At 66.7% G+C, this 54,020-nt stretch carries 37 protein-coding genes; 7 read left to right on the top strand and 30 right to left on the bottom strand.

Features of this window, described 5'->3' with window-relative positions:
- Positions 1–42: 42 nt before the first annotated feature.
- From ABZ370_RS08780 to ABZ370_RS08750, 7 genes are all read right to left on the bottom strand, one after another.
- Positions 43–483, bottom strand: a complete 441-nt coding sequence (locus tag ABZ370_RS08780; protein ID WP_358618334.1) for a hypothetical protein — start codon at positions 481–483, stop codon at positions 43–45.
- 1,041 nt (positions 484–1,524) lie between these two features.
- On the bottom strand, positions 1,525–2,340 hold the full coding sequence (locus ABZ370_RS08775; RefSeq protein WP_039941980.1) for an immunity 49 family protein: 816 nt from the start codon (positions 2,338–2,340) through the stop codon (positions 1,525–1,527).
- A 66-nt stretch (positions 2,341–2,406) separates the two neighbouring features.
- Positions 2,407–5,160 carry a hypothetical protein gene (locus ABZ370_RS08770; protein ID WP_358618332.1) on the bottom strand — a complete coding sequence of 918 codons (2,754 nt, stop codon included), beginning with the start codon at positions 5,158–5,160 and terminating at the stop codon, positions 2,407–2,409.
- Entirely contained in the window at positions 5,157–5,543 is a 387-nt protein-coding gene (locus ABZ370_RS08765) for a DUF6507 family protein (RefSeq protein ID WP_358618331.1), read from the bottom strand. Before ABZ370_RS08765 ends, ABZ370_RS08770 begins: the two co-directional genes overlap by 4 nt.
- Positions 5,544–5,628: 85 nt before the next feature.
- Positions 5,629–7,050, bottom strand: a complete 1,422-nt coding sequence (locus ABZ370_RS08760) for a DUF6177 family protein (protein ID WP_358618330.1) — start codon at positions 7,048–7,050, stop codon at positions 5,629–5,631.
- 1,503 nt (positions 7,051–8,553) lie between these two features.
- Positions 8,554–8,691: a hypothetical protein gene (locus ABZ370_RS08755; protein WP_358618328.1), complete on the bottom strand. Its 138-nt coding sequence runs from the start codon at positions 8,689–8,691 to the stop codon at positions 8,554–8,556.
- Complete coding sequence (locus ABZ370_RS08750) at positions 8,688–9,659, bottom strand: hypothetical protein (RefSeq protein ID WP_358618326.1); 972 nt, start codon at positions 9,657–9,659, stop codon at positions 8,688–8,690. The genes ABZ370_RS08755 and ABZ370_RS08750 overlap by 4 nt, the downstream gene beginning before the upstream one ends.
- Positions 9,660–10,936: 1,277 nt before the next feature.
- Here ABZ370_RS08750 and ABZ370_RS08745 point away from each other — a divergent pair.
- A complete protein-coding gene (locus ABZ370_RS08745; protein ID WP_358618324.1) occupies positions 10,937–11,254 on the top strand; it encodes a transposase in 318 nt (105 codons plus the stop codon).
- On the opposite strand, the gene ABZ370_RS08740 is transcribed toward ABZ370_RS08745, so the two are convergent.
- From ABZ370_RS08740 to ABZ370_RS08705, 8 genes are all read right to left on the bottom strand, one after another.
- A complete protein-coding gene (locus ABZ370_RS08740) occupies positions 11,196–11,660 on the bottom strand; it encodes a hypothetical protein (RefSeq protein ID WP_358618322.1) in 465 nt (154 codons plus the stop codon). The genes ABZ370_RS08745 and ABZ370_RS08740 overlap by 59 nt on opposite strands.
- Complete coding sequence (locus ABZ370_RS08735) at positions 11,660–15,892, bottom strand: DUF6531 domain-containing protein (RefSeq protein ID WP_358618321.1); 4,233 nt, start codon at positions 15,890–15,892, stop codon at positions 11,660–11,662. The genes ABZ370_RS08740 and ABZ370_RS08735 overlap by 1 nt, the downstream gene beginning before the upstream one ends.
- A 19-nt stretch (positions 15,893–15,911) precedes the next feature.
- Positions 15,912–16,208, bottom strand: coding sequence for a WXG100 family type VII secretion target (locus ABZ370_RS08730; RefSeq protein WP_358618320.1), 297 nt, complete (start codon positions 16,206–16,208; stop codon positions 15,912–15,914).
- Between the two features lie 9 nt (positions 16,209–16,217).
- Positions 16,218–16,508, bottom strand: a complete 291-nt coding sequence (locus ABZ370_RS08725; RefSeq protein ID WP_358618319.1) for a hypothetical protein — start codon at positions 16,506–16,508, stop codon at positions 16,218–16,220.
- 674 nt (positions 16,509–17,182) lie between these two features.
- Entirely contained in the window at positions 17,183–21,481 is a 4,299-nt protein-coding gene (locus ABZ370_RS08720) for an FtsK/SpoIIIE domain-containing protein (RefSeq protein WP_358618317.1), read from the bottom strand.
- Positions 21,482–21,635: 154 nt separating this feature from the next.
- The gene (locus tag ABZ370_RS08715; protein ID WP_358618316.1) at positions 21,636–23,180 is read right to left on the bottom strand and encodes a serine/threonine-protein kinase; all 1,545 of its coding nucleotides are present in this window, start codon (positions 23,178–23,180) and stop codon (positions 21,636–21,638) included.
- Between the two features lie 329 nt (positions 23,181–23,509).
- Positions 23,510–25,006 (bottom strand): serine/threonine-protein kinase, encoded by a 1,497-nt coding sequence (locus ABZ370_RS08710; RefSeq protein ID WP_358618367.1) that lies wholly within the window; start codon positions 25,004–25,006, stop codon positions 23,510–23,512.
- A gap of 1,356 nt (positions 25,007–26,362) precedes the next feature.
- A complete protein-coding gene (locus tag ABZ370_RS08705) occupies positions 26,363–27,172 on the bottom strand; it encodes a helix-turn-helix transcriptional regulator (RefSeq protein ID WP_358618314.1) in 810 nt (269 codons plus the stop codon).
- Between the two features lie 166 nt (positions 27,173–27,338).
- Between ABZ370_RS08705 and ABZ370_RS08700 the strand changes: the two genes are divergently transcribed.
- From ABZ370_RS08700 to ABZ370_RS08690, 3 genes are read left to right on the top strand one after another with little or no spacing between them, the layout of a single operon-like run.
- Positions 27,339–27,962 (top strand): hypothetical protein, encoded by a 624-nt coding sequence (locus ABZ370_RS08700; protein WP_358618313.1) that lies wholly within the window; start codon positions 27,339–27,341, stop codon positions 27,960–27,962.
- Positions 27,962–29,098 (top strand): MAB_1171c family putative transporter, encoded by a 1,137-nt coding sequence (locus ABZ370_RS08695; protein WP_358618311.1) that lies wholly within the window; start codon positions 27,962–27,964, stop codon positions 29,096–29,098. The genes ABZ370_RS08700 and ABZ370_RS08695 overlap by 1 nt, the downstream gene beginning before the upstream one ends.
- 15 nt (positions 29,099–29,113) lie before the next feature.
- The gene (locus ABZ370_RS08690; protein ID WP_358618309.1) at positions 29,114–30,310 is read left to right on the top strand and encodes an amidohydrolase family protein; all 1,197 of its coding nucleotides are present in this window, start codon (positions 29,114–29,116) and stop codon (positions 30,308–30,310) included.
- Between the two features lie 327 nt (positions 30,311–30,637).
- On the opposite strand, the gene cas2e is transcribed toward ABZ370_RS08690, so the two are convergent.
- The 10 genes from cas2e to ABZ370_RS08640 all read right to left on the bottom strand — a co-directional run bounded on the left by cas2e (position 30,638) and on the right by ABZ370_RS08640 (position 45,178).
- A complete protein-coding gene (cas2e, locus tag ABZ370_RS08685; RefSeq protein ID WP_358618308.1) occupies positions 30,638–30,994 on the bottom strand; it encodes a type I-E CRISPR-associated endoribonuclease Cas2e in 357 nt (118 codons plus the stop codon).
- On the bottom strand, positions 30,991–31,968 hold the full coding sequence (gene cas1e, locus ABZ370_RS08680) for a type I-E CRISPR-associated endonuclease Cas1e (protein WP_358618307.1): 978 nt from the start codon (positions 31,966–31,968) through the stop codon (positions 30,991–30,993). The genes cas2e and cas1e overlap by 4 nt, the downstream gene beginning before the upstream one ends.
- A gap of 4 nt (positions 31,969–31,972) precedes the next feature.
- On the bottom strand, positions 31,973–32,752 hold the full coding sequence (gene cas6e / locus ABZ370_RS08675; RefSeq protein ID WP_358618306.1) for a type I-E CRISPR-associated protein Cas6/Cse3/CasE: 780 nt from the start codon (positions 32,750–32,752) through the stop codon (positions 31,973–31,975).
- Positions 32,752–33,489 carry a type I-E CRISPR-associated protein Cas5/CasD gene (cas5e, locus tag ABZ370_RS08670; protein ID WP_358618305.1) on the bottom strand — a complete coding sequence of 246 codons (738 nt, stop codon included), beginning with the start codon at positions 33,487–33,489 and terminating at the stop codon, positions 32,752–32,754. Before cas5e ends, cas6e begins: the two co-directional genes overlap by 1 nt.
- Positions 33,486–34,703, bottom strand: coding sequence for a type I-E CRISPR-associated protein Cas7/Cse4/CasC (gene cas7e / locus ABZ370_RS08665; RefSeq protein ID WP_358618304.1), 1,218 nt, complete (start codon positions 34,701–34,703; stop codon positions 33,486–33,488). The genes cas5e and cas7e overlap by 4 nt, the downstream gene beginning before the upstream one ends.
- Positions 34,700–35,395, bottom strand: coding sequence for a type I-E CRISPR-associated protein Cse2/CasB (gene casB / locus ABZ370_RS08660; RefSeq protein ID WP_358618303.1), 696 nt, complete (start codon positions 35,393–35,395; stop codon positions 34,700–34,702). The genes cas7e and casB overlap by 4 nt, the downstream gene beginning before the upstream one ends.
- Before the next feature lie 18 nt (positions 35,396–35,413).
- Positions 35,414–37,123 carry a type I-E CRISPR-associated protein Cse1/CasA gene (gene casA, locus ABZ370_RS08655; protein ID WP_358618301.1) on the bottom strand — a complete coding sequence of 570 codons (1,710 nt, stop codon included), beginning with the start codon at positions 37,121–37,123 and terminating at the stop codon, positions 35,414–35,416.
- Positions 37,116–40,025, bottom strand: a complete 2,910-nt coding sequence (cas3, locus tag ABZ370_RS08650; RefSeq protein ID WP_358618366.1) for a CRISPR-associated helicase Cas3' — start codon at positions 40,023–40,025, stop codon at positions 37,116–37,118. Before cas3 ends, casA begins: the two co-directional genes overlap by 8 nt.
- A 718-nt stretch (positions 40,026–40,743) precedes the next feature.
- Entirely contained in the window at positions 40,744–43,848 is a 3,105-nt protein-coding gene (locus tag ABZ370_RS08645) for an AAA family ATPase (protein ID WP_358618300.1), read from the bottom strand.
- A complete protein-coding gene (locus ABZ370_RS08640) occupies positions 43,775–45,178 on the bottom strand; it encodes a relaxase domain-containing protein (RefSeq protein WP_358618299.1) in 1,404 nt (467 codons plus the stop codon). The genes ABZ370_RS08645 and ABZ370_RS08640 overlap by 74 nt, the downstream gene beginning before the upstream one ends.
- A gap of 276 nt (positions 45,179–45,454) precedes the next feature.
- Here ABZ370_RS08640 and ABZ370_RS08635 point away from each other — a divergent pair, with 276 nt between their 5' ends.
- Entirely contained in the window at positions 45,455–46,423 is a 969-nt protein-coding gene (locus tag ABZ370_RS08635; protein WP_358618298.1) for an endonuclease VII domain-containing protein, read from the top strand.
- 274 nt (positions 46,424–46,697) lie between these two features.
- On the opposite strand, the gene ABZ370_RS08630 is transcribed toward ABZ370_RS08635, so the two are convergent.
- Together ABZ370_RS08630 and ABZ370_RS08625 are read right to left on the bottom strand one after the other, a co-directional pair.
- Positions 46,698–47,546, bottom strand: a complete 849-nt coding sequence (locus ABZ370_RS08630; protein WP_358618297.1) for a hypothetical protein — start codon at positions 47,544–47,546, stop codon at positions 46,698–46,700.
- Positions 47,547–47,903: 357 nt separating this feature from the next.
- Complete coding sequence (locus ABZ370_RS08625; protein WP_358618296.1) at positions 47,904–48,929, bottom strand: YaaC family protein; 1,026 nt, start codon at positions 48,927–48,929, stop codon at positions 47,904–47,906.
- 145 nt (positions 48,930–49,074) lie between these two features.
- On the opposite strand from ABZ370_RS08625, the gene ABZ370_RS08620 reads away from it, so the two are divergent.
- On the top strand, positions 49,075–49,305 hold the full coding sequence (locus ABZ370_RS08620; protein ID WP_358618294.1) for a hypothetical protein: 231 nt from the start codon (positions 49,075–49,077) through the stop codon (positions 49,303–49,305).
- A 173-nt stretch (positions 49,306–49,478) separates the two neighbouring features.
- On the top strand, positions 49,479–49,928 hold the full coding sequence (locus tag ABZ370_RS08615; protein WP_358618292.1) for a hypothetical protein: 450 nt from the start codon (positions 49,479–49,481) through the stop codon (positions 49,926–49,928).
- A gap of 1,054 nt (positions 49,929–50,982) precedes the next feature.
- On the opposite strand, the gene ABZ370_RS08610 is transcribed toward ABZ370_RS08615, so the two are convergent.
- The 3 genes from ABZ370_RS08610 to ABZ370_RS08600 form a co-directional block, all read right to left on the bottom strand.
- Positions 50,983–51,363 (bottom strand): hypothetical protein, encoded by a 381-nt coding sequence (locus tag ABZ370_RS08610; RefSeq protein ID WP_358618291.1) that lies wholly within the window; start codon positions 51,361–51,363, stop codon positions 50,983–50,985.
- A gap of 423 nt (positions 51,364–51,786) precedes the next feature.
- Positions 51,787–53,034, bottom strand: a complete 1,248-nt coding sequence (locus ABZ370_RS08605; RefSeq protein ID WP_358618290.1) for a tyrosine-type recombinase/integrase — start codon at positions 53,032–53,034, stop codon at positions 51,787–51,789.
- A 532-nt stretch (positions 53,035–53,566) separates the two neighbouring features.
- Positions 53,567–53,977 (bottom strand): HNH endonuclease, encoded by a 411-nt coding sequence (locus ABZ370_RS08600; RefSeq protein ID WP_358618289.1) that lies wholly within the window; start codon positions 53,975–53,977, stop codon positions 53,567–53,569.
- Positions 53,978–54,020: the final 43 nt, after the last annotated feature.

Here is a 54,020-nt window from a genome sequence, read left to right as displayed (position 1 = left end):
AACTGCGGCGGATAGTTCTTCATGACCACGAGATGTCCGTTCTCAGATCCTCAGGATCCAGTGTCTCGTGTGTCCAGGATCAAGGGTCAAGGCCCCTTCCACCGGTGGGCGAAGAAGAAGCCCGAGTGCCACGACCCTCGCCGGGAGCAGTGCAAGGGTCCGTCGGGGCTTCTTCGTCTTGGGGGCACTGAGGTACGTGCCGCCCTCGGCTCGACGCTTCCATGCGCGATGTAGGCGGAGCGTGGACCGCTTGCCCGTGAAGGTGAAGTCGCGCGGCTGGAACGCCGTTACTTCGCCCCACCGCAGGCCGGTGCCGATCAGGGCATCGACCAGGTCGACGCCGTCGGGCTTCAGGTGCGCGCGGAGGAGTGCGTACTCCTCCGGTTCGAGGAAGACCTCTTCGTCTTCGGCCTCGTGCCCCTTCGGCAGACGCGTCTGCGCGCAGGGGTTGGAGTCACGCAGCGGCGGGTCGGCGGTTACCACGGGCTGGAGGACGCTGAAGAGCAGTCCGTGGAGGTTGGCGATGGTCTTCTTTCGCCGCAGTCAGGTCGTCAAAGCTCTCGCGCTGCCGCTTGCCCTCGCGAGCGCCGCCGGCGCGCCAGACGATCCCGTAGGACACCGCCCCGGACTGCTTCCTGTACGTCCTGATGCTTGCCACACCGGGCATCGCAAAAAGGAGGCGCGGGACAGTGCGTGTGGCAAATGTGAGGTGAAAACCCGGGCGAGACAGCGCCCGGGTTTCGTTTGCGCAGGCCAGAAGGATTCTGCCCGCGTAGCGCGTGGTGGGGCGGGTGGGACTCGAACCTAAACCGGTGACCCATCTCACCTGCGGTTTTGCTGGAGAACCGGACATCTCCATCCGATTCGATCCGGCTGAGTCCTCCTCGATCCCGCTCGATCCGGCGCGGTGAGGCATTTACCTCACCAACTGTCGGGCCCAGCGAGTCGCAGTGAGCGGACTGGATGGACGGACACTCCACTGTGGGTCACGCACCCCGCTCCCGGGCCGCCCGCGGCCGTCCGGGCCCCTTTCTGCGATGGCTGTTCGACACAGCCGACCACTAGGCGCCCGTCGACCCGACTCTGCTCCTGTCGACACCCACATCACCCTTCGCCGGAGCCGAGCTCACGGGGTCCGATCTGCGTCAAGTGCTCGACTACCTGGCAGGGCACGAACTCAGCAAATCCCTCGACGCCGGCCCCGCCACGCTGGCCATCTCCCCACAAGACGTCACCTGCGCCCTGTCCGGAGGAAGTGTGCAAGCCCACAACAACCAGCGGCGCACCGGCACCATCTACAACAACTTTCGCCGTGGCCGCCGGAGGGGCCGCCACTGTGCCCGCCGGACGACGGGCCGACCAGCGCACTCACGAGGCGGGAACTCAACGCTCACATCGGTGGTAGTGGCGGCCGCCTTGGGGCCAGTGTTGTCATCCATCCACGAATGGATCTCCTCGGCCGTCATCCCGTGGTAGGCATGTGGTATTTGAGTGGCACGAGTTCTGTGATCGGCCTTCCGTAGCTCAGGCATCGACCTCGCCGACCCAGCCGAACTGCAGAAGTTCTTTGGGCAGGTACTCGGAATCGACCTCGATCGAGAAGTCGTTGTCATAGGCCATGCATGCAATGGCGAGAGGGGCGAGGGCTACCAGCCCGTCACTGTTCAGGGATCGAGCCTCGTCGCCGGTCCAGTACTGCTTGTGCCAGGTGAGGAATTCGGCCAGCGAGGCATTGAATTCCTCGGCCTCCCCGCGGTTATAGAGTTGGAAAAGCTCGAGCGGCGGATAAAGAATCTTCAGCAACGTCTCTTCGTCAGCGATCCGGGCGGCCTGGGGGCTGGCGCCGTCAATCGCCTCGACCAGCGTGTTCCACATGTCGTCTGCCCGGCGGAACCAATAGCTCTGCAGGGCCTCCACCCAGCTGTAGACGTACTCGTCGAACATGGCGCCGGACTCACGGAGGAACGACACCGGCACCTGCATGAGCCGGGCGAGGCGCTCGTTGTCACGGCAGATCGTCGCCAGGTAGACCGCGGTGAGCCAAGCTCCGGCATGCGTGTAGGAGGTCGGCCCGGTCGCCGGGAGATGTTTTACTTCCCCGGCGATCCCGATGCGGCACGGCACAGGGCCTTCCGCCGCCACAGCCGAATCAAACAGCGCGGAGCCGACCTGCATGGCTGTGACCCACGCCTCCCACGTCTCCAACTTCGTTGCCTGGGGATCGGCCGCACAGCACGACATCGCCACGGTCAAGGTGGAGTCGAGAGCCCGGGAGCGGGACATCTCCGATTGCTCAAGACGTCCGATGACCCGCCTGGTGCTCTCCATGAGCGCTGCCATGTCCTCCTGGGTTGCCTGGGCTGGGAAGCCATGGCGGGGAACGCTCGTGACCACTGTTTCTCTCCTCTAGTAGATCTGAAGATGCTCCAGCACGGCACCATCGTAAGAGCCCCCGCTCTCCTTCCCCTTGACCAGGACGTACTGCAGCTTCCCGTCCTCGAGTGCGTCGAAGAGGGCATCCGCGAGTTCCCTGTCCTTTCCGCCTCGCTTCCACATCTCATGGAAGATCGTCTCGAGGTACGGCTTGGTGCCTTGCTTGACCATCATGTTCGCAGCAGGCCCGGCACCAAGTCGGGGAGGATTGAGATTCGCCTTCGGCCCCTTCTGCTCGACGACGAGATAATGGCCGTCATCGCCGAGCTTATAAAGGTCGTCGAGCATGTTGGCGCCATTAGGCGTCTTCGGAAGTCGAATCCATTCGGGGTTCCTGTCCCTGAACAACTCCGGGATGGCGTGGCGCCTGGACGCCTGCTCTCCAAGCTTCTCGGAGTGCTTGCTATTGTTAGGTACGTCACCGAGCTGATCATGATATGCATCCCGCGCAGTATCGAGAGCAACCTGATTCTCGACCGACGGATGCTCCTTGAATGCCGTTTCCGCGTTGGTGAGATCCACGCTCACCCTGCTGTTCTTCGCTGCCTCATTAAGCTTCGGAAGGTGCGCGGCGTCGGCGGAATCCGGCTTGAGCGGAGTCCGGCCGTGCCTGACTTCAGACGGTCCGTGCGGCAGATCGTACTTGGCTACCCAGCCGCCGCCGGAACGTTCCTTCAGGATGGGTAGCTCAACTCCGTCCACCTTTTTGGTCTTGCTCCAACGATGGCCGTCGCTGCCCCGGTAGTGCTCGTTGAACCACGCATCGTTGTTGTTTGCCAACCACACGTGCTTGTCTTGGAGCTTCTTCCGCTCGGCCGCTGTCAGCTCTCGCTCTCCGACGCTGCCGTGATCGCTTGTTCCGGTTCCCTCGTCCGTCTGGTGTGCGGGCACGTCCGCGTCATCGCCCGCGCGCCCCGCGTCCCCCGCCGCGTCGTCCGCGCCGTGAGCTGCGTCGTCGCCCTCGCGGGCCACGTCGTCCAGGCCCTCGGTGCCCGGGGTATCCGGGTGGCCGGAGCCAGGGAGACCGTTGTCGGCCGTCGAGCCGCCAGGGAGATCGCGGCCGCCACTTGTGGACGGCGTGTCCGTGTGACCGCCCCCACTTGCCCCGTCGTGCGCAGGCGTGTCAGGGCCGCTGCCAGGGTTATCGGTTGACGAGCCGTGGTGTCCGCCTGTGCTGCGCCCGGCGCCGCTGGAGGGGCCGTCGCCGTGCCCGCTGGTCGACGGGCCGTGGTGGCCGCCCGTGCTGTGCCCGTCGCCGTGGCCGCCTGAGGGGCCGCCGCCGTGCCGGCCGGCTGAAGGCTCATGGCGGGCGGAGGGGCCGTCGCCGGTGTGGGCGTGGGCGCGTGGTGGCTGGTGGTCCGCGCCGCCTCCGACCGTGGCCTTCTCGCGTTCCGGTGCTCTTTCGTGTGCGGGGTGGTCCTCGGGCAGGGACTGCTGGGGGTGGTCGCCTTCCTTCCTGGCGTCCTTGATGTCGTGGATGACCTCGCCGTTTTCCGCATGGCGGACGTTTCCGTCGTTGTCCAGGACCGTCGGAGGCCGGCCGTCCCCGTCCGGCAGGCGTACGCCCGTGTCGCGCGGGTGGGCCAGGTCGTCCGCGGCGTCCACGGTGCGGTCCAGGTGAGGTGCATCGCCCCAGTGCGGGAGGCCTTTGACCGCCGCCAGCACCTCAGAGGCTTTCGGGAGTGCGGCGCGAGCGGCCCTGGTGCCAGCGGTGACGGAATCGACGACCTTGGTGACCTTCGTGACCTCGGCCAGATGGGTGCCCTTGGCGGCCTTTCCGAGCTTGCCCGCCAGACCGAAGGGCGTGACGTTATAGAGGACCTGGCCTCCCGCGCGGACCGGGTCCTTGTCCCACTCGTCCCACGCCACGAAGCCCTTGAGGGACTCACGGAACGCCTTCTTCTGCGCGTTGTCGCCGTTGCCCCCGCCGATGGTCTTGGACATCGCCCACTCATACGGCCAGGCCGTGTACTGACCGAGGCCGCTGAAGGTATCCCCCAGCGCTCCCCAGGCCTCGGAGGCCTTGTCGCCTCCGTGCCAGCCGACCAGGGTGGCGAGCCCGTCGATGTCGCCGCCGAGGCCGTCGATCCCGAATCCCTTGGCCGCGCTGGCGCCCCAGTGGTCGAGCTCCCAGACCCGGTGGGTCTCCTTCTCCGGCGTACCCCAGGGCAGATCCTTCGCCTTGTCCAAATCACCGGCCCGGTACCCGTACGCGCCCCGTTTACCGGAACCATCGTCGACCGTGTAGTGGGTGGAGCCGAAGAAGCGGTCACCGATCTTGTTGGCCGCCCGGCGTTCGGCCGCCTGGAATGCCGCCACCGCGACGTTCACCTGGTGCAGCAGGCCGGAGTGCTCGGCGATCTTCTCCTCGTCATCCTTCCAGTGCTCATCGTCCTCGACCTTCTCGACGAAGGCCGCGGCCTGATGCTTGAGCCGCCGCAACTTGTTCTTGACGGGGCGGACTTCGTCGGCGTAGGCCGACAACGCTGCCGCGATCTTCTCCAGGTCGTCGGCGATGACATCGGACATGTCGCGCACCGGTGTCGTGGTGTCGAAGAGCTGCTGCGCCTCCGGGGCGTGGTAGACACCGGACAGACTCTGGAACTTGGAGTGGACATCCGACCCGGTCGTACGGAACTTCCCCGCCTGCCTCTTCAGCGCGGAGGCATCCTTCTCCAACTGCTCCAAATCGCCCTTGAACTGGGGAATGGCATGGGGGTCGATCATTTAGCGCCCTTCTTCCCCGGGCCGTCGGGATCGATGTAGGGCGCCTTGAGAGCCTCACCCTGCGCATTGGCCGCCATGTCCAACGCCCCCTTGTTGTACTCCTCCGTCGCATCCACCGCACCCTGCAACGACTTGTCCGCGCGGGCAACGATAAAGGCGAGGTCCGACTGCTGGGCCGAGGCGTACTGCCCCAGGGTCATGCCCACCAGACCGACCTCAGGCGTCTGGCTCTCGCCCCCGAAGTCCAGCGTCCCGGCCGCCTTCATCGCGCTCTCCAGATGAGAACTGATGGACTTCAGCTCGCCCTCGAAATGCCCGGCGGTGCGTCCGGCCTCCCCGACGATGCGGCCCACACCCGCCACATCGATGTTCCATTTCGCCATGATCCCCCCGGTTCCCCTCCGGAGCACGCCGGGTCGAACGTGCTCCCCTTGTTCCACTTATGTCCGCGGTGAACGGTCCTTTGGGCTATGCGTCCTGGCGGCGCAGATGCTCCAGGAGCGAACGCAACCTCGCCCAGTTGGACGGGGAGTCGGCCTCTCCCAGGCTGAAGTACCTGCCCGGTCGGCGTCGCGCTCCGATGGCCTGCGGCGGCTGCGGAGTCAGCGCCATGTCACTTCGGGCACCGACCCTTTGGGCTTCCTCCGCGCCGAGGGCCAAGGCTAGCGGGATGGGCGGCGTCTCGAAACTCGCCGGAGCGTTCACATCCCGCCGCCCGGTCCGCACATGAAACAGAGCCGAGCGAAGACCGTGATGGGAGGCCAGGTCATCGGCGAGACCGGCGAGTGCGTCAAACGGCGGCTCCTCGCCCTTGCCGAAGCCGATCCCGAGGTTGATGTCCTCTTCCACGCCGTCCGCGGTGCGCAGGATGTTCAGGGCGGCGATGGCCGGGCGTTCGGGCGCGCCGACGACCACCAGTCTGGTCGGCCGCGGAGCGCGCTCCCTCGCGAAGTCGGTGAGATTACGCCGGGACCACGGCAGACCGACCGGCTCGGCCGTGCCCCACGCGACCGGAGCAGCCCCCGCCAGATGCTGCCAGGCGGCCTCCAGCGCCCCGCCCAACAGCAAACCTTCCTGGGCCCGGTGGCAGGTGCGGATGGACAGCAGCAGCTGACGTTCATCCGGGTTGGGCACCGGGGCGAAAGCCGCCGCCGTGCCCGTTCCACCGGTCTCGCGGGAACTGTCCGGGACGGGGGCGAAGGAGTCGCCCTGCCAGCGCAGAACCGCCCCGGTCAGACCGTCGTAGTAACCCCCGGCCTCCTCCCGCACCACCCAACGCCCCTCAACTTCCGCCAGTGCGAGGCGGGCGGGGAGCGTCAGCAGCGTATGAGGCGGGGTGACGACCTGCGCCTGGCGCTCCTCAGCCACCGCGGAGAGCAGCGCATTGCCCAGCCACGAGGACAGCCCGAGAACCGGACGGTCCTGAAAAAGGACGGCCGCGGCGTCGGTCAGGACATCCACCGCGGGCTGTTCAGGATGGGGCGAAGGAGGAACCTGGGCGCCGCGGGTGTCGACGACGCCGATCCCCTCTCCCGCGGCCTCCCGCGGCCACAGCGCACCGCCGAGCAGGGCGACCAGGCGCCCGGCGGCCACCGAGGCAAGGCGCCGCGCCTGGTCCGTGGCGGCCGTCGCACGGACCTCCGTCCACCACACCGACTCGCCCAGCTGCTCCGCCCGCACACCGAGGAGACGCTGCGCTTCGTACGGCACAGCCAGCAACATCGGGGACTCGATGGAGACCAGCGGACGCCCCTCGTCATCAGCAAGCTGCACCACAGCCCCCTCGCCGAGGGCCTGCAACCGCAGATCAGGTCCACCCGACAGCAGAGCGGCCGCGACGGTCCGCGGATCCGGCAGCTGCTTGGTGAGGGCAATGACGTCCTTGGTCATGTTGCGGCCCCATGGCTGCCGGACTGTCCGGGCCAGGGGCTGCGGCAGGCGATGCCGCTCGCGTCGAATTTCATAGGACCGCCCCCCGTCACGAAACCGCACCGCATGCACTCAAGCCCTTCTCCGGAGCGGTGCCTCCCCCGGAGCCCCACCTCACCATAGATCACAGCGCGTCAAGAAGAGGAACCCTTAAGGCGTATCTGCAGGTGAGACCAAGGGGCGGACCTCCGCACCACCCCGCGCGGGGCCCGTGTCCGCGCGGTGAGCCAGTCGCGGTCGACCAAGGCATCGACAAGCTCGACGGCGTCAGCCTTGAGGTGCGCACGGAGGAGCGCGTGCCCCTCCGGCGCAACGAAGACCTCTTCCTCTTCGGCCTCGCCCCCCTTGGCAGGCGCGTGCGCGCAAGGGTTGGCGTCGCGCAGCTGTCCGTAGAGGTTGGCGACGGTCTTCGACGCGCAGGCACGTCGCACGGTACCGGGCTCGTCATGCGCTCCCGGACGCCTCTACTCGTCCATGACCGTTCCCGGCATCGACGGGTGAGGACGGCCCTGCATCGGAGGACACGGTGGCGGGACCGCGGACAAGCTGTCGTCAGGCTTCGGCCACGTTCAGCAGCAGCATGTGTTGATGGGATTCGGCAGCAGCTGGCGACCCCAAGGCCGCATCCGCCACGTCACTGGCCGCGCTGCAGGGTCCAGCGATGGGAGATCGAGAACACCCTCGACAAGATCAAGACCCACCAGGGTGAGCCCCGGTCGCTGCCACTGAGGAGCTGGCGTACGACCTCCAGCAGCTCAGCCGCGCCGCAGTCGTCGGCGAGCACACCCGCGGCGGCGCACATCCGTGCAAAGGCTGGACCGTACACCCACACCTGGAAGCCACCGTCCCAGTCGGCCGCGCCATCAACCCCGTCTCCAGCACAAACTGGGAGGGCACCGGTGTACAGCCGGACATCCCTTGCACCCCTGCCGACTCCCTCGACCGCACGCACACTCACCGACAGCGCAAAGCCGAAAGGGCTGGGTTCGCTTGCCGCGGCCGTGGGAGCATCAACCACGGATCTCACCCAGGTATCGACCCAAAACCCAGGTCACAAGAGGGTCGGAGGATCGGCCGGGCCACACAGGCGTGCGTTTGCCTCACCGACCTGAGGCAATTGCCTCACGCAACCCGCCTCTCTGATCGCGTTTGCGCAGGTCAGATCGATTTTCTAGGTGGGGCGGGTGGGACTCGAACCTAAACCGGTGACCCATCTCACCTGCGGTTTTGCCGGAGAATCGGACATCTCCATCCCATTCGATCCCGCTGAGTCCTCCTCGATCCCGCTCGATCCGGCACGGTGAGGCATTCACCTCACAGACTCTCGGGGCCGCAGCGCGTCGCTGTGAGCGGACTGGGTCGACGCGAGGGTAGCCCCAAGTGGTCCGAGACATTCCATGACCGAGAAGTCCTTGAGCAGGTCCTGAATCGTCACAGTTCAGCCCCCCCTCGCACAAAGCGGATCTACACGGCACGCGGGTGCCAGATCAGCTGGGACACGTCGATACCGCCCGGCACCTTCGACGCCTTCGCCGCGCCGTGCCACAGCAGGACGGCCGGAACAGGGGTCTGGCACGGCGCGAACGGGGTCTCAGCGATCACGAAGTCGCGCAGGATCTGGCAGCCGCAGTTCGCCTCCAGGCCGTACAGGTCGGACTCGCGACCCTGCCGACCAGTACACCGGAGCACCCGGCCGTACGGTCGCACCCGCCGCCGCACACGTAGTGCTTACCCTCGCAGAACAGGTTGAGGTCGAGGGTGATCGTGTCGACGGAGTCGGTGCCGTGCAGGGACGCCAGCCACTCGCGGTTGGCGGTCGTGTACTCGGACTTCGAGACGGGCTGAATGGTCATGTGCGTCTCTCCATGGACGCTGCGGTCCGAATCCGCACACCGCCCACGCAGGCGATGCCGTCCACGAAGTTCAGCGGCGTGGTCCTCCAAATATGGGTCTGGAACTACCGGGCGGCGGAGTCGCTGAACTCCGGGATCAGGACCGCGGCGCTTGGCCATATCCAGCCCGGCCGGACCGGGCTGCCGTACGGGTCGGGCCGCGCCCGGCCGGTGCGCCGGCGGGGGCCGTGGCACCGGAGTGGGGACCTCACCGAACAGCTCCGGTCGACGCGCCCGCAGAGCCTCGGCTGCCGACTGGATCTGCAACTCGTCCGGGTCCTCGTCGTCCACTGCCAGCAGACGCTCCGCGTCCACCAGGTCAACACCCTCCGCGCCGAGCGCCACCGCAGCCGCCCGCCGAAGCGCCGCCCGCTCCCGCTCAGCAGCAAGCTCCTCACGGCAAGCAGCTTGCAACTCCCGCTCCGCCGCTGCTTGCTCTCGGCGGTCCACCTCCGACAGCGCGGCCTGTTCCGCCTCACGCTGGGCCATGATGAATTCGGTGAGCGACTTCGGCGAGTCGAAGCCAAGCTGGGACAACAGCCGTTTGATTGCAGCACGTTCACCCTGCGCCTTCTCACGGGTGAGCACCTTGCCCAGCCGGTCCGGGGTGAACGTGACCTGCTGCTTGTGACCACTGTCCGCGACGTCGTCAAGCTGGTCATTCGTCTCGTCCTCCACAGAGGCACCGAGAATCGGGTAGATCGGCCGCGCGTCACGGCGAAAGCCCACGGGACGGCGGGGCGACAAGGGCAGGACCGTACAACTCCTCAAGGCGCACCCCCGCGCTGACGATCAGTGTAGACAGCTTGTCGGCACCAGTTGGAGGCCGAATTGCCGTGCTCAATTCCCGAACGGGCCACCCGCCGGGCTCTCTACGCGTAATCTGACCTCGTGCCACGGCATGTGTGCCCTCCACCACCCACGTTCCCGGACACCGGGTCCGGGGCGATTCAGAGGAGGCAACCATGCAACGGTACTTAAGGAAGCTGGTCGAAAAGCTCGGACGACGCGAACTGGCCCTCATCGGGGTTAATGCGGTTGCTTCAGCAACGGCGACCCTGCTGGCGGACGCGCTCTTCTAGCTGACGACCGCGGCGGTGATAGCACCGCGGTCGCCAGCCGCTGGAAGGCCACTCCCCAGGGAGCCCTGCTCTGCACTCGGAGCAGGGCTCCACTGTGTGCACCGAGCACGGCTTGATCATGTCCTGGACAAGGTGGTCAGACCGTTGGCGGTCGGCCCCATCTCGACCAGTCGCGTGGCGGGCGCAACTGACTCTTATGACTTGCAGGGTAGACGATCCGAGGAGCCGCTCGTTGGGTTTTATGTGTCATCACCGTAAGAACGGCCCTGATCAGCAAGCATGCCCCCACGCGGGCGGGGTTGGTCCCGACCATCAGTACGCGCAGCAGGTCATCGCTGAGTGGTACCCACCTACGATAGATAGTAGGTGCCTAGTACTCCAGTCTGGTTTCGCGATCCTGCGCGGGACCGGCTGGGAACGGGTACGGCCACCGCGTGATCATCAGAGCCTGTGTCGACTGCTGAAGATCGTGCTGTGGCCGTAGGTCATAGCGTAAACCCTGCCCGCTAACGGGCGATGTCCGGCCAGGTCATGGCCCAGATCGCGGGCCGGTTCAGGCGGGTGGAGCCCCGGGCCGCGGGCCCGCCTACGAGGGGGTGGGGTGGAGGAAGTAGCTCTGACTGTCCGACGGGTTGAACCAGCCCTCCCACTGCAAGGGGTGCTGGATGGCCCAGGCGCCCGCGTCGGCGTCCCCTTGAGAAACGTCGACGTACAGGTCGGTGGCGTTGTTGCGGAGTACGGTCAGGTTCGGGTATCACGGGTTCGGATGCTGCAGGATGAAGTTCCGGGAGTCCCGCCGGTGGGGCTTGACCCCTGATCTTGGACACACGAGACACTGGATCCTGAGGATCTGAGAACGGACATCTCGTGGTCATGAAGAACTATCCGCCGGAGTTCAAAGCGGACGCGGTCGCGCTGTACCAGTCGCGGCCCGAGGCGACGATCAGGCTCGCTGCCGATCTGGGGATCAATCCCGAGACCGCTCGGGGAGGCTGGGCGTGGGGCTGCTCATGGCGGCGACGAACGTGTATGGCGCATTTGCTGGTGCTGTCGTCGCCGATCCGTTCGGTGCGGGTTTCGACGGTGCTGCCGGCCGCCGCTATCGGCGACTACGAGCGTCGCGCGGCCTCGCTTACTCCGGAATCCATTCGAGAAGCGCGGGGATATGGTGATGGTCGTTTGACTCCATAGTCATGATCACCCTCTTCCCGCAAGCCTCGCCGACCTCGCTCATGAAATCTGCTACGGAGTGAAAGGAATCTGCATCCTCGACATCGGCCGGATCAAAGGTGAACTCGATCTCATCGGCTTGGAAGAAGTAGCATGAGAACCAGACGTTCCCAAATCTGGTGGAAAATCTGGCGCTCTCTTCCGGGTTCGACGCGAGCGCAGAAAGCAACTCTCCCGCATTGCTTTGGAGGTCAACTGGAACCTGTGGGAGCGTCGTCGAGAAATGCGTATCAGCCGCAGACCGGTGAAGACGTGCGATGACCTTGCTCCAGTCATCCTCTGACGTATCCAGGACGCATACATCCCGGAGTGCGCCGTCCGGTTCAAACATGTCGCTGTCGTAGATCATTGTCGCCCTTGCGTCCATTACAGGAATCCTTCAAAATTCAGGGACCCTCCCCGCAGGCTCCATCTCGCACCCCATCCATCGGTTATTCGAACGTCGCGCACAATGCCGCCATAATGGGTGGCGGCGGGGCGGATCGTCGTTCTCGCGGAGGGATTGGTGAGGATCTCTTCAATCATCTCCTCGGCAACCTGCGAGCGCTCGCTGTTCGTGAGTTGGCCGAAATCGTAGAGATCGACGTGCGCCTGTCCTCGCTTGGCGATGTTACCCGGACTGGGATCGCCGTGCTTCTGGAGCGCGCGCCCGGCGGCCGTCAGTTGCCCCTTGGTGCTTGCCGTGGCTGTCGAGAAGAGGTCATCCACTGGTGCGTTGATACACGGCGAAAGTCCGAGGGGGTCGATCTCGCGGTGCGGATTCGCTACGTATCCGCGTGGGTTCGGCGCGGGTTCCAGACCCAGGGGATCCGTAGTGATGTACCGGCCCGATGCCGGGTCGTAGTAGCGGTGGAAATTGTAGTGGAGGCCGGTTTCGGGGTCGAAGTACTGGCCCGGGAAGCGGAGTGGGGTGTAGGCGGCGCTGTCGGCTGTCCAGGTGGTGGTGCCCCAGAGGGTGGAGCGGGTGTGCCAAGCGATGGTGCCTGATTCGTCGACGAGTTCGGTGGGGGTGCCGACCAAGTCGGTGACAACGGCGAAGAAGCGGGCGTCGATTTCGCGCTGGGTGGTGTCCTCGGTGATGCGTTCCGTCTGAGCCACCGGGTACAGGCCGTCGTGGTCCCAGGTGAGGGTGACGGGGCGGGGGAGGTCCGGTGTGGTGGTGGTCTGTTCGATGAGGATGGAGCCGTCCCAGGTGAAATCGGTCTCGTCCTGGACGGTATCGCTGTCGGCCGCGAGGCGTTGTTTGGCGGTGCGGCGGCCGAAGGGGTCGTAGAGGTAGCGCCACACCGTGCCGTCGGGGGTGGTGACGCTGGTGAGGCGGTCTTCGGCGTCCCACGTGTAGTGCCAGGTGTCGGGTTTCTTCGAGAGGCGCGTCTTCTGGCGGAGGGTGAGGCGGCCTGCGTCGTCGTATTGATAGCGAAAGGCGCCGGCGCGGGTGATGCGGGCGCCGGTGTAGGTGCGGGGACCGGTGGCTTCCTGTGGCGCACCGTTGGTGGGCCAGGTGGCTTGGGTTTGGTTGCCTGCCTCGTCGTAGGCGTACGTCTCGGTCCAGCCGTTCGCCCGGACTGTTGTCACGCGGCCTGCCGCGTCCAGGTCGAAGGTCCTCGGACCGCTCAGACGATCGTTCACCGCGGTGACGTTGCCGTCGGCGCGGTAGGTGTAGACGCGGTGTTGGATGGGAGACGCGTCGGACGCGCCCGTCAGGGAATGTTCGGTCAGACGGCCCAGCGGGTCCCAGACGTTGGTGACGGTGAGCGTGTCGCCGATCCGGCGCGTTGTCTCGCGGCCCGTGGCGTCGTGTTCGGAGGCCAGAGTGTGGCCGCCCGCAGTCAGCGACGTGCGGTTGCCCGCCGCGTCGTACGCGTACGTCGTCGTCGCGCCCGTCGGGGTGACGCGGCGGGTTCGGCGCCCCAAAGGGTCATACGAATGGGCGAGTACGCGGCCGTTCACCATCTCGGACTGGATCCGGCCCAGGCGGTCGTGCTGATAGACCACTTCCGTTTCGGGGCCGGTGACTGTGGTCAGGCGGCCTGCCGGGTCGTAGGTGAAGGAAGTCACCTGGTCTTCGGCGCTCTTGCGGGTGATCTGGCCTAGCGTGTTGTGTTCGTACGTGACGCTCTGGCCCAGGGGATTGGTGCGACGGATCAATTGGGCGGCCGCGTCATGTTCGTACGTGACCGTGCGGTCGTCGAAGTCCGTCTCGGAGGTTAGGCGGCCAGCGGGGTCGTACTCGTACGACCAGGTCAGGCCCTGCGGGTTGGTGACCTGGGTGAGGCGCAGGGAGGCGTCGTGTTGGAACTCGTAGCGGACGCCGTCCGGGCCGGTGCGGGCCGCGAGCAGGTCGAAGTGCGTGTACTCGAAGACGGTGGTGTCGCCCATGGCGTCGGTGTGGGTGGTGCAGTTGCCTTCGCCGTCGTACGTCCACCACTCCTGTGAGCCGTCCGCCGCCGTGCGGCTGGTCAGCTTGCCTTCCACCGACCAGGTCAGGTGGGTCGTGGCGCCGAGCGGGTCGATGATGGTCACTGGGCGGCCGAAGGCATCTCGGTGGTACGTCGTCGTCGCGCCGAGCGGGTCGGTGATCTCGATGGGCAGGCCCGCCTCGTCGCAGCCGACGCGGGTGGTGTGGCCGAGGGCATCAGTGACGGCTGACAGGTGGCCGAGGGTGTCGTAAGTGTAGTAGGTGGTGTGGCCTTCCGGGTCGGTGGCTGAAGTGCGGCGGCCTGCCTCGTCGTAGGTCTGGTGCCAGGTGACGCCGTCCGGGCCGGTCAGGGTGATGGGTAGGCCGAGGTCGTTGTAGGCGGCGGTGGAACGGGGGCCGTCGGGTCTCGCTATCGCCGTGAGGTGGCCGGACTCGTCGTACTCGTACGTTGTGGTGTGGCCCACCGGATCGGAGCGGGACAGAACCCGGTCGAAGCGGTCGTATTCGGTGCGGACGGTGTGGCCGAGCGGGTCGGTTTCCGCCACGACCTGGCGGCGTTCGTTGACCAGGTACCGGCTGACCGAACCCTCCGTCGTGGTGACCGTGGTAACGCGGTGGCCGGGCTGCTCCGCCGCCCCGTCATAGGCAATCCGCAGGGATACGTGACCTGCCTCACCGCTTTGAGCGACGCAGCGGTCCAGCTCGTCGTAGACGTAGTCGAAGCGGTGATCGCTGGTGTCCGTCCAGGAGACGATCCGCCGCCGGTCGTCGTAGGCGAAGCGCAGCGGAAGGCCGCTGGAGTTGATGACCTCCGTGAGGTTTCCGTCGGTGTAGCCGTAGCGGACCAGTTCCTGGTCGATGCCTTCCGCGCCCGCGCGCGCCAGATGGAGAGCGGTGATCCGGCTGTCCGCCGTGGTCAGCTTCAGCTCGTAGCCCCCGCTGTGCGCGATCCGGACCGGTGTGCCGTCGGAGTCGTACTCGAATGTGATCCGCTGGCCGCGGCGATCCGATATCTGCTCCAGTCGTGCGATGCCGTCGCCGTCGACTTCCGGACCGGTGAATTGGCGGGTACGGCCGGTCTCCGGATCGGTGAGGGTGTACTCGCCGTTCGCGTCCCGCTCCAGCGGCCAGCGGGGACCCGACTCGGGGAGCGTGGGGACGCCGGGGGCCGGGTGCGGGTAGGCCAGCAGCAGGCCGTCCTCGCTGACGAAGACGGCGCCCTCTGCGTCGATCTCGAGCCTCTGGTCGGCCGTGCTGATCCAGGACGGGCCGAACCAACGCCCGGTCGTATGGCTGGAGTCGTAGCCCCGGGTGAAGACCAGCGGCAGCAAGCTCGGGAGCGTCACGTCGGTCGCGGTGAGGGTGACGTAGCCCGTCGCGACGTCGACCGGGTCACCACAGTGTGTACGGGTCTCTCTCGGTCGGCTGTTGATCCGGGGTTCGGTGACCAGCGTGCGGGCCGAGTTCGTTCCGCCGCCATTGAGTCGTGTCCCGGCGGCTGTCGCCAGGTTTCTGCCTCCCGCGCCAGGGCCGGGGAGAACCCCTCGCAGGCCGGGCGCACCGCTGCCCCTCGGTGCCGCCACGCGTATGGCCTGCGCGCAGCTGGCCTCGGCTTCGCTTGCGACCCGTGCGGCTGCACGGACCATCTGTACCGCGGCTTGCCGTTCCTGTTCCGCTTGCCCGGCGTAGCTGCCGATCTGGACGGCCATCTGGCGGATTTCAGGTCGCTGGTATTGGCTGAGCTGCCCTGCGGTCGCCCGGTTCAGGCCGCGCCAGAGGCCGCTTCCGGAGGGGGTCACCGGCACCAGTGAGTAGAACTGCTGTACCGCCGCTTTGTACTGGCTGTCCGCCTGCAGTCCCCGGCTCAGTGCGATCCGGGACTGGATCTTGGCCTGTTCCAGATTTTCCGCGTACGCGGCAAGGGCGTTGCCGCAGTTTTGGTGGGCCGGGCCTAAGCGCGCTGCCTGGTCGGGAAGTTCGGCGAGCCTCCGCAGGAATCGTGGGGCGTAGTCGCCCTGCATGCGGAGGTCGCCACTGTTGGCCACAACCTGGTGGAGCCGGTTGGTGTGCTGCTCGGCGTGCTCTGCTTCACGCTTCAGCCGTGCCGCGAGGGCCCGGATCTGTGTGGGGTCGCCCGGGACGGGGTCTCCCGCCAGGTCCAGAACTCTCCAGTCCTCCATGTCTGCGGTCCAGGCCAGGTCAGCTGCCGGCGCCCCCGGCGAGACGGGCATCCAACTCCTGGTGGGACCGTACGACGTCGCTCAGATAGGCGGCCATGCCTTCCAGGCCCTGGAGCATGTTCTGGGCGCCGCTGGTCCACTGCTGGTAAGAGTCCTGGAACTTGCCGGACGCCAGTTGAGTGCGGAACTCGCTGGTCACCAACTGGTCGATCATTGACTTGAGAGACTGGAGCTGTCCGCTCATCTCGCTCTGCCCGGTCTTCAACTGCCCGGCTGCACGGGTCACACCGTCGTAGCCGACATTCACATCCGTCATCATGGCCCCTTACGTCTCCGTAGCACGGTCAGCGAATGCCTTGTCCAGGTCGAGCGTGCCCTCCGCCAGCCCGGTGAACAACCCTGCTGTCGAGCCGACCGCGGCGATCAACTCGGCTCGGGTCATGGTGACGGCCTGAACGAATTCGATCAGCGCCACCTCGATCACCCTGGAATCCGTCATTCCTGCAGCACCCTCCAGAGGGTGCGACAGCGAGAGCCTCATATCGGAGCGCATGCGCGTCAACTCCCTGGCCACAACCTCGGCTTCCTGCGGATCACAGGCGAACTCCCCAGCCATCGACTCGTGACCTCCCCCGTGAGACCTTTACTTGATGACACCGCTGGATAACCTGCCGTCAGACTAGCGCGCGTGGCGCCGACAGGCGAGCGATTCCGATAGGAGCGCGGTTTGGGGGACGAATTCCCAGGGGGCCACAACGGCTGGTGGGGGGGGGTAAGCCACCAAATTCAAGATCCTTTCTGTCCAGCGCATTCTCACGCGATAGCACTGCCGGGAAGCCTGACGTCAGATAGCTTACAAATTAAGGCTGTTGACGCAATCCCTTGGGGCGTATGGCCAGTGGAGGGGCAAGCTCCCGAACGCCGCAACGGCTTGCGGCGGGACGGTACCGGCTGGTCAGCGTGCTGAGTCGGGTGCGGCCAGTACAAGGGCAGCAGGGTCGGAGTCGAAGACGTCGGCTGGGGTCTCGCCGGTGGAGCGGATCAGGGGCGACCACATGGAGGCAGTGCTAGAAGGGCAGGAACGCGCTGCTGCCCTTGAAGTCCACCAGTACGAGATTGACTCGTCGGGCCGGTTGGCCGACAGCAGGGAGGTCACCAAGGTTTGCAGCAGGATGCACGCCAGTTCGTGACCGGGTCCCGAACCTGCCCGCAGCGGATTCCCATACAGGCGCATTGAAGCCCCACCCGGATTACCGGTGCGGAGGCCTTGCCAAGCCCAGGCACTCCTGATCACGCCAGGCGCTCGGGCATTACCAGTTGCAAGAGGACCACTGTTTGACCGGTTGCGAGGTAACCCCGCCCAGGTGGCCCGCTGAAGTACTGGTCGGGCTCCAGCGCGAAGGTGTGGGCCACTGCCGTAGGGCGCCCGGAGGGGGTGAGCAGGATCCGGTTCCCCGTGGCCACGATGGTGTTGAGCAGGCGGGCGAGAGTGCTCGGGAAGCCGGTGAGGATGGGGCCGGCGTCGGCGGTGATGACGAGAGCCTGTCGGCCTCGTGCCGAAGGGCGGGCGATATCGTCGAACAGAGTGGGGGCCTCGGTGAACCCTTGCTGGGTTGGCAGCACCGTGGTGTGGTCGGCGTCGTCGATGACCACAGCGTAGGGACCGTCGCCGAAAGCCGCGGCGGCGTCGCGGAGGTCGGTGTCCTTGTGCGAGATGCCTGTGACGACTCGTACGCCTGCGTCGTCCGGGAGCAGGTTGGGCAGGGCGGATCGGGGTGGGGCCACGGCGAGCACGCCGATTCCGGCTCGCCGCAGTACGTGGGCGAGTACGGCGGCGGAGGTGGTACGGCCGGATCCGGGTGGTCCGGAGATCAGCAGCAGATGGCTCCCGGAGATCAGGTCGATGCCGATCACGGCGTGGTCGGGTCCGCCGATGCCAAGGGGGATCCACGTGGGTGATGGCGGCGGGTGGGGCAGAGCCAGTTCATTGACGGTCACTTGCGCGGGCAGGGAGGGGAACTGCTGTGGCAGGCGGGCGGGTTCGGTATCGCCGGTCTGGGCCGTGATGAGGGCGTCGGGAGACTGGGTCACTCGACAGATCTGCACGTGGCGACCGGTGGCGGCGTCGATCGCGCGGCCGGGCAGGACCGGCGGGCTGGTCATCCGGGACGCCAGGTGGGCGCGGCGGGTCTCTTCCTTGGGGAAGGGCAGCAGCAGGCGCCGGGTGTAGAGGGTGGGGAGTTTGTGGTTGAGCATGTCCTGCCCGCCGAGCGGCACGATGTGCACGCCCAGGGGGGTTCCCGCCGCGATGATGCCGCGGAGCGTGGTCAGCAGTGAGGTCTCGGTGAACGCGGGGTCGCTGTGGTCTTCGAAGTGCTCCCAGCCGTCGACGACGACCACGATGTGCGCGCGAGACACGGTGCCGTCCGTCGGGCTGGTCGCGCGGCGGTGGACTTCCCGGTCGAGCCAGGTGATCAGACCACGGATGCGGTCGGGTTCGGCCGGTGAGAAGACGCCGCCGCAGTGGGGCAGCCCGGCATAGGCGGACAGCCCGGCGGGGTGGTGCTCGATGACGTACAGGTGGGCCTCATCGGGCCGGAACCTGGTGGCGAGGCTGGTGATCAGGGTCCGGGCGAAGGTGGTGCGGCCGGATTGGGGCCCGCCGGCGACCAGCAGCCGGTCAGCGCCCGCGAGATCCAGGAAGTCGGCGGGCTGCGCCTGGTCCTTGGGTTCGTCCGCCAGGCCGAACGGCACGGCGGACGCGGGAGGTGCGGCGGTCTGGACTCGCGCGAGGTCCTCCATCGTCACGGTGACCGGCAGGGGCGGCAGCAGGGGCCGGAAGGGGGCGGTCCGCCCGCTCCGGCGGGCGGCTTCCTCGATCGCGGCGATGACCAGGTCCTGGTCGGTGGGCGCGTTGTTGCGGGTGGTCTGACCGGCGGTGCGGGGCGCGCCGAAATCGGCCCATCGCAGGGTGCGGACGGCAGCGGGCTGAGCGGTGCCGGAGGGCGGCGCGGCGCCAAGGTATCCGGACTGGAACGTCTGGGGGACGCGGGTCTCGTCGGTGGTGCAGAGGATCATGCCGCGGCCGCGCAGGGACCCGGGGATGGCGGATGCGTCGGGCACGCCCAGGACCTCGGTGCTGTCGGCGGGTTCGTTCTGCCGCAGGCTGATGCGCAGCGAGATGTTGTTCTTCATCTCGGGTGACAGCTTGCCCTGCAGGGACTGGGTGGCCAGTACCAGGTGCATGCCGAGCGAACGCCCCTTGGCAGCGACGTTGACCAGTTCCTTGAGGAAGTCCGGAGAGGTCTCCAGTACGCGGGCGAACTCGTCGAAGACCATGACCAGGCGCGGCAGCGGCGGCATGGACGGGTCGGAGCGGCGCTTCTGCCAGTATCTGTCGATCTCCCCGTCGTGCCGGGCCAGCAGAAACTCGCGGCGGCTCACCTCGGCGCGTACGGAGGCCAGCACCCGGTCGGCAGCGGCGGAGTCGAAGACGTCGGCGGGGGTCTCGCCGGTGGAGCGTATGAGGGCGACCACATGGGGGCAGTGCTGGAAGGGCAGGAACGCGCTGCCGCCCTTGAAGTCCACCAGTACGAGGCTGAGTTCATCGGGCCGGTTGGCGAGCAGCAGGGACGTGACCAGTGTCTGCAGCAGGATGCTCTTGCCCGCTCCGGTGGCCCCGCCGAGCATGGTGTGCGGGCCTTGACGGGCCAGGTCGACGGTTACCGGGCCGCCGGCGTCAGTGCCGAGCGCGACACGGGTGAGCGGTCCTTGCCCGTGGTTCCAGAGGGCGAGGACATCTGCGGCGGTCGGCCTGCCAATGTCCAGCAGGTCGAGGAAGCGCACATAGCGGGGGATGGCGTTGAGCGCCGAGCCGAGGGTGAGCCGGTCACGCATCGGGGCCAGGGCACGGGCCAGTCGCTCGGCGGCTGACTTCTCGAGCGCGTCAGGTGTGGCCGTGACGGGGTCGTCGTCAGGTGTGCGGGTGAGGCTCAGGGTGTCGGTGCCCATCTCGCACAGGCCGCGGCACTCGTTCATGCCGCGCCGGTCGGCGCACACCAGGTAGACCCCGACCGATGGGCCGTCGCGCAGCACCTCGCCCATGCCGGGTAGTTCCCGCAGCGCCAACGCGCCGTCCAGAACGACGACGACTTCCTCGTCGAACTGGGCAGTGGAGGAGGCACGGCGCTGTGTCTGCCGCGCGGCAATGAGCTTTCTCAGCTCCTGTACACGGGCAGCGCGCGTCGCATCTGTGTTGCCGATCCAGCAGGAATTGGCGGCCGTTGGCCCGGCATCAAGGTGCGGAAGCCACCGGGCCCACATCAAGCCATCGTGCCCGTTGGCAGTGATGAGCACGATGCGCAGGTCGTTGGGGCCACGCAGAGTGGCCAGTTGCGCCAGCAGCCACCGCAGGAGCGTCTGCGTCTGCCTGCTGTCTCCGACGACCCCCAGCACGCCAGTGGTTCGCAGATCTACCGTGACGGGCGCATCGCGCAGCGTGGGATCCTTGAAGCCCGCCCAGGGCTCGCCACGTACGGTGACCGATGCCGGCAGGTCAGCGATGCCGACCCGCAACACCAGTCCGTTCGGGGAATCGCTCCTGCGTGGCCAAAGATCCGGTCGCGCCCCGGTGGCCATCTCAGCGATTTCAGAAGGGTCGGGGGCCAGCAGCAGGCGTACGCGCTGCTCCTCGGCGAGGTGCGTGTCGATCTTCTGCCGTGCGGCTTGCCTCGTCCTGGCGAGAACCGCCTTACGCTCTTTGCGTTGTTTCGTCCGGATGCTGTCCATCAGCCCATATCCAATTAAACTGATCCCGCCAAAGACGACCATGAGCATTCGGTCTGTCAGAATACCCACCCCGATGGCCCCCAAGATGGCCACCAGGGCGACGATCTCCATCGCATCTGAATTCGCGGACTCTTCCTGCTGCACCGGTAAGGTCACTTCGGTACTCGGAACGGCTGGGGCCGGGGCGAACGCCCGGTCGAAGTCCAGCCGCCCATCCGCTGACCGCGTGCTCCGCAGCACCCCTGCTGGCAGGGGAGTCCACTCCAGCTCGTCGGAACCCGTCTGCAGCACGCTTCCAGCCGACAGAGCCGCGCGATCGGTAACCCTGACCCCGTCGACGTAGGTGCCATTGGTCGACCCCCGGTCAACGACAACGGCCTGACCGTCCGGGGAAACTTCCAACCTGGCGTGGCCCCTGCGCGAGACATCGGGGTCCCGCAGGCACACCTCCGCGCTGGAGCTCCTGGCTACCGCATGCGTCCCTGGGGTCAGGGCAAAACTGAGGCCGACGTCCGGACCGGCTATCACCTGCAGGACGCCCGCCGTCTGCCTGGATACAGGGCGAAACACCGGCCCGGGCGCGCCCACACTGATCACCGACCCAGGCGACAAAGGGCTGTCGCCCACGGTTTTCTGAGGATCCAGGGCAACGCCCCCGACGAAACACCTTCTCCCGCCCACTGGGATCGGCATCGTCAAGGATTCCAGCAAAGAGCCCACACTGCTTTCCAGCGCAGTAACCACCTCGATATCCTGGTGTATCGAAGTGTCAATATCTTGAACAGTCAGCCTCAGAATCATGCCCGCCCCCGCTCAGCCTTGTTACCGAACAGCCGACCAATCCCACTCAATCAAAGGTCAAATCCTCCACTTGCCCCCGGGCGTGAGATGCCACACGCGGCGTTTATCTCCGCAAAGATGGTGCGATCGGCGGCTTCCTGAACTGGCGCTCGGGTCATCCGAACACGCCGACTCCCGAGGCGATTCCGTACAGGTACGAGCCCACGCACATTGCGACGAGAACGACGACGCACTTGATGAGCGGGGAATAATCCAAGCGGGGGCGACGGTCAGGCAGGGCATCAGCTTCCCCTCTGTCGATCACTTTTACGCGTCGCGGGGCAGCGGAGCGGAACACTGCCGTCAAAGAAGTGGCTGACTCTTTGATATTACCTAGTGGCCAGGCGAAGGCTTGGCCATGTGCAGAGGCGAACGGCTTGAGGAAAGCGATGGCCCTGACCGCGGGGGGCGCGGTGGAGGCCATATACACGGTGATAGCATTCCACTCGCCGCTGTAGCGCATCCCGCCGAGCGTGGATCTCGCGACGGAGACTTCCTCGATATGGTCCCAGGGCACCAAGATCGGACCAGACATCCCCGTCAAGCGGAGTCCGTTCAAGCGGAGTCCTTCACTGGAAACTGACACCTGTTTAGGGTGGACAGGCTGAAGGATTGTCAGCACAGGGAAGCATATTATTGCAGTGAATGCCAATATTTCAAGGCCCGTTATCAACGTAATTAGCAGGGAAAACAAGGCGCACGGCACGAGGAGAAGAGGGGCGGCCCGGCGACTGAATCGGTCCACCAAATCTGCCACGGTCGGGGTGTAGGTCGTCGCTGGCCGGGTCCGAGCAGGCATTCTTCTTGGTGGGCTTCCGGCACTGACCGTGGTGGGCCGGTCTTCCCATGTTTCCCTGCGAGGCCTGGCCGGTTCTGCTGGTGTGGCGGCAGCTGCGACGGGTCTGAGGAGAGTCCGGGCTCGGTCGCTGGACATCCGTCGGGCTGCGTCGCGGGTGAGGAGGCCGGTGATCACCGCCGATAGTCCTGGGTGGCCGCCCAGCTGCGGCAGGTCGTCATACAGGATCGCCCGGATGGTCGCGGCGGTGGACGTGCGGTCGAACAGCCCGCTGCCCTTGACCGCATGAAACAGGACCACACCAAGCGACCATAGATCCGTCGCTGGCGACGGCTGGTCTCCCTCGAACAGCTCCGGAGCCATGTAGCCGGTCGTGCCGGCGACACCATGGCGGGTCAGGCGGGTGTCGTCCAAGGCGTGGGCGACACCGAAGTCGACCAACTTCACCTCATCGCCCGCCAGGACCATGACATTGCTGGGCTTCACGTCCCGGTGCACCAGGCCAGTCGCGTGCGCCGCGTCCAGCGCCGCCAGCACCCTTACCCCTATGCCGGCCACCCGCTGCTCGGGCAGCGGCCCCTCACGCTCCAAGACGTCCGCGAGAGAGGCCCCCTCCACCAGTTCCATGACGATGTAGACCGCTTCGTCCCCCGCGGTGGCGGGCACAAGGTCGTGGATGGCCACTACACCGGGATGGTTGACCCGGCCAGCCGTGCGGGCCTCACGCAGCGTCCGCTCAGCGAACTCCGCCCGCTCCTGCTCGGAGAGCCCCTGCGGGGCGCGTAACTCCTTGACCGCAACCTGGCGCCCGATCAACTCGTCGGTCGCTCGCCACACAACCCCCATCCCACCCCGACCCAACACCCCTGCCAGCCGATACCGCCCCGCCACAAGCCGCTGCGGCGTCCCCGAACCCGTCCCCTCCACAGTCCCGCCCCCGTCGACAACTCCAGTTTTGTCATTGACCTGACATCAGGTTACTCGCCGACGCCTGCGGTGAGCAGCCCTCCGAAGGGCACAACCCCCTGGCGCTATAGCGCCAGGGCCACCAGGGAGCTGTCTGCCAGGCGGGGGCCGTCAAGCTCTCAGCCCACAGTCGGCGTCGTGGGAGTCAGAACTTATTTAGCCGCTGCGGCACCGCGGCGCCAGTTACTGCTGCCCAGCGTCATTCCGCCAGGATTGAACTTCACCTCTCATTCCTCGACCGAACTGGCGACTCTGACGCGAGATGGGGCGGCGGCGCGAAACGCTGCCCGCACGGCACCCATTGGTGCGTCGATTTCGCCCAAAGTCCAATTGATGGCCGAGGCTTTGCGCTTCCAGATGGTAACAAATCCCCTGAACGGTGGTTGGCCCCAGATCGCAGCCGGAGTGGTAGCGGCCATGCGTAGGGAGACTCTGGTCCTGACACCGTGGCCGCTCCCGTTCCCAGCGCGGGCAGTCTCCTCGATGGCCACTGCGTCGACGTGCTCCCAGGTCACAGTGCACCTCCCGGACGATGGTGCATACCCCGGCGCCCGCGACGACTCTCCTTTGGAGACAGTGATGCCTTCACTCGTGATCGTCACCCTTTTCCACCAGGGCGGAAACATGCGCTGCGACTCAATAAGGATGAAGGGGAACAAGACAAAGCCGCACCAAGACCAAGAAGGCCCAAGAAGCAATGGGATGGCTAGCAGGCCTGGAAAGTACAGGGTAAAGAAGGTTACGCGGATGCGACGTTTGATCGGCTGCGACTCGTGGACAACATAGCTTTTCCCCGTTCGGGCCCGGCTCCGTGCACCTGCCTTCCTTGGTGGTGGGGTGGTCGACTTGATGGTGGTGGGGTGGTCTTCCCACGTGTCCTTGAGGCGTTCGGCGTCTGGTGGAGGTGGGGCAGCGGCTGCAGGTGACGGTGGTGCGACTCCGGCTGTTGGTGTAGTGGCGGCGCGATTGAGCAAGTCTCGGGCTTGCTGGCTGCTCATCCGCTGGGCGGTGTCACGGGTGAGCAGTCCGGCGATCGCTTCCGAGAACGCGGAGTCACCGTCCAGCGAGGGCGGGTCGTCGTAAAGGATGGCGTGGATGGTGGCTGCGGTGGACGATCGGTCGAACGGGCCGTTGCCCTCGACGGCGTGGAACAGCGTCGCCCCCAGTGACCACAGATCCGTCGCGGGCGAGGGATACTCACCTTCGAACAGCTCCGGGGCCATGTACCCAGTCGAACCAGCCACACCGTGACGGGTGAGACGGGTGTCGTCCAGCGCATGCGCGATACCGAAGTCCACCAGCTTCACCTCATCGCCGGGCAGGGCCATGATGTTGCTGGGCTTGACGTCCCGGTGTACCAAGCCGGTTGAATGCGCGACGTCCAGCGCGTCCAGTACCCGCGCCCCGATGCCGGCCACCCGCTCCTCAGACAGGGCTCCGTCCCGCTCCAGGATGTCTGCCAGTGAGGGCGCGTCCACCAACTCCATGACGATGTAGACGGCCTCGTCCTCCGCAGTAGCGGGCACAAGGTCGTGGATGGCGACCACGGCAGGATGGCTGACTCCGCCTGACGTCCGAGCCTCGCGCAACGCCCGCTCGCCAAACACCGCCCGCTCCTGCTCGGAAAGACCTTGCGGGGCACGTAACTCCTTGACCGCGACCGGACGTCCGATCAACTCGTCGGTCGCTCGCCACACCACCCCCATCCCGCCCCGGCCCAACACCCCTGCCAGCCGATACCGCCCCGCCACAAGCCGCTGCGGCGTCCCCGAACCCGTCCCCTCCACAGCTGCGTCCCCTCGTCGGATTTCACTCCAACCGCTAGCGTCCGCACTGTAACCTGACTACGTGTGATCCTGCACCATCACGTAGTAAGGACGCCGGAGGATCAGGGGTCCGGTGGCTGAACGATTCGCTTACGATCCGTAGGAAGCCGAGTCGGTCGCACGTGAGTTGATGCGCCTGCGGGCGGACGGATACCTCCGTCGTCCTGTCGGCGCTCCGGCGCCCCGCCGTCGCATTCCAATACCTCCCCCGACAGCCTGCCGACCGCGGCGCTGCGGGACCACAACACACTGGGCCTCGTCCGACTCCTCGACGGGGAGCGCACCTGCTCATACGTAGGCGCTAACGGGTGTCATCGCCGTCCCAGTCATGGTGGGGTACCCCACCATGACTCGTTGGCCATCGAGGTACAGCCTTCACCCACAGAACACCACACGTCTCGCCGGTATCAGGGGGCCCAGTGCCCGCCTGACATTCCGCCGAGGGGGAGACAGGGACGTCGCCGGTGCCACTTGTGTGCGGCATCCGCCACACCGTGGCTGGCGAGGAAGGGGCGCGCTGCCACGCGCGCTGCCCGCCCTCCAGGAGACTCCGCACGACGCACCAGCCAAACCTGCTCGTGTGGGTCTTGTGCGCCATGACGAGCATGGCAGGGCACTCTGTGAGGCATCCGTGAGGCAAAAGCCTCCGCGAGGCGACCTCGGCTTGGCATTCCCGCAGGTCAGATCCATCCCCTTGAGGGGGTGGGTGGGAGCTGAGTGGGGCGGGTGGGACTCGAACCTAAACCGGTGACCCATCTCACCTGCAGCTTTGCCGGAGAACCGGACATCTCCATCCCATTCGATCCTGCTGAGTCCTCCTCGATCCCGCTCGATCCGGCGCGGTGAGGCATTTACCTCACACCTTCACCGACATCCCCCAGCCGGGCCGGCGCCCCGCCGCGTTCCCTCGTATCGCAATGCTGCTGCCCAGCATCGACCGCCCGACACTGCCCGGTGTCGGTGACGGAAGGAGACTCTGAGCGCCGCTTCGAACTGGCACCGGTTCGTGCGATCTCCATTGCGCCGACCTGCCTCCTGAGCGGCCATCCGAACGGGCGGTACCGCCCTCCAGTCTGCCCCTGCATGGCATGGTGAAGTTGGGGCGGAGCATCCACTGCGGCCCAGAAGAAAAATGGACAGCATGTACCCGGAATGCCGGACTTTGAGAAAGTGCTCTACGAACAACCTACTCACAGATAGACACGCAGGTCACGCAGCCTGCTCCCCGCACCCGCGGGGATGAACCTCAGCTCCTCACACACGCAGGAGAATCACGAATCGTAGGTCTTGGTTACTCAGCGGAGCGAAAGCCGTGATGCGGACGAGGATCTCTTGGCATCCGTGGAGCGGCAGACAGAGGCGGCGGACGTCGCCGTCTGGATGCGCCCGGGTCTGGTTCGCCTCCCACAGCTCGCGGGCTTCCGAGTTGCCCATCAGGATGTCGTCGCGTAGCTGGAGCAGTTCTTCGCAGTCCGGGTGTGTGGCGATGGCATAGCGGATCTGAGCGAGGGCTGGGGCTGCCCAGTCCGCGCGCCAGTTGACGAACTGCCGGCGCGCCTCGGGATGGAGGAAGGAGAAGCGCATCAGGTTCGGCTGGTCCAGGAGCCTGGGGAACCACTCCTCCACGGCCTGGTTGTACGCGATGAGGTCCCACCACAGATTCGACAGGTACGCCGGATGCGGTGCCATCTGGTCGAGGATGACCTGCATGCCCTCATCCGCGGACGCGACGGAAGAGGGACTTAGCGAGGGCGGTGGGTGACCAGCGGCCAGCCGGAAGAGCACCACGCGCTCGGCTTCACCCAGGCGAAGCACCGTCGCCAAGCGCTGAAGGAACTGCCCGTCGAAACGGCGAAGCTGGCCCCGTTCCAGCTCCCGGTACCACGCGAGGCTGACCCCGGTCAGCTGCGCGACTTCCTGTTGGGTTAGCCCTGGCTTCAACCGTCTGCGCGAACGGTCGATTCCACGGATGCGGGTGTGATCCAGGCGTTCGCGCCAGTGCCTGAGAAGCGATGTCAGGTCACCCGAGACCGGTCGATCCGGGCTATGGGGTTCATCACCCACGCCTCTGCCCTCCATCTCAACCGAGGGCGACGACTTGCCCCGCTATGCCCCATTATCAAGTCACACGCCTTGTATACGGAGCGCAACATTCCGCCATCTCGGGGCAGGCCAGGGCAAGCACCACAGGGACCATCGCCACGCTGAGTGGCGGTGGTCCCTGTGCAAGATGGCTAAGGCAACCGAAGGTGAGCAAAGGGTCGATTCAGTCATGTGGTGGCGCACCAAAGATTCCGACCACGCGCGCGTCGCGTCCGAGGAACCGTGGAGCAGCTGGCGCGGAAGCGAGCGTGAGCTAGCGCGGCGCATCCGCCGAACGCTACGCGCGCTGGAAGTCCAACCCCCGTTGAGCGTGCATCAACTGTGCGAAGCGCTCTCAACCCACCGGGGTCGGCATATCGAACTGCGCCCTTTCCCCCTACCGACGCCCGGCCCTATCGGCCTCTGGCTCGATACCCCCCGCGCCGACCTGATTATCTTTCAAGCTGCGACGACCGCTGGTCACCAGAACCACATCATCTTGCACGAGATCGGCCACATCCTGGCCGATCATCCCGGTGCGAGCCTCACTGCGCAGTGGGAGAGCCTCCTGCCCGGCCTCAAACCGGGCGCGATCCGGCGGGCGCTTCAACGCTGCTCCTACGACACCGAGCAGGAGCGGGAAGCTGAACTGGTCGCGACGATCATCGGGGCGTGGGCGGCCATCCTGGATGAGGTAACAGATCCCCCGTCCACGGATCCTGCTGTCCGCCGCATCCACTCTGCCCTCGGGGACCGTATGGGGTGGCTGTGATGGAGACCCTCGCGATCGCCCTTTTCCTCACCGGTCTGGCGGCGACTGTGGTGTGGAAGCTGTACCAGCTGTACCGGGCCCCGCATGACGCTTCTCTGCGCTCGTTGGCACTGTGTCTGGTCTGTATTGCCTGCTCCTACCTGCCCGCCATGCCCGACGGCAGGCCCGGGTTCGACCACATCGCCTCCCACAACATGGCCAAGCTGGTACAGAACCTGCTGCTCCTGGCGACGTCGTACTTCCTGATGTGCTTCTATCTGCACTCTGTCGCCGACGAGCACATCGGCCGCCGACGAGCACGCCGCGAAGCAGCCGTCATGGTCGTCGTCATGGTCATCATCACGGTCGCGGCCAAAACGGCTCCGGGCGAGGCCATCGCAGTCGGCTTCAGGGCGGCAGACATGACGAACCCCCCTGTCGTCGTGTTCTACCTCGGCGCCGGGTTGTACATGCTGTACACGCTGGCGGCGGCCAGTTGGTGGACCCGCCGGTACGCGCGCCTGTCCGGGCGCCCTCACGCCACCGGCCTATGGCTCGCCGCAGCGGGCCTGGCAGGGATGTCCTTCGCCTGCGCAACTCGCGCGATCTTCATCATCATCCGGGCGTTCGGTGGCGCCGTACCGGATACCGTCACGTCCGGCGTCTCGCTGATCCTGATGTTCTCGATTCTGGCGTTCATCGTCGGTGTCACCTATTCCAGCGCCCGATCCCGGCTCGACGCCTTCCGGATGTGGCGTCGGCACCGGCGCGTGCACCGCGAGCTGCAACCGCTCTGGGAGCTGCTGTCCGAGGCTTTCCCCGAGTACGTGATGAAACCCTCCTCCTCGTCGTGGCGTGACCGCTGGTCGGCGCGTAGCGTGCACCGCCGGTACACCCGGCGGTGGGCCGAGTGCCGGGACTGCCTGGTGCGTCTCAGCCCCTATCTACTCGATCACGCTCCCGACGGCGCCACCCTGGACACCGCTCCCCCGGACGTGCTGGCCGCCCGCCTTCGTCAGGCCGCTGACGCCGCCCGCCGGGGCGCCCCCGTGCACGCCCGAGCGATGCCGGTGGCCATGCCACACCATGAGCACCGTGACGATGACGTCCGAGAACTCGTGGCGCTCTCGAACGCGCTGCGTAGACAGCCTGATTGATCACGAAGGAGCGACATGCTGATCACCGCTGGACGAGTACTCACCGATCCCGCATCGGGCACCTACGTACCGGACGGCGCCGTACTCATCGACGGCGACACCATCGTGGCCGCGGGACCGCGCCCGCAGGTCGAGGCGCAGGTACGCCCCGATGAGGAACGGCTCGCCTACCCCGACGCCACCCTCCTCCCTGGCTTGGTCGATGCGCATGTGCACCTGCTGTTCGACGCCTCCCCGGACCCGAAGGCAGTCCTGGAGCACGATGACGAGAAGCTCTTGGACGATATGCAGGGACGGGCGGAGACGCTCCTGCGCAGCGGTGTCACCACCGTGCGCGACCTGGGAGACCGCAACGGGCTCGCGCTGCGACTCGCGGACACGATCGACAACGGCCCGGCCACCGGGGCGCGCATCGTCTCCGCGGCGACCCCCCTCACCCCGGTCGGCGGCCACTGCTGGTTCCTCGGCGGGGAGGTATCCGGAGCGTCCGAGATCCGGCGCCTGATCGAGCGCAACGTCGCATCAGGTGCTCAGGTCATCAAGGTGATGGCAACCGGGGGCGGCCTCACCAAGGACGGACCCGCCAGTTGGGAGCCCCAGTTCACCCCCCAGGAGCTTGCTGTCGTAGTCGCCGAGGCCCATCAGGCAGGGCTCCCCGTCGCGGCTCACGCCCACGGCGTGGACGGGATCGCGGCTGCGGCAGACGCAGGGGTCGACACGATCGAGCACTGCACTTGGATGACTCCCGACCGCAATTTCGAACTCCGCGAAGACGTCCTCGCCCAGATCGTCAGCAAGGGCATCTACGTCTGCCCGACAATCACCCCGAAGTGGAAGATGCTGCCGCAGGTCTTCAGCGCCGAGCGATTCGAGACCATCTCCAGCAACGTGAAGCGAATGGCCGAGGTCGGAGCACGACTGATCGCCGGCACGGACGCCGGGGTCCAGCGCGCCCAGTTCGGCGGGCTGGCCGCAAGCCTCGGGTTCTACGAGCGCCTGGAGCTTCCGGCCAGCTACATCATCGACATGGCCACCGGCCAGGCTGCGCAAGCGTTGGGTCTGGGCAAGGAGATCGGCCGGTTGGCTGCTGGCTACCGGGCCGATCTACTCGTCGTCGACGGCGACCCTCTAAAGGATTTGGGCGCACTGCAGAGCCTCAAGACGGTCTTCGCGGGCGGAGATCAATACGAACCCGAGAACGGTGCCTGCTAGGCCCGAGAGCAGGGTCGCGGCAACGGTGACGGTGCCTTAAAACTTCCCCTGCCCATCGGAGTTGGCTTCCAGCCCAATCGCTGTTCTCCGCAGCCCCGGCACATTGTCACAGTTCCGGTAGCAGCTCTGATTGCTCACTCCGCAGCGGCCTGCTGAGACCATCCCCGCGGGCGCGGGGAGCAGCGCCCCGTCCTGCCTGGCGCCGGGGACCGGCCGGGACCATCCCCGCAGGCGCGGGGAGCAGACTGGATGACCTGGGGCTTTAGTGCCAGGACAGGCTCGTTTCCCACACTTTCACCGATACCGACAATTCAGCCATATGGTTCATTATTGGGCACGCTTGCCGAAGCGGCGGCGCTTGGATGCCTTACTCCAGCCTGGCTTTGGAGCACCGGCGGCCTGCTGTGCTTCGGGGTGGGGACGTCGGATGAAGGTCAGGCCCTCGTGATCGACGGGGTGCCAAGCGTGGTCGTGGGTGCGGAAGGTGAAGCCTTGCTCGTTGTTGGTGGTGTGGGCGAGCAGGGAGCGGCCTTGTCCCGCGTGCTGGCGTACCTCCTCCCACAGGGCGTCGCGGATGCGGGCGGAGGGGTTGCCGATAAAGACGCCGGCGGAGATCTCCAGGAGCCACCGGGTGAGGAAGCCGCGCAGGCCCGGCGGGCAGTTGGTCAGGACGATGACGGTCACCAGAGCACCTCATCGCTATCCAGACCGGCATCTTCGGCGTAGTTGCGGCCGGCGGGCACCTGTCGTCCTCCGTCGCTGTGGAGGACAACGCGGTCCGTGTCGGGATCGACGGCCGCGCTCCCTCCTGCGGCGTTTGGCAGAAGCAGGGCTTTGATGTCGTCAACGCAGCGGTCGAGCAGGGACGTCTGGTTGATTCGGTCCCTCAGAGCCCGGCGCGTACGAGCGCCGACGTCCTGATCGTCCTCGGCGGCAACATCGAAGGCGATGGGGATGCCGATGTCGGTCTTGTACAGGTCGGCGATGTCGAGGACGAAGGACAGTTCGTGCCCGGAGTGGACGAAGCCCAGTGCCGGGCTGCAGGCGAGGGAAGCTACAACGGCGTGGGCGATGCCGTACATGCACTGTGCGGCGGCGGTGATGGCCTGGTTGACAGCGTCCCCGCTGGTGAAGTCGCCCGGGGTGTAACGGCGTCCGCGCCAAGGGACGCCGGTGCGGGCGGCTTGCTCGCGGTAGCAGTCCTTCACCCGGCGCCCCTCCCGGCCAAGGAGTTCCTGCCGAGTGAGACCGGCCGGGTCCTCATCCGGGAAGCGCAGCCGGTACATCGCGCGCGCGACGGCAAGACGCGTGCGGGGATTGGCCCACTTGGCAGCCTGGGCCTCGGCGAGGGCGGCGGAGCGGGTCAGGGCCCGGCCACTGGCGTAGTAGCGCACGCCGTGCTCGCCGACCCAGGCGACGGCCGCTCCGGTCTCGCCGAGGACGCTCATCGCCTGGTGGGTGATGCGAGTGCCCGGGCCGAGGAGGAGTGTGCCGATGGTGGCGGACGGGATGTGGGTCGTGCCGTCCGCGTCCTCGGCGGTGATGGCGTTGGCGTCGCGGTGTACGAGGCACCGTTCCAGATACACAAAGGACAGGCGCTCGCCGGTGCGGGTGAGATGCCGGGGAGTAAGCGCAGGACGCCGGCCGACGGTGGTCAACGGTTCACCCGGCTGTCGTGGCAAACGGAACGAGGGTCATCAGCCCGCAGCCGTATGCCTTGGCCTTGCCGAGCCCCTGGGTGAGGGTGGCGCGGAGCCGGTCGGGATCGGTAACGGTGAGCCGGCCGTCGTAGGTGACAGTGACCAAGGTGACGCGGTTCCGAGTGGAGGCGTTACCCGCCCCCTGCTTCGGGAAGGACAGGTTGCGCTGGTCGCGGACCATCAGTTCGTACCGGTCGCCGTGCTGCGGCCGCTTGTGATGGGTCGTGCCACCGGGCAGGAGACGATTCTCTGCGGGCTTCTCGCAGATGAGGAATCCGCTACGCTCCTGGCGTCGCGCGTCCAGCAGCCACTCCATCTGATGGGTCGGGGTCAGGTGTGCGGTCCGCTTGGTCGGCTCGCCTTCCTTCCTGCGGATCTGGTGGACCGGGTTGGCCGTGAGTCGGAACGCCCACACACTTCCCTCGGCCAGCCGGTCGAGGAACGGGACGTAGGGGCGGCTCTGCCAGCCGGGGGCTTCCGCGGTGGCTGCCGCCGGCCAGCCGGCCTGTTCCACGAGGTGGGTCATGTCAGGCTGGTCGGGACTGACGACGTACAGCAGGACCTCGGCGGCCGCGTTGCGGTCCAGCCTCCACAGCACCCGCGACCCGTCGGCTGTGCCGCTGTCGGTGGGCAGCAGATGAGGGAACGACGACATCACCGCCGCGTGGAGCGATTGGGGGGAGGAGAGCAAACGCCGGGCCCCTGGGCGCGCGGTGTTGAACCGGAAGCGGGACAGGTACATCAGTTGCTCTCCTCCAGGACGGCGAGAGGATCGTGCGTGGGCACGCCCACCCTGGCCGTCGCGGCGGCCCGGACATCAGGGTGGAGTACTTCCACGGTCTCAGTGACCACAGGGCGCAGGGCGTGGCGGCGGCGCTCGGCCGCGTAGCTGAGTGGCTGGTCTCGCAGTAGGTCCGCGCCGTCCTCGTCAGCGGCGGCCTCGCGCAGCACCGTCAGGGGGATGGTGGGCTGTCGGCCATGTCCTTTGCGGTACCAAGGTGCTGCCTGCCACGGCTCGTCCCGCAGCGCCCGGGCGAGGTCGGCCCCGCGGTGCACGCCGAGCCGCACGGGGCGGGCAGGCGGGCAGGAGCGGCGGCCGAGGAAGGGAGCGTGGACAGGAGCGTGCAGTGCGGCGTCCAGGACGTCGACGAGTTCGTCCTCGCCTTCGACGGCTGCTACGAACACGGCGTCGGCCAAGTAGTAGCGCTCCGAGACGGGCATGGACACCTGCGTGATCTGATGCCGCGCGGTCTGGTAGTCACGTACCCGGGTGCCAGGCTGGTCGATGCGGACACCGAAGCGGAGCGCGGCCAGACGGGCCAGTTCGACGTCGTCACCGCGCTCCATCCCGCGGGCGGCGGCGAGCATGCCAATGACACCGCTCTTGGTGGGAGCGGACTCGGTGGTACGTCGGGCGAAGCGGGCCGAGGCCCCCCACGCCTGGAGGGGGCCGTCGAGCCGGAGGGTGAGCACGCTCATGCGGGCTTCTCCATGCGCTCGGCGACGGCGGTGCCGACGGCCTCGACGAGCGCGGACAAAGAAGGCGTCTTCTCGCCGACATCGGCCAGCTTGTCGGTGGTCGAGCCGACACGCAGGACCCAGGCGCGGGTGGACTCCTCGTCGCCGTAGGCCTGTTCGATCTCGGGGATGTATGCGGCGAGTCGGGCGGAGGCCTCACGCAGGTGCCCGCTGCCGGCCGCGGCCGTGACGGGCTCTTCGAAGGCGGCCACGAAGCTGATCGGGCGGGTGGTGCGCAGCGTGACGACGACGGCGTCGGGCAGCGTGTGGTTTCCGAAAGTGTTGATCTTCCCCGTGGGCAGTGAGGCGATGAACGCGTGCACGAACGCTTCCACGGCGCGCCGCACGGGCGTGGTGACCGACTGATCCTCGCGCATTCCTTCGCCGAGGTTGGCGGCGAGCTGGTGGATGCTGACGGAGGCGTAGCGGTAGAGGGTGGCGGAGTTGAAGTCGACGGTGCCGATCATGCCGGCGCCACTCTCGGCCTCAGTGTTCTCGTCGTCGACAGCGGTGTAATAGTCGGACTCGTTCTCCACTCGGTGCACGCTGATCGCATGGGCGACCTGGCACGCAGCGTCGACATTGAAGTCGGTGGAGTCGGCGACCATACGGCCGAACAGGGCGATGTCGACGGAGTGGTCGGTGTCGGCGATCTGCTTGGCGCGTGCCTTGTTGCCCTTGTCCTTCAGGTACGCGGTGATGTCGGCGGCGCCGTCGACGGCCAGAGCGGCCAGGCCGTTGACCTGCCGGGTGCTGAGGAACATCAGGTACTTCGACCTTGGCGTCTCGTCGACCGGTTCCTCGTCCGCCGCAGCCTTCGCTTTCGCGCCGCGTGTCTTGCGCTCGGGAGCCTCCAGCTTCTTTCCGGTGGCAGCCTCGATGACGGCGGCGGCCAGGCGCAGGGCATCGGCCTCGGCGATCGAGGTGTCGAGCTCGATGATGCGGGTGGCGAGGAGTTCGGCGACCTTCTTCGTACGCACGCCCAGGTCTGCCGGGTCGAGCAGCTGTGCGTCCTTGAAGTAGCCACGGGTGGCGCGCTTCCACGCCTGGCTGGAGACCCGCGCCCGCGGGACCCCGCCGTACACCGCCGATTTCGGCGCGCCGGTGTCGTCCCGGTTGAGGTTGCTGGGGGGCACGGTCTGCAGGGCATGCACGTCGAGGAAGATGCGGTTCACGAGTCGTCCTTGGATGTCGTGTCGGAGTTGGACGGGGCGTCGGTGCTGGTCCCGTCGGCCTCGGTGGTGGGGTCGCCTTTGGGGTCGCGGTAGGCGTGGAAGGATCGGCCCCAGGCTCGGCGGACGGTCTCGGGGCCTTGTGGCCACTGCCACTGGTAGAGCTGCCGGGCCAGGAGCGCATAGTCGAGGGGGACGCCCTCGTCGCGCAGCAGCACGACGATTTCCCGCAGACGCTGGGCGAGGATCGAGAGCTCCGATGCGGTGCCAATACGGACGAACCGCTTCCGTACGGCGTCCTCCGCGTCTCTTTCCTCCATCAGCCGGCGTACGGCGGCTCCCAGCCCGCCGGGCGCGTCCGTACGGTGGGGCCGGTGCATCCCGGTGCTGCGGGACTGTTGGTGCATCGCCCACAAGGTCATCGCGACGTGCACGGCATCCTCGGCGCGGGTCAGCGACTCCTCCCCCGGCGTCCGTCCGTCCGGGGTTTTGTCGTACAGCGGTCCGGTGTCGATCAGCCCGAGCAGGTCGGGAACCTGATGCGGCTGCTTCCCTGCTCCGCGGCGGAGTCTGGCGAGAGTCGCCACGGCCTTGGGACCGTCGCGGAGAAGCTCGTGCTGCAGCGGACCGATCGTGTCGGCAACAAGATCCTTGACACGGTCGGGCATGGGCTTCGCGTAGGTGGCGGTGGTCATGCCAGGGTCCCTTTCTGCTTATGCTGCGGGGGTTTCAGGACCAGGGTCCGCAAAACCATCGCTGGGAGAATCCGATGCAGCCGTGTCGGCCTTGAGGCTTTCTGGATCGCCGAGGACCCTGGCGAGCCGGTACCGGAACCATCGCTCGGCGTAGGCGGAGTTGAGCCACAAGTCGCCCTTGCCAGTGGTGATGATGCGGCCCTGCCACGCGGCGTCTCCCGCCCCCGCGATCAGCTGCTCGCCGATGCCGCGGATGATGCGGTGGACCTCGGTCCTCCACCGCGCGCGGTGTTCCTCAGGGTCGGTGGCGCCACCCAGGTTCTGGAGCCAGGACCGGTACGGGGCGTCCAGCGCGTCGTACCCCTGCTCGCGAGCCCTGCTACGAGGCCCCTCGGTGGCCGCACCACTGGCACGAGCCAGGTCGACAGCGAGATCGCCGAGGACGGCCACTGCCTGGTCGGCGTCGGCCACCGCACTGATCGCCTGCTGCGCGTACCTGCGGTCCTGGCGGTTCAGCAGGATGACGGCCATGGACAGCCGGTCATCGACGACCTCGTCGATCACGGACTGCTGGGTGCCGTAGACAGCGCCCACGATCCGGGCCCGGAAGCGGGTTCCGCGCGGCAGATACCCTTCGGCCGTCGCGAGCTGGGCGATCCACTCCAGAACTCCGGCACCGAGTTCAGGAGCGGCCTCGGTGGTCTGTGACACCGTCGGACGCTCGGCGAGCAGCGAGGACAAGCCGCGCCACACCGCACGCTCGGGATTGTGCGTCTTTGGCATGTAGACCAGCGACTCGCCGAGTTTCTTCTCCTGTGTCTCGCTGCGTCGCCACACGGTCATCGGCTCGCGCTCGTGAAGGTTATGCAGGGGCAACGGATCGCCATAGGAGAGCACGACTCCGTAGACGCCTCCGTTGTCAAAATGCAGTCGCAGCCTGCGCCCCTGCCAGGTGTACAGGTCCCGCACACCTGTCGGACGCCGATTGGGGACAGCGCCTGGGCCGCAGGGTTCCCGCCGCCAAGCCGGCCGGTCATCCGGATCGGAACGATGCCTGTTGGTACGGCAGGCGACCAGATTCAGCAAAAGCGTCTCGCGCAGCGTGTCCCCTTCTGCGAACACCCCGCCCAGATTGCCCGACCATCCCACGCCCTGCGGATACGCCTTGCCGTTCTTGGCTCGGCTGTCGCCCACCACGCCGGTCTTGATGCCGGAGGTGTCGTAGGCGTGGGTATGCACCACCCAGCGTGCGGCCTCGGCGAAGCCGAGCCGCTCGACGGACGGCATGCGGGCGGTAAAGAACGGCTCTCCGTTGGGGACATCGGCGACGATCCGGTTCAGCGAGAACACCTCGTCGCGGGACGTACGCAGACCGGCCACCTGAAAGAACGGGGCGACCGGGTGAAGTAGGTCGAACCGTTCCCGGTGGGCGTCCAGATAGGAGGGCATCGAGGCGAAGCAGCTCTCGTCCTCCCACCAATCGACCCATTGATCGGCGTCCTGCGGCCCGTCGAGGGCGTCGTGCGCAACCGCCAGCAGCAGTCGCAGCAGCGCGAACTCCTGCGTGGGCACATCGCCGACGATCCGCACCAAGTCCGATGCCTGCGCGAAGACCTCGCGCAGGGACAGCTCGTCCTGCCGACCGTCCCGGCGCAGCACCGGGATCCACGGCTCGGAGGTCAGATCGAACGACGGCAAGCCGCCGCCGGTGCTTCCGGGTTCAGACACGCGTCACCTCAAGTCCGTCCACGTCGCTGTAGCGGAGTTGGAACCCTGCCAGACGGGTCTGACAATCGGCGTCGAGGACGAGAATCAGCTCGCCCGCCAGCCAGTGGCTCTCCTTGCCCTGCCAGGCTTGCGGGCAGAACTGCTCCAGCTCCGCAATGGCGCGATCCAGGACCTCGGGGAAGGAAAACTGGTACGGAAGACGCAGCCCGCAGGCCGCCGCGGCCTTCGACGCCCGCGCATCGGGTGCCCGGTCCTCGGGCAACTCCAGCCCGGCCTTGCCCGGCTCGATCCAATCGACGGTCGCCAGCGCGCCGTCGGCACGCCGCTGCACCACGACAACCTCCAGGCTCTCCCGGCCATCGCGGACCTGAGCACGCCCGGCCCGGCTGTCATCAGCGTCGCCCACCCCCGCGCTGACCCAGCCGATCAGTGGCCGCCCGGGCCGTCCCACCGGGTCCAGCCGGAACACATCGGCCCGCTCGGCCTGGCCTTGGCGGAAGTCCTCATGCCGCTGCAGTGCCCGACCCATCGCCTCCGCCCAACTCGCAGGTGCAGCTGAGCCTTTCGCGTACGCGCCCTGAACGAGCAGGCTGATGTCCCGCGGCAGTCGAACCGGCCGCGCGTCGCCATCCAGGTGGTCCAGCAAGACGGCGGCCGAGCGCAGCAGCGGGTACTCCCCGTAGACGGCGACCGAGCCGCGCACCGGCACCGGCACCTGACCAGCCCAGTCCACACCAGTGAGCAGGCAGCGTGCCCGGCGCAGCCGCGGCGGGCGATCCGCTTGGCCATCACCACGCTGGTGCCGGTGCAAGCGCCCCATCCGCTGCAGCAGCAGGTCCACCGGGCACAGATCACTGACCAGCAGGTCGAAATCGACGTCCAAGGACTGCTCGGCGACCTGACTGGCGACCACGATGTGCCCTTGCGTCGGTCGCTCTCTCGCTTTGCCCGGCGGACCGAACCGTGACAGCAGCGCCTTGTCCTTGGCTGCCCGGTCCACGTCGATGAAGCACGAGTGGGCAACCGTGACCGCGCCCTCACCAAACCGTCCGCGCAGCACCCGGGCCGTCTCCAGCACCCGCCGGACGGTGTTGCGCACCACCAGCACGCACCCACCGTCCACCAGCTCGGTCTCCAGCCGGTCCACGAGCACGCCCAGGTCGCCCTCCAGGCGTTCGAGCACTACCTCACCACTGCGGCTGGAGGCGGAAGGCGCCTCCAGCACGGGCACCGAACCCGGAGCCACAGCGGTCAGCAGCGGATACGCATCTGCCTGCTCCACCGCGTCGAACCCGTCGGCGTCACCGGCCGCGCTCTCACCCGCGTACGCCTCAGCGAGCTGCCGCCGCCGCGCCGCGGGCAGCGTCGCCGACAGCACCACCACCGGCACCCGATAGGCACCCAGCCACGAAAGCACCCGGTCCAGATACGTACTCATGTACGTGTCGTAGGCGTGCACCTCGTCGATGATCACGACCTTGCCCGCGACCGCCAAATGCCGCAGCGCCAGGTGCCGACTTTTCAGGCCCGCGAACAGCAGCTGATCCACAGTGCCCGCGACGAACGACGAAAGCATCGCCTTCTTCCGACCCCGCAGCCAGGAGTGCGCCACCAGCTCCGCCGACGCCGCACTCCCCTCTCTCCCCGGCCGCACCGGCCCGTCGTCCTCGTCGAGCCCCACGGCCGCGATCTGCTGCGCACCCGCACGAAGCAGATCGGCGAAGTCCTCGTTCAACGCGGCCTTGGAGTGCGCCAGGAGCACCGACAACCGCACGCCGTCCTCGGTCGGCAGCCGCTCCAGCCAGTCCAGCAGCCGCGGAAACATCGCGTTACCCGTGGCCATCGTCGGCAGGGCGAAGAACACTCCGCCCGCCCCCGAACGGGCCGCCAGAATCTCCGCCGCCGCCAGCGCGGCCTCCGTCTTGCCCTCGCCCATCGGCGCCTCGATCACCAGCAACCCCGGCTCCGGCATGGTGCGCGCCAGCCGCACCGCCGCCTCCTGCACCGGCCGAACCTGGGCGCCGGAAGGCAAGTCGAACCGCGACGCGAACAGCTCCGGTATACCCTCGACCGGCTCCTGAGCCCGCCAACGAGGCGGCAACCGAAGCCCCCGCCAGGCCGCCGCCACCCGCTCTTCGCCCGTCTGGTGAGCGGACTGCGGAAAGTACGGGAACAGATCAGGGTTGCTGGCGATCCAGTCCGCAACGATCACCAGCGCCGACAACAGCACCTGCACCGGCTGCGGCAACTTCACCGACTGCCAGCCGCCGAGCCGCTCTGCGACTCCGAACTCCTCGGCGCACGCCTCCAGCAGCTCTTTCTGGACCCGCAGCCACCGTGACCGGCTCTCCCCCGGCGTACGCAGGAGATCCTCACGGTCGTCGAGCCCCTTGATCTGGCCGTGTTCCGGCGGCACCCCGTGGTGCCCGCCCACTACGACCGCGAACTGCCCCGACTGCCGCACAGTGAACCCGTACCGCTTCTCCAACCACTCGGCCAGCAGCAGCTGTCCGGCCAGACCGTGCGGAGCCATCCGACGGTCTGGCCCCCACTGACTCAGAGTCTTCATCCCCAGGCCCTGCTCGTGCATCGCATACGCGAGCTGCTCGACCTGACAAGCGAACGCAGGCGTTGCCTTCCCGATGTCGTGCACCCCTGCCAGCCACACCGCCAAACGACGCCCATCCTCCAGCCCACCTGGCAGCGCCCCCGAAATCAGGGCCCTCACGTTGTCCGGCAGCCACTGATCCCACAGCAGTCCCGCCACAGCGGCGCTGTCCTCCATGTGCCGCCACAGCGGGAGCCAACCGTGGCTGTCCCGGTCGTGCTTGGCCCACACCGTCCGCGCCGGCCCACTGAGCCGATCTTTCAACCCAGACCTCAACTCGCCCCCACGTGTCATGTCTGATAAGTACAGGAAGAGCCAGACGAAGAAGTCCTTTTTGGATGAAAACCTCGCCTTGGACGGGTGGCGCACGTCGGGAGGCTGTCACTTTGCGGCTCCGACTCAGTGCCCCTGCCATCCCCACCCGTCGCCCGACGCCTGGGCTTTGGGTCTACCACAGTGGCTGCCAGGGAGGTTTGAGCTACCAAGTCGTGCCCAGGCACTGACGGCCGGCTACCCAGGGAGCCCACGCTTTGGCGCCTGAAGGCAGACGGTGTACAGATGGCCGAAGCGACGGGCTGGGCAGTCTGATCGACGCGTCAAGGGACATTGCCGCAGGTGCAGGCAGCAGACGCCCCAGTTCTCCCATGAGCGAGTTTCATAGCCCCACCCCCACAGGCGCGGGGAGCAGATGAGGTCCGGCCCCCCGTCACCACGGCTCTTGGGAACATCCCCGCGGGTGCGGGGATAGTCCCCCACCGCCGATCATCTGCATGGGGTCTGGGCAGCCCAATGGCAGCAGTTGCCGACCGCATCAAGTACGTCTTCGTATGCCCTGACGGGAAGAGCGACGCAGACCGCCAGCCTCGGCGGAACGGCTGGGCAAGCGGTGGCACAGCTGCATCCCGGCGCTCCCCCAGACTGCTTTCCACACGACCTCTCATCGGCGAATCCGCCTGCCGAGTTCCTCCGGCCTGGCAGCAGTTTCTCGTCGGACAACCCTCGGGTTCTGCGCCTACTCCACCGGATCCGCGTCCAGCGCCTGGGCGGGCTCGTGTCCTTGCTGGATCGGGTTGTCCATCCGGTAGCTCTGGGTGTACGCACCTGCGGCATGCGGCGAAGCACTCTGTTCTTCGTCCTGCGGCGCTTGGCCCAGCTGATAACGACGGCTGAGTTCGCGGCGTAGACCGGTTTCCCGGTGGACGGCGCCCTGGGCAGTACGGAGGGCGCTGGTCGCTTCCGTTCGCCGTGACTTGGTCAGCTCGTTGTCCTGGTCCAAGGCGTGGCGCAGCAGTCCGGGCTTGTTGGACTCCAGGGTCGCGAGGTGGGCGTCCGCCTTAGCGTGCTCGTCATTCGGGCCCGCGGCTGCACGAAGCTCATCGATCCGCTCGTAGAGCGCGTCCAGCTCGTCACCGGTCTCGTTGCGAGCCTGGAGCAGCTCTGCCCGTTCTGCCTCAGCATGGGCTCGGTCATCGCCGCGCAGCACGGGGCGGCCGAATCGGCCGACGGCGCTGAGCCTCTGTTCAAGGTGCTCGATGCGCTCGACCACGCGGTGCTGTGCATCCGTACGATCACTGGCGGAGATGGAGAGTTCGCGCAGCTCGGAGATACATTCGGTTCGCGCCGTCAGGTCCTGGTAGCGACGGTTGAGTGCGAGGACGTTGGGGCCGTTCCCGCTCGACGCTTCCTGCTCGGCCCGGTCCGCGTCCGCCTCGGCGGCTTCGGCTGCTCGTTGCGTGGCCCGGGTGGCAGTGGCTGCCTTCCGAATGGCGTCGCGGAGACCGGTGTGGCTGAGGTGTTTGTACGGGCGAGGCTCCTCCGGCGGAGTCGTGTCGGAGTGCCCGCTGATAGCGGGCGCGCCGTGCGAGAGGTGGGTGCCTCGGTCGTCCGTGGCCACCGGGGGCGTGGTGTTCTCGGAGGAGTCGCTGCTGCGGGGCACCCCGTGGGCGGGCAGGGCATCTACGACCTCGCGTAGGTGAGCTGGTACCACGTTCGTCGGCAGTTCGGTGAGGATCATGCGTTCCTCGGTGCCGTTCTCGATCTCGCGGATGAGCCCCGCAACGGCACGGTCCAGCTTCTCCTGCTCGGTCTCCGGTTCGCCTGCTCGGGCGCGGTCGGCGTCGGTTTCGTAGACGGACAGGGGAAGGAAGAGGTGCGACTCTTTCTTGTCTCGGCTCAGCATGGTGTAGAGCGCGTTCGCGTGTGCTCCGGGGCCGTAGACGAGGGCTTCTTGGACGGTGAGGCCCTGGCTCTTATGGCCGGTGATCGCGTATCCGAGGCTCAGTCCACCCACGGCGATGTAGTCGGCGTCGACCCATTCGGCATGGTCACGGTGGCCATCCGCGGTCTTCTCGCGCCACTCGACCAGGATCCGGCGGTCGGCGTCCACCGCCCGAACGATTCCGCGGTAGCCGTTGAGCACGTCTTCGTTCTCGCCACGGCTCCTTTTGCCGCGGTAGTCGTTGGTGCGAAGGAGGACCTGGTCGCCGACGGCGATGGTGAGTTCGTGGCCACCGGCGAGCGCGTACATGTACTCCGGGCCGGTGAGGTCGCCGTTCGCCTTGCGTAGTGCGCGGGCGCCCAGGTTGAGCTCCTCGACGACTTCGTTGGTAGCGGCGAGCATCAGGAGCTGCTGCACGGCGGTGTGGTCGTCGGTGTGCGCGGCGCGCTTGTCGGCCCACACGGTGAGCATGGCCGCGAGCGTTTCGTCCTTGTTGGCGAGTGCGTGCACGCGGCCGGTGCCGGCGAAGGTACGGAGCGATTCCGTGCGGCGATCGTCGCGCCACAGCTGGAGCGCGCGGCGTTCGATGGCGTCCTTCTGACGGAAGTTCTCCGTCAGTTCCAGACCGCCCACGAGATGGTGGACGGCGGCGAAGTGGCCGCCGACTCCGGGGCTGTGCAGCTGCTTGGGGTCACCGATGCCGACGACCTTCGTTCCGGTCGTCGCGGCATGTGCGAGGAGTTCGGCGATGTCGCGGTCATCGCACATGGCGGCTTCGTCCACGACCAGGACGTCCGCGCCGGTCAGGCCCTGGCTTCCGGTGCGGATGCTCGTGAGCCAGGAGGCGACGGTGCGGGAGCTGATGCCTGCTTCGGCCTTGAGGTTGGCGGCAGCGACCGCGGCGGTGCTCGCGCCCGCGACAACGAGTCCTTGGGCCTCCCATGCCTGCCGCGCGGCGTCCATGATCGTGGTCTTGCCCGCGCCCGCGACGCCGATCACGGCGTCCACGCCGTGTCCGGCGGTGAGCAGCCTCTCCAGTACGGCGTGCTGCTCGTCGGAAAACGCGAATCCCTGCTGTGCCTCGACGGTGGACAGGGTCATCGCGACCGTGTCGTTGCTGACGACGGCGGCCTGTTCGCCGAGGCGCCGCGTGGTCTCGGAGACGATCAGCGTTTCGGCGGCGACGATGTCCGCGGTGGTGTACCGGTCGGCGTGGGTGTAGTGCTGGGCGCCCTTCGGGTCGAGCTGGACCGCGTACCCGGCGTGCCGGAGTGCGGAGGTGGTTAGCCCCTCGGCCTCCTCGGCGGTGGCAACGCCGTACGGGAGAGCGTCCAATACGGCGGAGATGGCGGCAGCGTGAGTGAACTCCTTGCTGTGGCTTGTCAGCCCCATCTCGGGGTCGAAGACGATGCGGCACAGCTCGTCCAGATCCGGGTTCGGCTCCGGTGCCTGCTCCTGGAGGGCGCTGGCCGCGATGGCGTCCGGGTCGTCGCCGGCGGCACGTCCTTCGGCCTGCCAGTACGCGCGCAAGACATCGTCCGTAGCCCCTGCGGCGTCGCCGTTCTTGGCGGCTTTAGAGGCGGAGGAGGCGGCGGTGCGCTCGCGCACGGTGGCGTTGTCGTAGTCGAGCCCAAGCTTGCTGAGCAGTTCCCGGACCTGGCCGTCACGCTTGCTGAACAGCTTGATCGTGGTCTGGGGGATGGCGGCGATCTCCCATGCTCCGGTGCGCTCTTCGCGGCGGAAGCGGATGCCGTAGCGGTTGGTGAGTTCGCGGCGGATGCGGGCGTTCATCAAGGACTGCGTCGCGCGGGCATGGCGGTGGAGGTCACGGCCGCCCGCGGCCATCGTGGACCACTTCCCGTCGGTGCCCTTGACCATGTTGGCCAGGGTGAAGTGCAAGGTGGAAGTGGGGGTCACCGTATGGGGCGCCGCCGACCGGCCGGGCGGCGCGGTGGATCATCATCCAGCCGGAGAAGCCGCTCGTGTCGAGCGTGCGTGCTGCTTCACCGTCGCCATGTCGGCCACGCATCGCGTACGCGGTCCAGCGCTCCAAGGCGTCGACCGACTCGCGTCCGCATGAGGTGTAGATCGACTCAACCTCGCGGGCGATCTCCGGTGGTGCGTAGGCCAGGAAGACGCTCTTGGACTTGCCCAAGTCCAATGTGGTGTCGGCGCCCCGGTTGCCGACTTCGACGCGGCCTTCCCGCATCGCGGCCTTGATCTCTTCCGCGTCCCAGATCTGGTCCGGTGCGAGCCCCGCGGCCTTGGCCATGGAGACCGCTTCACGCACGGCCATCGGCAGATCGCGCAACCGCCGACCGGCTTCGGCCTCGGTCTGGCGGTAGCGCCGCTGCATGGACGCGGAGTCGAACAGCTCCGCGGGCTCCCGCCCGTTCTCGCCTGCCTTGGCCTCGACGGCGTGCAGGAGCACGCGGGCATCGAGTAGGCCACCGGCCTCGGCGGCGAGGGCCTTCTCCAACGCGTCTTCGCCGTACAGCTCGGTGGCGTCGATGCCGACACCGTCGGCGAGCTTGAGCAAGGTGGAGACCGGTGCCTTGTGGGCTTCGCCGAACCGGACGAGCTGACGCTCCATGCGGCCGAAGGCGTCCTTCTTACGCTTCGATTCGAGCAACAACTGTGGTTGTACGCCCTGCTCAGCGGCCCTGCGGCGGATGGCTCGTACCAGCGGCGCGGCGTGCAGCTTGGCCGTGGGCGCGATGGCCATCTTCGGTTCCACCAGCGTTTCGCCGGTGCGCGGGTCCTCGCCGCGCATGAGGCGGCGGGCGGCCTGGAACTGCTCGGGAGCGAGCACCGAGCCAGGGGTAATGCCGAACTCGTGGAGGCCCTGGCCGATCCACACCAGCGGACGTTCGCTGGCATCGAGGTGGTAGTCCACCTGACCGTCAGCGGAAGGGGTGGGGAGGACGGCCTCCCCATACAGGGTGCGGGCGTCGAGTCCGGCTGCTGCGGCGACCTCGACGGCGTCGAATCCGGTGAACCGGGCCTTCTTGTCGCTGCGGAGCTGGGTACGGGCCCGGTAGAACGCCTTCTTCGCCTCGGTGGCGCCGAGCAGCAAGGCGACGGTCGTACCGGCTTCCGCGGCCTTGGCTTCGACGGCGGCGATGAGCGGAGCGGCGTCGACCACGGTGACCTGCCCGCAGCCGTGGCCCCCGGTCAGGCGGTATTCGACCTGTTCGTCCGACGGGCCGATCCCGGTTACCCACCCCACCGGCCCGCCCACCTCCTCGGGTCAGAATCGATCAGATCCGGCCATCTTGGCTGATTGTATCGTCACGAAGTGACGATACCTTGGTCCTCCGAGAGCCGTGGGTACAGGATTTCCGAGGGTTCTTCGACGGGAAGTCGGGCTGTTACCGCTGGTTGAGCTGGGCTGGGAGCTTGAGTTCCGCTCTTGGCGCGGGGCAGAGCAGTAGGGTGCGTTCACGGTCCTTCAAGATGCGGAATGACGGAACTGTCACGCGCAACGTAGGCGTACTGTCTGACGATGAGCACACGCGTCAAGAAGAGCGCCCCCTGTGTTGACTGCCGAGAGGTGTCCAAGGCCATCCGCCGGGGCCTGTGCGGACGTTGCTACCAGACGTACCGGCGTGAGGGCATTCCGTTCCCGGTGTCTGCTGACGCCGGGTACCGCAATGTCCCCCTGAGCCTCGCAGTGATCGCTGACAACACGCGGGTGAGGGATGGCGGGTGTCTCATCTGGCAAGGGTGCTTGAACAAGGACGGCCACCCGATCTGGTTCGAGCCAGACCCCGAAAGGGGCAGGGGGTCTCGGCGCATGGTGGTCGCCCGTTGGCTCTACGAGAGCGAGAACGACCAACTCGTCAAAGGGCAGGTCCTCAAGCGCACTTGCGGGAACAGGCGTTGCGTAGCCATTAGTCACTCTTCAGCAGGCAAGGTCCGCCGATACCAAAAGCCAGGCGAGGCTGAGATCCCCAGCCACTGCCTGAACGGCCACGAGCTGAACGACGAGAACCTCTACCAGCACCCGAATCGCAAGGCTTGGGAGTGCAGGCAGTGTGGCTGGGAGTCGAAGAAGCGCAACGCTCCCGAGTATCCCCTCCGGAATATTAGGGAGCCCTACCGTGGCACCGAGACACACTGCCACAACGGCCATGCGTACGCCGACGTGGGGTTCTCTGTCGATAGCGGCACACGAGTATGTAAGGCGTGCCGATGGCTGAAGGATCAGAAGTCGGCGATGCTCCGCCTCTACGGCCTCGCATACGACCGGTACCTAGCCATGCTGGAGGAACAGGAGTATCGCTGCTGGATCTGCCGGGAACCCTTTGAGATCCGAAGCAACAACCTGAGCCCTCATGTCGACCACTGTCACGACAGCAGCAAGGTACGGGGGCTCTTGTGCCGGGCCTGCAACCTGGCCCTGGGGCACTTCAAAGATGATGTTGACCGGCTCCGGGCTGCAATCCAGTACATCGAGTTGCACAAGGGGTAGCCACCGGCCTGCCCTCTGCTCTGCCTCCGGAGCAATCCAGTTGTGTCCCAGCACCTCCTGGATGGCAATCAAGTCCATCCCGGACAGATAGAGCTGCAAAGCGCTAGAAGTGCCGCAGGACATGCGGCGTGAGCCGCCCGGCCCAGGTCGGCAGGTGGCGAGCGGTGGCCTCGGCGAGCGCGGTGCGGAACACCTCGACGATGTCGTACTCCAGGGCCGCAGGTGGTGGGTGCGGACAGGGCGGTAGGGCACATTTTCCTGCCCGACCGCCCTGTCAGCGGGGATCGCGTCCTCCCAGACCTTGGGAGCGGCCGCGGGCCTCCCCCACGAGTCGCTCGTCCACTCGCTGAAGGTCAGCGGCGTTCGACAGGAGAGTCCAGCCCTCGGCATAAGGGGCCAGCGCGCTCACAGGAGCAGGCGTTCCAGCAGGGGCGCTGTATATCCGTCCTCTCTGCTCCCACGATGTCAACTCCAGCACGACTTCCCGGTCGAACACGTCAGGCTGAAGCCCAAGGATCCCCGCGGACTGGAGAGCCCGGACGAAATTGAGCAGTTCGATCGCGCTGACCATGATCCAGGCGACCAGAGGTACCGCGGCACGGAACCGTTCAGACAGACCGAACGGGTCAGCTTCTTGGCGCCGTTCCGTGTCGTGGTGGACCACATCGCCGTAGATCCACGCCATCGCCAACTTCTGATCGTCGAGATCGGCGGTCTCGCCGGTGACGGTATCGCCGATCATGACCTGATACCCGATCTCACGCGCGGGTGTCGACCCTGCTCTCTCCCGCCACTCGGCCCGCGCCGCCTTCACCCACGCTGTGTCGTCCGGCATCGACTGGCAGAAGTACCCAACCCCTGCCAGAGCTTGCAGGTACGAGCAAGCATCGTTCTCCAGCAGGAGCGGCCTGATCCGTGCGGCGGCCGACTCGACCACCTCCTCAGCCGGAAACTCCTGCCGAAGCCGTGCCTCGCCATTCCCGAGGACGGTCACCGAGTACCGTGCCTCGGCCAGGGTGACCAGGGCGTCCCAGTCGGCCGCGAGCGAGTGCGCCTTCACTCGGCGAGCACGCAGCACGAACGCCTCAAGCTTGGTGCGATGCCGCGCCGCCACATCTGCCATACCCGGCCGCCCGCTCGTCACCGTGCCCCTCCAACTCTCTGTAACCCATCGGCCCAAAGCCGAGTGGTTGAGCAAGCATGACGCGGCAATACCACAGGCATCAATCCGTTTCAGCACGCACCATCGGTGACGTGGACTGCCGCGCCGTCGGCAAGGGGGTGGTCTCGCCCCACCCACTCGAAGCGGCGCGGATCGCCGGGGCTGCGGACACGCATCGCCTGCCGTCCGCGTCCAACTACCCCGGCTCAGTGGTAAGCAACGCAGTGTCGTCTTCGTCGGGGATCCAGCGGAACTGATCGATAATCAGCCGAAGCCACGCCAATATCGCCTAGAGCTTCGCACTGTGGTGACCGTGGATCAGCTGCTCACCTCGGCGATGGTGTCCGCGATCAGGGCGGGGAGGTGGTTGATGGCGCGTTCCAGGAGCCGTTCGATCGGGACCGCGTACTGGCTGTTGTCGACACTGATGAGCATGCCCCAGACCGCGGGTTCGTAGCGGGCGAGCATGGACAGGGAGTACAGGACCGCCCACCAAGCCATTAGTGGGTGCAGCTCCTGCTTCATCGGAGGGAGGGCAGGCAGAAAGTATCGGCCCCCGGCGTAGCCGCGGGTCATGGCCCGCAGATACTCCAGCCGCTGGGGTGCGGTCGCCGATCCCTGGGACATCTTCCAGTTGACCTCCAGCTCGCCGCCGCCGCGGTTGTAGCGGGTGTAGCCCGGGGGCGGGGGCCCGTTGCGGGAGTCGCCGGTGGTCACGTAGCTCTCGTACTGAGTGATGGCGGGGTACGAGGTCAGGAACTCTGCCAGCGCTTTGTGGGTGCCAGCGTCGATGACCCGGTCGGGGATGTCGCACACCGGGACGCTCAGCAAGGGATGCTCGTGGGCGCCGACGCTCACCTCGTCCGCGAACAGCGGAGTCATCCGGTCCCTGAGGGTGAGCGGGTAGCGGAGGTTCGGGGGCAGCAGGTCCCACACGTCCTCCAGGCGCACTGGGTCCATCTCCCATACCGGGGAGTCGAGGACTTCGCTGACCTTCACGAAGCTGCCCTGGGTGCCAGGTGGGTCGGTGCGGATCTCGATGTCGGGGAAGAGCTGGTCGAAGCCGGTGGTCTTGACGCCGTGGGAGACCAAGCGCCAGTCCTCGCCCTTGAGAGACCAGGCGGCGGCAGCGATGGCTCGGCCGGCCTGGCTGAGGCCGTAGAAGACCTGGAGGGGGCGCGTGGCGGGGCCCACGACGGCAGCGGCTCGGAACATCTGCTCGGTCTGTTCCAGGGCAGCTGAATAGGTCTTGCGGCGGGACCCATTGCTGGCTCTGGCCGGTGGGTTCGAGCGGCTGGCCCGCAGCCGCTCCCATGCCTCATCGGCGGCGGGATCGCTGTGCATGCCCCGGGACGCTACTCTCCGCAGGACGGGCCGCGCGGGTGAATTTCTCCCTCGCGTACGCGGGCACGAATCTAAGCCGGCGCTGGATGGGTGTCTGCGTCGGTCGCTCCGGGCCGTGCTCGCGGTGCGGCCCGATACTGGACCCATGACCGAGCAACCGAAGCTGATGACGGTGGAGGAGACCCGCACGCTGGTCGTCGCCGCCGTCGCGGACCCGGCCGTCGGCCTCGCCGCCCCCTTGGGCCTGTCGCTGGGCCTGCGCGACGAGCTGCGATCAGCAGTCCTCGACACTCTGAACCGCGGGGACTATCACCCGGCGGTGGACGATGTGCCGGGGAGCCTGACCTACCGCGACGGTGGCCTCACTCTCGCCTGAGGCTGCTTACCTGGGGAAATGACCGCCACGGCGAAGGAACCGTAGACGCCCCGCGTCCAAAGATCTTCTGCTGTCGCCACGAGCGGCGCCGGGCTGTTGGTTCGAGATGTCCGCAGACCTATGCATACGGTGCGCACGATGAGCAGCGATTTCGAACGGAACTGGGGGCACGGGTGAGCACCACTCCGGCAGCATCGGTAAGCGCGGCAGAGCTACGGCGGCGAGTTCGCGCTGTCGAAGCGCTCCAGGCGAAGACGCGGGAGCTGGCCGCAGCGAATGTGTTGTCGACGCGCGAGACTGCGGTGAAGGCAGCTCGGGCGAAGGACAAGGCCGACATCGCCGCACGGGAAGCCGCTGCTGTCGCACTGCGGCTGTTCGACAACGACGCAGAGTTGGTCTCGGAACTGCTGGGTGTGCCGGCGGAGGAGCTGGAACGCGAGGCGAAGCCTGTTACTGCCGCTCGCGCGAAGAAGATCATCGAATCGCTGCGGGCCCGCGCCGAGCGCCCGCGTTCCAGCCGAACTCGCAAGCCTCGGGCGGAAGCGTCGGCCCCGTCCCCTCCGTCTCCGGATACCCCGGCCCCGGTCGTCACGCCGGATGGCGGCCGGGCTGATGCTGCATGAGAACGACCTCGGGCCCAGACTCTTCCCGCTCACGGCGATAGAGGGGTCCTCGCCCGCCCCCGCGGGCCTCACAGCAAGCTCCTCCGCCCACGCCCTATCAGGCAGCGCCCATGAACCTCGTTCATAACGCTTCCCCCGTATAGGGGACCTCGTCTCCTGCAAAGGTAATCGAAGCCACTCCACCGCGCGCAGGTTACAGATCAGCGACGCAGACTGATGGCAAGGACAACGGAGGAGTGGCCATGAGCGCTCGGATATGCAGAATTGCAATAATCGCCTGCCTGACGGCGGGGGGAATCGTGCCGTCAGCCTCGATAGCCGACGCGACCCCAACCTCACGCCTGCAAGCATCATGCTCACTGAGGCTACAAGTTATCGATACCGGCGACGTCCGACACGGAAAGCAACTAAAAGCCAAAAGCTCAACCGATGTCACGAATTTGTACAGTCGAGGAAAAGCTGTGATCCTACATATCGACAACCGCGGAACTGAGTCATTTACTCGAAACACGCAATTCATGGGAGAGCAGGTGATAGGGAGTCAAGGTATCAATGCGTGGGGGGTAAGATCGCGATGGGCTGCTACTCACCCGACATGGAAATTGGGAATCTGGAAGGTAGTTTATGCCTGCTAGATCACGGCGGCCTGTTGCGTAGGCCCGCCTGGGGGCAGCGCCTGGCTCATGACCAGGGCACCGAACGCTGTCACCCGCAGGCGGTCGGCGGGTATGGGCGCACCGGGGTGATCCTCGGTATCGCGTACGCGCCAAGCGACCCCCGCAAGTCCCTACGGCGCGTCGAGGGTGAAGGACGCGGACGGGATGCCCTCGCCACGTCGCCGCTGATCGAGTGCCACGACGGCGGGCCAGGCACCTGGTAGGTTGCGGCCACGCCCTGGGTTCGGCGTTACCTCAATGCGTGAAGAGTACTCACTGAGCGTCATTCCCCCGCTTCTTTTGTCGTGCCCGATACAGCCACTGAACGATTGCGCTACCTACGAGCGAAGTGACAGAAAGCACAACGGAAGCGACACTGGAGACCCATTCGAAGATCGTCATTTTCCCGACTCCAGTTCGCAAAGGTAAGTGCTCCATCCCGTGCTGATTAGGGTTGCAATAAGCAAGATCAGCGATTGCTGACCCATGGCGGCCTTGTCGATGCCCTCATCGTCGGATCCAGCAGCCAAGAATGTGACGACCGCGAGGTCGACAACGTTGAATACCGTCCAGAAAATCAAGGGACCACCCCTCTTCTGATCGGGCATCAAGACTTGCCCAATGGCCGCCGCAGTCAACCCCATGCACACGATGTACAGGTCAGCCCGACTCGCAAGCTCATATAGGCCGGGAGTTTCATGGTTCTTCTGCTGCTGCTCCTGTAGAAATTGGGTAAAAGTCGGCAGGATCGCGAAGATCACTGCGAATACGAACCACATGGCGAGCTTCTGTCGGGCAAGCCGGCGGGCCGCTGCAGTGGGCGCGGTCGCGTTTGGTGCGATGCCACCCGCGGCCAGAGTCTGGGTCGTCGCTGGTTCGTTCCTGTCTACTGAAGATGGCGCGCCTCCACTTGGAGGGGTGGGCGCGGAAGTCATGCTTACCCCGTTCGGTGACGTCAACTCCTGCAACACCGCGACACAAGTGCTGCTTTGGAACACATCAGATTAAGGGTTCAGGCCTCCTACTGGGGTTCAACTGGCGATGTCGTGCACGAGCCAGCCACGGCAACGTCTCCTTCGACGCAGCGTGGCGGCACACCAGGGCCGTCCACAACCCTGAGGAGCAGCCCTCTCGAAGGCATGGGCATCTCCCCGACGGGCCCCCAGCCAGAGGACGGTCACCCCTCACGACCCCGGTCCGGCTCATGCCACGCTTGTCAGGTCCTCGACGGTCGGTGACGCCTCCACGGGGCGCATAGCCCACTCCACGGCTGCCACCACCTCGTCATCCGCGGAGTCCAGGAGATGGCCGTACCGGTCGACCGTGGTGGTGATCGACTCGTGCCCGAGTCGCCCCTGGATCACGGGCAGCGGAACCTTCCCCGCGATCAGCCACGAGGCGTGCGTGTGGCGGAGGTCGTGGACGCGCGGCCGCTTCGTCAGGCCAGCGGCGTTGGCAGCGTCCAGGGCGGGCTTCCACCGTTGGGCGAAGAAGAAGCCCGAGTGCCAGGATCCTCCGCCGGGAGCGGTGAAGATCAGGTCTTGGGGGTGCTTGCCCAGGCATACGCGCTTGAACAGCTCCACCTGGTCAGGGGTGAGGACGAGGGTGCGTCGGGGCTTCTTCGTCTTGGGGGCACTGAGGTACGTGCCGCCCTCGGCTCGACGCTTCCATGCGCGTTGTACGCGGAGCGTGGACCGCTTGCCCGTGAAGGTGAAGTCGCGCGGCTGGAGCGCCGTTACCTCGCCCCACCGCAGGCCGGTGCCGATCAGGGCATCGACCAAGTCGACGGCATCAGGCTTCAGGTGCGCGCGGAGGAGCGCGTACTCCTCCGGTTCGAGGAAGACCTCTTCGTCTTCAGCCTCGTCCCTCTTCGGCAGACGCGTCTGCGCGCAGGGGTTGGAGTCGCGTAGAGGCGGGTCTGCGGTCACCGCTGCCTGGAGGACGCTGAAGAGCAGCCCGTGGAGGTTGGCGATGGTCTTCGGCGCGTAGGCCCGTCGTACGGTACCGGGCTCGTGATGCGGGCCCGGGCGCCCGTGTTTGAGGTCGTTGATCCACTGGCTGACGTGGTCGCGTGTGATCTTGTTCGAGCGGTCTGAAACGGCCAGGTACCGGAACCACGGGATCATGTGGTTCTCGATGAATCGTCGGTAGTTGGTGCTTGTGTGCTCGGATATGTCCGTGAGCAGCTCGACGTACCGGTGAGCGTAGGCGGGGAACATCTCCTCGGCGGGGCACTCCGACTCGTCCGGCTCGACGAATCCCTCGCCCTTGACCCAGCCGGGCGGCCATTGCTGTCCGTGGCCGTTCACCAGATCGCGGAAACGTTTCGCCGCAGCCAGGTCGTCGAAGCTCTCGCGCTGCCACTTGCCCTCACGGGCCCCGCTGGCGCGCCAGACGACCCCATGAACCGCGGCGCCAGACTGCCGCTTGTAGGTCTTGATGTGCGCCATGCCAGGCACCGTAAAAGGGGGGCGCGGGACAGTGCGTGAGGCAAATGTGAGGCAAGAAACCCGGGCGAGACAGCACCCGGGTTCCGTTTTCCCACGTCAGAAGGTTTTTCCTCAGGTGGGGCGGGTGGGACTCGAACCCACGGCCGACGGATTATGAGTCCTTTGGGGATCTTCTGATCCGTCTCCGCTCTTGCCCCGATCTTCCTATAGTCGCAGGTCAGAGGCCCCGTACTGTTCTGGCTCTGCACAGGCTTTCCCGATGCTTACGGGTCCTTCCGTCCCCTGCGCGTCCCCTGGCGGGCCCCGACAGCCGTCCCGTGGCGGCCACTTGAGGATGCCTGTCTGGATCAACGCAGGTTGAGCGGTGAAGGCAGTCGAGGTCTCGAACTCGCACGCAGCGGAGTGCCTTACCGGCGAGAGGGGCACCGCCCGCTTCACCCACGGATGGAGCGGCGAGGCATCGCCGCAGGTCAGCCTGCCTGAGCACAGCCTAGCGTGTCCTTACTCCGTTCGGCGTGGACCTAGGAGGGCTTCACAGATGCCTCGAACCTGCGACCTCGGTGAGTTTTTGCAGGGACTGATGGACCTGCCGGACGATTTCCGCGAGGTCGTCCGAGACGACGTGCTGGCCGGACTGGGCGACCTGTGCCGTTTTCCACTCTTCGAGTTTGGCGACGGTGTACAGGCTCTCGTGTCGGTCGACCGCCTTGTGATGAACGCCGCACAGCAGCAGAAGGTTCTCGAAGCCGTTGATGTCGCCAGCATAGCCAGCTTTGTATCGCGGACCTTTCTTCTTCTCGGAACGGATGTGGGCGATCTCGGCAGCGACGGTAGGGTGCCCCCGGTCCCAGAAGACCAGAGGCTGGGCGCACTTCGGGAAGGCACAGCATGTGGCACTACCAAAGAGAAGCTTGACCGTCTCGTCCCTGTACTTGCTCGCCACGCCGGAAGCGTATCAACCAGGGACATGGGCCGGTTGCCGAGCA

This window comes from Streptomyces sp. NPDC005962, assembly GCF_040629205.1.
Classification (GTDB): Bacteria; Actinomycetota; Actinomycetes; order Streptomycetales; family Streptomycetaceae; genus Streptomyces.
Note: the sequence above shows the minus strand (reverse complement) of the source record. Positions and strands in the feature narration are given on the sequence as shown.

Bases quoted from the DNA above. Each gene is read 5' to 3' on its own strand.
- ABZ370_RS08775 (WP_039941980.1), bottom strand. From the start codon at position 2,340: ATGGCAGCGCTCATGGAGAGCACCAGGCGGGTCATCGGACGTCTTGAG.
- ABZ370_RS08770 (WP_358618332.1), bottom strand. From the start codon at position 5,160: ATGATCGACCCCCATGCCATTCCCCAGTTCAAGGGCGATTTGGAGCAG.
- ABZ370_RS08765 (WP_358618331.1), bottom strand. From the start codon at position 5,543: ATGGCGAAATGGAACATCGATGTGGCGGGTGTGGGCCGCATCGTCGGG.
- ABZ370_RS08760 (WP_358618330.1), bottom strand. From the start codon at position 7,050: ATGACCAAGGACGTCATTGCCCTCACCAAGCAGCTGCCGGATCCGCGG.
- ABZ370_RS08745 (WP_358618324.1), top strand. From the start codon at position 10,937: ATGAAGAACTATCCGCCGGAGTTCAAAGCGGACGCGGTCGCGCTGTAC.
- ABZ370_RS08740 (WP_358618322.1), bottom strand. From the start codon at position 11,660: ATGGACGCAAGGGCGACAATGATCTACGACAGCGACATGTTTGAACCG.
- ABZ370_RS08735 (WP_358618321.1), bottom strand. From the start codon at position 15,892: ATGGAGGACTGGAGAGTTCTGGACCTGGCGGGAGACCCCGTCCCGGGC.
- ABZ370_RS08730 (WP_358618320.1), bottom strand. From the start codon at position 16,208: ATGACGGATGTGAATGTCGGCTACGACGGTGTGACCCGTGCAGCCGGG.
- ABZ370_RS08725 (WP_358618319.1), bottom strand. From the start codon at position 16,508: ATGGCTGGGGAGTTCGCCTGTGATCCGCAGGAAGCCGAGGTTGTGGCC.
- ABZ370_RS08720 (WP_358618317.1), bottom strand. From the start codon at position 21,481: ATGATTCTGAGGCTGACTGTTCAAGATATTGACACTTCGATACACCAG.
- ABZ370_RS08700 (WP_358618313.1), top strand. From the start codon at position 27,339: ATGGCTAAGGCAACCGAAGGTGAGCAAAGGGTCGATTCAGTCATGTGG.
- ABZ370_RS08695 (WP_358618311.1), top strand. From the start codon at position 27,962: ATGGAGACCCTCGCGATCGCCCTTTTCCTCACCGGTCTGGCGGCGACT.
- ABZ370_RS08690 (WP_358618309.1), top strand. From the start codon at position 29,114: ATGCTGATCACCGCTGGACGAGTACTCACCGATCCCGCATCGGGCACC.
- cas6e (WP_358618306.1), bottom strand. From the start codon at position 32,752: ATGTACCTGTCCCGCTTCCGGTTCAACACCGCGCGCCCAGGGGCCCGG.
- cas5e (WP_358618305.1), bottom strand. From the start codon at position 33,489: ATGAGCGTGCTCACCCTCCGGCTCGACGGCCCCCTCCAGGCGTGGGGG.
- casB (WP_358618303.1), bottom strand. From the start codon at position 35,395: ATGACCACCGCCACCTACGCGAAGCCCATGCCCGACCGTGTCAAGGAT.
- cas3 (WP_358618366.1), bottom strand. From the start codon at position 40,025: ATGACACGTGGGGGCGAGTTGAGGTCTGGGTTGAAAGATCGGCTCAGT.
- ABZ370_RS08635 (WP_358618298.1), top strand. From the start codon at position 45,455: ATGAGCACACGCGTCAAGAAGAGCGCCCCCTGTGTTGACTGCCGAGAG.
- ABZ370_RS08630 (WP_358618297.1), bottom strand. From the start codon at position 47,546: ATGGCAGATGTGGCGGCGCGGCATCGCACCAAGCTTGAGGCGTTCGTG.
- ABZ370_RS08625 (WP_358618296.1), bottom strand. From the start codon at position 48,929: ATGCACAGCGATCCCGCCGCCGATGAGGCATGGGAGCGGCTGCGGGCC.
- ABZ370_RS08620 (WP_358618294.1), top strand. From the start codon at position 49,075: ATGACCGAGCAACCGAAGCTGATGACGGTGGAGGAGACCCGCACGCTG.
- ABZ370_RS08610 (WP_358618291.1), bottom strand. From the start codon at position 51,363: ATGTGGTTCGTATTCGCAGTGATCTTCGCGATCCTGCCGACTTTTACC.
- ABZ370_RS08605 (WP_358618290.1), bottom strand. From the start codon at position 53,034: ATGGCGCACATCAAGACCTACAAGCGGCAGTCTGGCGCCGCGGTTCAT.